This window comes from Desulfobaculum xiamenense, assembly GCF_011927665.1.
Lineage (GTDB): Bacteria > Desulfobacterota > Desulfovibrionia > Desulfovibrionales > Desulfovibrionaceae > Desulfobaculum > Desulfobaculum xiamenense.
The window spans coordinates 114,292-170,019 of sequence record NZ_JAATJA010000003.1 but is presented as its reverse complement, the minus strand read 5'-3'; the positions used below and the strand labels follow the sequence as shown (position 1 = coordinate 170,019).

Genomic DNA, 55,728 nt, shown 5'->3' with positions numbered 1-55,728 from the left:
CTTGCGGATGGCCCAGAACTGGTCCTTGGTGCCTCGGCGGTCGAGGTGCTCGGTGTAGATGAGGCCGAGGGTCGCCTTGAGCGCGGGGCCGAGCATGTCGGTCAGCGAATCCACGTCGTCGATGAGTTCGATGAGCTTGCGCTGGAACTCCGCGGGGATGTCCACGCGGCGCATGGCCAGCCACTGCATGGCTTCCTGCGCCTCGTCGAGAATGTTGTCCTGCGCCTTGGTGTAGTTGAGGAACAGAGTCTTATCGACGGGCATGAACAGCGAGCGCGGGAGATGGTTGCGAATCCTGCGCTTGATGAGGTCGGCCTGGTTTTCGATGTGGTCGATCTGCTGGGCGAGTTCGAGGAACTCGCGGCAGGCGCCACCGGCCACGTAGCACTCGAGGGAGTCTTTGATGATCTCCGTGCATTCGTGGATTTTCTCGTAGTGATCCACCAGCCCGTCCAGGGGGCTGCGGGAGGCGAGCAGTCCAAAGAGCGGCAAACGCATGAAGAATCCTCCTTCCTCGTTATGAGGTATGGTCGACGTCTATCAGTAAATCGACCACTTTAGAATCTGAAAAATGATGATGGACGTGAGCGCCGCGATGGGAACCGTCAGAAGCCAATAGATGACGATCTTGCCCAGCACGCCGAAGTCCACGGCCTTGTAGCCGCGAGCGAGGCCCACGCCCGTCACCGCGCCCACTGCGGCGTGGGTGGTGGAGACGGGAAGGCCGAGCTTGGACGCCACGAGCACGGTGGTGGCGGCCGAGAAATCCACGGCGAAGCCGCGGGTGTTGGTCAGGGTGGTGATCTTTTCGCCAACGGTGGACATGACCTTGTGGCCGAGAACGCAGATGCCGAGCGCAATGCCCGCTCCGCCCATGCCCAGCATCCAGATGGGCACTTCGGCCTGGGTGAGGAAGGCGTGCTGCTTGGCGAGGATGTAGATGGCCGCAATGGGACCGATGGCGTTGGCCACGTCGTTGGCACCCTGCGAGAGCGCCACGTAGCACGAGGTGAAAATCTGGAGCCTGCGGAAGATGGTTTCCACGCCTTCGACGCTGTCGTCGATCTCCGCGCCGAGGCGGCCCACCATGATCTTGCCGCCGATCCATGCACAGATGGCCAGAACGCCCACGATCAGAAGCGACTCGGTGCGGGTCAGGGCGAGCTGCGTGCCGACCGGCGTCTTGTACAGGAACGAGAAGCCCACGAGGACCATGGTCAGGCCCATCCAGCGCGGGCCCCATGCCTTGGCGTGGGCGATGAAGTTCGGCCGCAGGAAGATGTTGCGGCGTATCTGCGAGAAGATGAAGAAGGCGATGCCCGCCGCGAAGAAGGGCGAGATGAACCACGAGAGCACCACCCCGCCGAGCTTGAGCCAGTTGACCACCTGCGGGCCGCCGGCCACCAGTCCGAAGCCGAGGATGGCGCCCACGATGGAGTGGGTGGACGAGACGGGCAGGGCCGTGAGCGTGGCGATGAGCACCCACAGCGATGCGGCGATGAGCGCGGCGAACATGCCAAGCAGGATGAGCTTTGGGTCGCCGATGGCGGAGGCGTTGATGATGCCCTTGCTCACCGTGGCTGTGACGTGGGAGCCGAGGAACACGGCACCCACGAAGTTGAGCGCGCCCGCGATGAGCACTGCCTGACGTACCGTAATGGCCCGCGCGCCCACGGCCGAGGCCATGGAGTTGGCAACGTCGTTGGCACCGAGGTTGAAGGCCATCAAAAAACCTGCCCCGAGGGACAGGATGTAGAACAGATCGTAGATGTCCATCAGTGATTCCTTGCTGCGCAGGGTGACGGTTCCGTGAACCCGGAAACCGTTCGGGAACGGCGGCAGGGCGGATATGGCATGACAATGTTACGGCTGTGTGTCGAAGGCGTCATGCGGGTCACATAATCGAAAACTTCGGCTTTGAACAGAGTGCAATCGCATATGGGATCGATCTCACAAGCTTCCGGAATCCAATGGAAAACAAGGGGGTGCGCCGTGGGCTGGCGCGCAAGCCCCTGAAATGGCGGGCTGGTGGAATTTCGTTCGGCCGTCGGCACGTCGGGGCGATGATTTGCGTTCAGGCTATTCCTGCGTGGAAGAACTTGAGGTATCATCGGCTGTGTCTGCTTGTGGCCGTTGGACCGTCAAAGTCGAGCGAGGTGCGCATGCCGTTTCCGGTGCGTGGGTGGGCTGCTTTTCGCCGTGCGCGATACGTCGTCGTGCTGGCGTGCGCGGCGTGGCTCATGCTGGTCGTCCCGGCGCAGGCCGCCCAGTTGGTGGCGCGCGGGGACAAGAATTATCCGCCATACGAATTTTTGGAGAACGGGCGGCCCACTGGCTTCAATGTGGATATGCTGCGGGCCGTGGCCGAGGTGATGGGCCTCGACGTGCGCATTGACCTTGGCGAATGGAACGAGGTGCGCTCGCAACTGGAAGAGGGGCGCATCGATATCATCACCGGCATGTTCTCGTCCGAGGAGCGGGACAAGGTGGTGGACTTCTCGCTGCCGCACGTCATCGTGTCCAACTCGATTTTCGTTCGCCTCGGTTCGTCCATCCGGGGGCTGGACGATCTAGAGGGCAAGCAGGTGCTGGTCCAGCGCGGGGACATCATGCATGACTGGGCGCAAAAGAATCTTCCGCACAGCGTGCTCGTCCCGGTGCCGGAGCAGGCGGACGCGCTGTTCCTGCTTTCCGCCGGACGACACGATGCGGCGCTTATTGCCCGGTTGCAGGGGCAGTACGCCATCCACAGGCACAAGCTCGACAATCTCGTCCCTGTCGGGCCGCCGATTTTGCCCATGCGCTACTGTTTCGCCGTGCGCGAGGGGGACGAGGAACTGCGCGTTCAACTCAACGAGGGGCTGACGCTGCTCAAGCGCACCGGGCGCTACGAGGCCATTTACGACAAGTGGTTCGGCGTGCAGGAGCGGCAGGCCGCCTCGCGGCGCTGGGCGCGCTATGGGTTGTGGATACTGACGCCGCTGGCTGGGTTACTTGCCGTGATGGGAATATGGTCATGGTCGCTTCGGCGCGAGGTGGGCCGCAAGACCAGCGAACTGCGCGCCGAACTGGAACATCGCGAGCGCGTGCAGGCCGAACTGCGCAAGGCCCAGAGCTACGTGCGCAACATTATCGACTCCATGCCGTCGGTCATGGTGGCCGTGGACGGCGAGGGGCGGGTGACGCACATGAACGCGGCGGCGGCGCACGTGCTCGGGTGGCGTGACGGGGAACATGTGGGCCGCCCGGTGGGCGAGGCCCTGCCCGAGCTGCGGCGCATAGAGGCGGACATCGCCGCCGCCCTTCGCGAGCGGCGTTCCATCAAGCGCGAGCGCCAGCGCTCCATGCACGACGGGAACGCCCGCTACGAGGACGTGATGATCTACCCGCTGGTGGCCAACGGCATTGAGGGTGCGGTCATCCGCATAGACGATGTCACCCGTCGTGTGCGTATGGAAGAGATGATGATGCAGACCGAGAAGATGATGAGCGTGGGCGGGCTGGCCGCGGGCATGGCCCACGAGATCAACAATCCCCTTGGCGGCATCGTGCAGGGCGTGCAGAACATCCGCCGCAGGCTGCTCGATGACATGCCCGCCAACCGTCGCGCGGCGGAGGACTCCGGGTGCGATCTGTCCGCCATCGGCAGCTATGCGCAGGCGCGCAGTCTGCCGCGCATGCTTGATGGCGTGGAGGAGGCCGCGCGGCGCGCGGGCGGCATCGTGCGCAACATGCTGGACTTCAGCCGACGCAGCGAGTCCGTGCTGGCCGACGTGGACGTGACGGCCGTGCTCGAAAAGGCCGTGGAACTGGCGTCCAAAGACTACGATTTCAAGAAGAACTACGACTTCCGAAACATTCGCATCATGCGGGAGTATGCCGACGCCCTGCCGCTGGTGCCGTGTGTCGGGACGGAGCTTGAGCAGGTGTTCCTGAACATTCTCGGCAACGCTGCCCACGCCATGCGCGATGCGGCCGAATCCGGGAACGAGCCGGAGATCGTGCTGCGGGCGGCGCTTGAGGATGATTACGTGCGTGTCGAGATAGCCGATAATGGGCCGGGCATGGACGATGAGACGCGCCTACGCGTGTTCGAGCCGTTCTTTACGACCAAGGAGCCGGGAGTGGGGACGGGGCTTGGGCTTTCCGTGTCCTACTTCATCATCGTGGACAACCACGGGGGCACGCTGGCGGTGGAGTCGGAACCGGGACACGGATGCACCTTTACCATCCGTTTGCCGCTGGTGCGGCAGGGCGCGCGGCGAAGCGGCGTCAGTGGTCCGTGAGTTGGCGGGCCATGGCTTCGCCCTGGGCACCGCCGCCGGCCATGCGGGCCAGCTCGGAGAAGACATTGCCGTCGTCCAGACGGCGACAGGAGACGGTGGTTTCACCGTCCACGACGTGCTTGGAGACCTGGAAGTGGCGCGCCGCGCGCGCGGCGAGCTGCGGCCAGTGCGTGATGAGCACGATCTGGCGATTGTCGGCCAGCGCGGAGATGCGGTCGGCCACGGCGTTGAGCGTGAGGCCGCCGATGCCGGCGTCCACCTCGTCGAAGATGAGGGTGGGCATGGTCTCGCGGGTCATGAGCCCCACGAGGGCCAGAAGGAAGCGTGAGAGTTCGCCGCCCGAGGCGATGCGGTCCAGCGGCTGCGGGAGTTGTCCGGGGTTCGGAATCCACAACAGGCGCGCCCTGTCCTCGGCGATGCCGGGATGGATTTCCGAGGGGGTGAATTCGAAGGCGACGTCCACGGCCTCGTTGAAGCCGAGGCCGCGCAGGTCTGCGGCCAGCGCGGCGGCTAGCCGCTCGGCGGCGGCCCTGCGGGCGGCGTTGAGCAGCGTCACCGCCTCGCCGAGGCGTTCGGCGAGGGCCTTCCTGTTCTTGTCCAACTGGCGCAGGTCCAGCGCGCAGGAGTCGAGGAAGGAAATGTTGGCGTCGATCTCGGAACGGAAGTCGAGAATCTCGTCCAGGGAGCGGTTGAGCTTGCGCTTCAACTGGGCCAGCGCGAAGAGGCGGGATTCCAACGCTTCGATGTCGCCGTCCGGGGTGGCGTCGCGGTCCGCCCGGCGCAGGCGGGATTCCATGTCGCGCAGGCGCAGGCGCATTTCCTCGGCGGCGTCTGCGTCCTCGCGCCAGTCGGCGTCGAGCTCGCAGAGCGCGTCGAGTTGCCTCGCGAGATGCGCCACGCGTTCGAGCAGTCCCCCCTCCTCGCCGTAGAAGGACGAGATGGCGGATTCCAGCGCCTCGGCGGCCTGCGCCGATTCCTGAAAGGCGCGCTTGCGGTCGAGAAGTTCTTCCTCCTCGCCGCGCTGCGGGTCCACCTTTTCTATCTCGCGGAGCTGGAATTCGAGGAATTCGCGCTTGTCGGACAGTTCGCGCATGCGCGCGGCGAGGGCTTCACGCTTGCGCATGAGGGCACTCATCTCCGCGACCAGCCGGTCGCGCTCCTCGACGAGTTCCGGGCTGGGAAGGAAGCTGTCGAGCACCTTGCCTTGATAGGACGGCGACAGCAGGCGTTGCTGGCCGTGCTGGCTGGTGTGCAGCAACAGCTTGGGCTTGAGGGAGCGCACGGCCTCCTGCGAGCTGAGCCTGTCGTCTATGAACAGGCGGCTGCGGCCAGAGTCAGCGGACAGTTCGCGGCGAAGGATGGTTTCCTCGCCATCGACGTTGAACACGGCCTCGACAACGGCCTTGTCCCCGCCGGGGCGCACCATGTCGCGGCCGAGCTTGTCGCCGGTGAGGAAATTGAGCGCGCGCAGGATGAAGCTCTTGCCAGCGCCCGTTTCGCCGGTAAGCACGTTGAGACCCCGGGAGAATTCAAGCTCCAGGTCGTCGATGAGCGCGAGATGTTGTATGCGAAGATATTCAAGCATGGTGATACCCGGAGCGGACTCTAACCCGGGTGATGGGAATTTGCCAGCCCCTTTCCGCTGGGTGTCCAGCCATGCCGGAGCGCCCGATATGCATCGCATTTTCGGACGCTTGAACGTAAACGTGGCGAGGTGCTATCCTGTCGTCGCATCCATGCCGCGAGCGGTCCATGCCGATCATCCACAGACAGGGATTGTGTCCCGAAGGAGCCGAACATGGTCGAGGCTGACAAGCAGGGTCAGGGCAACGAGTGGTTCATTCCGGAAGAGAGCAGGGAATACCTCGGGCAGGTCTTCGGGGACCTTCGCGATCCCGTGGACATCGAGGTCTTCACGCGCGATGGCGACAACGCGCCCTACAACGAGGCGACGGTCAATTTCTGCCGTGATCTTGGACGGCTCTCGGAGAAGGTGCGGGTTTCCTTCCACGCGTGCGACAGCGAACGCGCGGGAGAACTGGACGTTGATCGCTCCCCGACGGTGGTCCTCAATCCCGGCCGGGTGCGCATCCGCTATCTGGGCGCTCCGCTTGGCGAGGAGGCGCGGACCTTCATTGAGACGATCACGCTGCTCTCCGCCGGGCAGAGCCGCCTGTCGGAGACGTCGCGCAAGCTTCTCGCCGAATTGGCCGGGGAGCGGCACGTGCGCGTGCTCGTCAGCCCCACCTGTCCCTACTGCCCCGGTCAGGTGCTCAACGCCTTTAGGGCGGCCATCGAGCGTCCGGACCTCGTCACCGCCGAATGCATCGAGACGGCGGAAAACATGGACCTCGCCGAAAAATACGAAGCCGCATCCCTGCCGCGCACGGTCATCAACGAGACCTTTTTCCAGAAGGGGCTGTATCCCGAGGAACGCTTCGTGGTGGAACTCGTTGCCCTTCGCAGCGCGGATGAACTGCTGCGCGAGGACACCCACGCCAACGCGCCGGAATCGGCCAGCGGCACGGACGAGAAGGTTGATGTGGTCATCGTCGGCGGCGGTCCGGCGGGCCTGACGGCGGCCATTTATCTGGAGCGCTCCGGCCTGAAGAGCGTGGTGCTGGAGAAGGGTGTGGTCGGCGGGCAGGTGGCCCTGACACCGGAAGTGGAGAACTATCCGGGATTCAAGCGTGTCGGCGGCATCCAGCTTATGGAACTCATCGCCGATCAGGCGCGTGGGTATGGGTTGGTCAAGGAGGGGGACCCCGTCGCCGAGATTAAGGTCGGCAAGGACATCGAAGTCTTCACCGAGCGGACGCATTATGTGGCGCGGGCAGTGATTTTGGCCACGGGCGCCACGTCGCGCCGCCTTGGTGTTCCCGGCGAGGACGAGCTGTTCGGGCGGGGCGTTTCCGTGTGCGCCAGTTGCGACGGTTGGGCCTACAAGGGCAAGGATGTGGTCATGGTCGGCGGCGGCAGCTCCGCGCTGACCGAGGCGCTGCATCTCCACAATATGGGCGTGCGCGTGACCCTCGTCCACCGTCGGGAGGATTTCCGGGCCGAGAAGCATCTTCAGAAGAGTGTGGAGCGCGAGGGCATCCCCGTGCTACTCAATACGGTTGTCGAGGAGTTCGTGGGCGACGACAAGGGGCTTTCCGCCGTGCGCCTGCGCAATGTCACCGATGGCACGCAGAGTGAGCTTGCCGTACATGGCGCATTCGTGGCCATCGGCTGGCGGCCCGAGACGGCCCTTGCCCAGCAGATCGGCGTCAAGACTGACCAGTGGGGCTACATCAATGTCGATCGGGGCATGCGCACCAACATCCCGCGCGTCTACGCCTGTGGCGACGTCATTGGCGGCGTGCAGCAGATCGTCACCGCCGTGGGCGAGGGGGCCACGGCGGCGCTGTCGGTCTTCGAGGACATTTCCAATCCCTACTGGAAACGCGACGAGGAGCCGTAGGGTGGGGGCACGTTTTTCCTTGCGTGGCGGGGATTCTGGTTGATGAACCAAACAATGTGGCTTGCCTTCCTGCATGAAATGGGGAGATACTGCTTGACTTGCAGGCTTAATGGTAATAGTTCCTATTTGTGCAAGGAGGCCCACAATGGCAAACGGACCCAAGCGGATGACACGACAGCGGATGATCATCCTTGAGGAGCTTCGCAAGGTGACGTCCCACCCCACGGCCGACGAGCTGTACGAGCTGGTCAGGGAGCGTCTGCCCCGCGTGAGTCTTGGTACCGTGTACCGCAACCTTGAGGTGCTCTCGGAAACGGGAGAGATCCTCAAGCTCGAATCGGCGGGAAGCCAAAAGCGCTTCGACGGCGATACGAGCGAACATTACCATGTGCGGTGCACGTGCTGTGGCCGGGTGGGCGATGTGGACGTCAGCGGCGATGTGGCCCTGCCGGATCTCGCGAATTTCCGCTGCGAGGGCTTCTCGCTGTCGCGGGCGTCCCTCGAATTCTACGGACTCTGCGATGACTGCCGCGCGGCGGCCGCACGCGGCGAGTGCCGCATGCCCGAGACCGCGACCGACGTCCGTCAGTAAGTGGCGCATCCCGCACGGCCAAGCCGCGCGGATGGTGAACCTGCAACCATATTCATACGGAGATTCACATGAAATCCATCAAGGGAACTCGTACCGAGAAGAACATCCTGACCGCATTCGTCGGTGAGTCTCAGGCCAGAAACAAGTACACCTACTGGGCCAGCGTGGCGAAGAAGGAAGGATACGTCCAGATTTCCGCCATCTTCGCGGAGACCGCCGATCAGGAGAAGGAACACGCCAAGCGCCTGTTCAAGCTGCTTGAGGGCGGCATGGTCGAGGTGGCCGGCTCCTTCCCGGCTGGTGTCATCGGTTCCACTCTCGACAACCTGAAGGCCGCGGCCGAGGGTGAGCAGGAAGAGCACGAGCACATGTACCCCTCCTTCGCGGTCATTGCCCGTGAGGAAGGCTTCGACGACATCGCGAAGATTTTCGAGTCCATCGCCGTTGCCGAGAAGTTCCACGAGGAGCGCTATCGCGCCATGGCCGCCAACATCGAGAACGGCACCGTTTTCAAGAAGGGCGGAACCACCGTGTGGCGTTGCCGCAACTGCGGCTACATCCACGAGGGCACCGAGGCCCCCGGCCTGTGTCCCGCATGCGCTCATCCGCAGGCCCATTTCGAGGTCTGTGAGCGCAACTGGTAGTCCCATCCGACATCGCATGAACGAAAGCGCCCCGAGCCTAGGCCCGGGGCGCTTTTTTGCTGTCTGGGTGATGGGACGCGGGGCGTCAGATGTCCGGCGCGGAACGCCTTGCCGGAGATTTCTCGATGAGGTCGCACAAGAGTAGCGCCGCCGTCATGTCCGAGGCGTTGTCCGGTGTCATGCCTGCAAGCATGTAGTCCTTGAGGGCGCGGCACGCATCCGCGAGCGCTTCCGAACGCGCTGCCTCGAAGTGGTAGGCGGCGTCGAGCATGGCTAGCGCCAGCGGCTGCCAGCCGTCGTCGTCGCGCATGTGGTAGCGCAGCACTTCGCGAATCTTGAGCACCGCGAAGACGAGTCCCTCCGGGTCGGAGTAGTTGCGGGCGAAGATCTGACCATCGTTGATGACCGGACGCTTCGGTGGAACCTCCGGCGCAGGCGCGAGGGTCTGCCTGTGCGCGCGATAGGCATCAAGGGATACGACATGCGGCATGTCGGTCCTCCGTCGTGTGATGGGTCCATGAGCACGGCCGCTGGAAAATGGGCGGCCCTTGCATACTTTTCGGCAGTTTTGCGTGGAACATTAGCCCGGATGGCGAGATGTCCGGAATTTGACGGGGAAGGGGACGGGCGACGTGTTTGGGGGCGCAAGATGGCGCTGCGTCACGCTTTGCAGGTGGTGGACCGCTTCTTGCTTGGTGATGGGAGCGCATCAGCGCAGCAACAACCGTCACGAGCGCCGGTCCCGGCGCGGGAGGCACGACATGAAACGCGAATTCGAAGCGCGGGAACCCCGCTCCTACGCCAGCCTCGGTGCGCGCATGCGCGAGGAACTGCGCCCCGGCCTCATCGGCGAGATCGGCGCGACGGGCATCTGCGACGCCATGATCGGCGAATACGGCGAACTGGCTTCGGCCGCAGGCAGCCTGCTGGACCTTCTGGGGCGCAAGGGCTTCGAGGCGAGCCTCTCCGACGACGAGCGCGAGGCCTTCAGCATGATCATGGCCCGCATCAGCATGTCCGGATATCGGGCGGGCCTCATCGTCGAGGAATCGTCCAACGCCGAGATGGAGTCGCATCTCGTGCAGTGCGAGCCGCAGAGTAGACACATGAATTAGCCGTCGCGGTTCGGCTGCGACGAAAAGGGCGCGCTACGTTCCCGGTGCCAAGGCATCGGGGACGCGGCGCGCCCTTTTTGTGTTGATGCGGAGGGTCAGCTTGCGGGCTGTTCCGCCTTCTCCATGATTTTGGCGAGGCGGAAGCGCTTGGTCTCGGCCTCCAGATGCTGGCCGAGGTGCTGGTGGCAGATGGCGGCGTAGTGCAGGGCCTGCGGGTTGTCGTCCATGGGGGCGAGCAGCCCGAGGGCCTTCTCGAAGTCGCCGCAGTTCATGAGGCTTACGGCGAGGGCCATGGACAGGCGCTCGTGGCCAGGGTTGGCCATGAGGCCCCGGGCCAGCACACGGATGGATTCCGGGTACTCGCGTCGTTTCTGATGGATCATGCCGAGGTCGAGGGATGCCGTGGCGTCCGGGTGGTAGCTCAGGGCGCGGCGGTAGAGGCGTTCGGCGATTTCCGGGGAATCGAGCACTGACAGGTTGGACGCGTAGTCGCCATGGTTGAAGGTCATGCCCAGCCGCGCGAGGAAGTCGGCGTGCATCGGGGCGAATTCCGGATCGTCCACCAGCTCGATGGAGTCCACGAATTCCGGCAGCCACGCGTAGTAGGTCTCGCGCAGGCGGGTGCCGAAGCGCTCCACGGTGTCGAGGTCCAGCGCGTCGTCTGTCTCGAAGTGCTTGATGTCCTCGATCTCGTCGGCCCAGATGGCGTCCGTGGCTCCGGTCCGGGCCTTGTAGCGCTCGTAGAGCGCCGTGCCGGGGAAGATGGACAGGATGAAGAAGTGGACGATGAGGGGGCGGATGTCGCGAATGAGGGCGAGGGTGTCATCGATGGTGGCGTCTGTTTCGCCGGGACAGCCGTAGATGAAATAGGCGCGGGCGAGGATGCCGTAGCTGGTGGTCAGCGCGAAGGCGCGGCGCACGTCTTCTGCGCGGATGTTCTTGTTCAGCGCGTCGCGGATGGTCTGCGAGCCGGATTCCACGCCGTAGCTGATCTGGATGCAGCCCGCCCTGCGCATGGCGGCGAGAACCTCGGCGTCCACGCGGTCCACGCGGGAAATGGCCGCCCACTCGATGCGAAGCCCGCGGCGCATGATCTCCGCGCACACGGCCAGCACGCGCGTGCGGTCGAAGGTGAAGGTGTCGTCCGAGACGTAGAGGAAATCCACGCCGCGCTCGTGCAGCATTTCCAGCTCGTCCACGAAGTGCTCGGGCGAGCGGAAGCGGACCTTCGGTCCCCACATGGAGGGAGAGCCGCAGAAGGTGCAGTGGCCCGGGCACCCGCGCGTGAGCGAGACGTGCTGATAGGTGAAATGCTTCGCGGGAATGGGCAGGGTATTGAGGTCGCGGATGCGTTCGCGTTCGGAGGTGCGCGTGGGGGTGCCGTCAACTCCGCGTAGGGCGAGGCCAGCTATGGCTGCGAAGTCGCGGCGGCCGCTTTCGACGGTTTGTGCAAGTTCGAGCATGGTGTACTCGCCCTCGCCCACGATGCAGCAGTCCACCTGCGCGTAGGTGGAGAGCAGAAACTCCCAAAGAGTCGTTGCGCCGACGCCCCCGAAAACATTTACAACTTGGGGGTTCACCTGACGGGCGATTTCGGCTATCTCAAGCCCGCCGAAGCGGTTCGCCTGCATGATGGAGAGGCCGACGATGTCCGGTGCGATGGCCGCGAGTTCGGCGCGGATGGATTCCGGGTCGTCCTTGCGATCGGACCAGTTGCGCAGTTCGACGTCGAAGCCGTTTTCCTTGAGCAGTGCGGCTATCCAATACAGACCTATGGGGACGCAGACCACATCCTCGGTGTGCGTGCGGTCTTCGAGCCAGTAGGGGTAGACGAGAAGAATCTTCGGTTTTTCGGACATTTGCTTGTGGCGCAGTCGTTGCGGTGTGACAGGTTGTGGGAATTTTCCCGTTGGGGTCTGTGTAGCCGATGCCGCAGCGGACGGCCAGGGAAAACCGTTTTCGGGCTGTGGTTGGGGCCGCCCATGGTCGTGAAAAAACGAACGATGGGTTTGACGAAATGCCCTAACTTTCATTATATGCTGACCAAGTTTCGGTCGGTGCGGAGCGTCGTAAGGGCGTGACCGCTCGTTCGTGCAGGTTGAGAACGGATTTCAACTGTTTACAAAAACTGTCGGATATTACACTTCTACGCAAGTTATTCGGCAGCGATCACATGCATTTAGCACACCAATAGAGACACAACGAAATGAAGCTTGCCGAATTGCTTGTGGCCCGGCGTGACGACGTCCTGGACAGATGGTTCGATCTGATCGTGAAGACCTATCCGGGGCTGAGTTCGATTTTTCTCAAAAAAAAGCACAAATGGGGCAACCCTGTCGGCGTGAACATCCATGCCGCCATCGAGGGTATCTACGACGAGCTGCTCAAGGCTGAGGCCGACGAGCGTCTTGCCCCCTACATCGACACTGTCGTGCGCATCCGCGCGGTACAGGATTACACGCCGTCCGAAGCGACGGCGATTTTGATGCTTCTCAAGCATGTCGTGCGCGAGCTGGTGCGAAATGAGGTGCGCGAGTCCGGCGAGGGCTATTCCCCCGAGCTGGTGCAGGACCTGTGGGACTTCGAGTCCAAGGTCGATACCGTGGTGCTCATCGCGTTCGACATCTACACGAAATGCCGTGAAAAACTCTTCGAGCTTCGCCTTGCGGACTCGAAGCAGCGTTTTTCTGGGCTCTTGAGGAGAGCCGGTCTGGTTTGCGACTTCTCGGAGTGGGCTGACAAAAAGCAGGACGATGCTCCGGAGTCCGGTGACGGGTAACTGGCACTGCAACTTTAATCGAGGTAGGGGCTTATGAACGCTTTGTATTCACTGTTCTTAGTCTTCGCGCTCATCCTGATCGCTCTGCTGGGTGCGGGGGCTATGGGAATGCATACCCTTTTCGGGGTTATCATTCCGTATTTGGCGATTGCGCTGTTCTTCGCAGGCATCGTCACCAAGGTTATCGGATGGGCGAAATCGCCCGTCCCGTTCCGTATCCCGACGACGGGCGGGCAGCAGCTCTCCCACGGCTGGATCAAGCACGATAAGTACGACAACCCCACCACCGGTTGGCAGGTCTTCGTGCGTATGGTGCTGGAAGTGCTTTTCTTCCGCTCCCTGTTCCGCAACCTCGCCGTGCAGCGCTTCGGCAGCACCGAGGACGGCGTGGACATGAAGGTCCGCTATGCCTCGGCCAAGTGGCTGTGGCTCTTTGCGCTGATCTTCCACTATTCGTTCCTCATCGTCTTCGTGCGCCACTTCCGCCTGTTCACCAATCCGGTCCCGGCCTTCCTGACCGGTATCGAATGGGCAGACGGCTTCCTTCAGCTCGGCGCGCCGACCCTCTACATCACCGACGCCACGCTGGTGCTCGGCGTGACGCTGCTGCTGTTCCGCCGCGTGCTGCTGCCGCAGGTGCGCTACATCTCCCAGGTGGCGGACTTCTTCCCGCTGTTCCTCATTCTGAGCGTCGCCTGCTCTGGCATCCTGCTTCGCTTCTTCGCCAAGACGGACGTCATGAGCATCAAGGAGATCACCATGGGGCTGTTCTCCTTCAATCCCCCGGCGGCTATGCCTGAGGTCGGCGTCGTGTTCTATGTCCATCTCTTCCTGGTGTGCGTGCTGCTCGCGTACTTCCCGATGAGCAAGCTCATGCACATGGGCGGCGTGTTCCTGAGCCCCACCAGGAACCTTGCCAACAACAACAGGGCAAAGCGCCACATCAATCCCTGGAACGATCCGACCGTGAAGGCCCACAGCTACACGGACTACGAGAACGAGTTCCGCGAGAAGATGATCGAGGCGGGCCTGCCCGTGGAAAAGACCCTCGAACAGGCTGAAACCGAGGCCCAGTAGCCCAAGGAGACAACGATGGCTTGGAATGTGAAACCAGAAGAACTTTTGCAGTACGACTACAAAGTTCCTTCAAAGAATTGGATGGATGTTCCGCCCGAGTTCCATCCGGGCAACTGGTGCTACCCCGGCAAGCCGGAGATCGTGAACTACCTGAACGACGCCACCCACGGTAAGTTCCCCCATGCCCACCAGTGGGTTCCCACTGACGAGGACTGGAAGCTGCCCGAGAACTGGCGCGAGATCGTCAAGAAGGCCTTCAGCGAGCGGCTCGACAAGTACCGCTCCTTCAAGGTGTTCATGGACATCTGTGTGCGCTGCGGTGCCTGCGCCGACAAGTGCCACTTCTACATCGGCGGCGGCGACCCCAAGAACATGCCCGTCCTGCGCGCCGAACTGCTGCGTTCCATCTACCGCGGCGAGTTCACCCTGGCCGGAAAGCTGCTCGGCAAGCTGGCCGGTGCCCGCAAGCTGGAAGAGGACGTCATCAAGGAGTGGTTCCTCTACTTCTACCAGTGCACCGAGTGTCGCCGGTGTTCGCTGTTCTGCCCCTACGGCATCGACACCGCCGAAATCACCATGATGGCGCGTGAGATCCTCCACGAGCTGGGCCTGAACATCAACTGGATCCTCGAACCGGCTGCGAATTCCAACCGCACCGGCAACCACATGGGCATCCAGCCTCATGCCTACTACGACATGATGCAGTTCATGGTGGACGACATCGAGGATATCACCGGCGTCAAGGTCAACTGCCCCGTGAACGAGAAGGGCCACGAGGTTCTCTTCATCACGCCGTCCGGCGACATCTTCGCCGACCCGGGCACCTACACCTACATGGGCTATCTCATGCTCTTCCATGAGATCGGGCTGGACTACACCTGGTCGACCTACGCCTCCGAAGGCGGCAACTTCGGCCTGTTCACCTCCGACTCCATGATGAAGAAGCTCAACGCCAAGATGTATGCCGAAGCCAAGCGCCTCGGCGTCAAGTACATCATCGGCGGCGAGTGCGGCCACATGTGGCGCGTCATCAACCAGTACATGGACACGATGAACGGTCCCTCTCCCCTCGAGACCCCGGTCAGCCCCATCACTGGTACCCGCTTCGAGAACGCTGCTTCCACCGGCATGATCCATATCACCGAGTTCACCGCCGACCTCATGAAGCACAACAAGCTGAAGCTCGACCCCAGTCGCAACGACCATCTGCGGGTCACCTTCCATGACTCCTGCAACCCCGCGCGCGCCATGGGCCTGCTCGACGAACCGCGCTACGTCATCAAGAACGTGTGCAACAACTTCTTCGAGATGCCCGAGGACACCATCCGTGAGAAGACCTTCTGCTGCGCTGGCGGCTCCGGTCTGAACACGGACGAGTTCATGGAGATGCGCATGCGTGGCGGCCTGCCTCGCGGCAACGCCCTGCGCTACGTGCAGGAGAAGCACGACGTGAACATGCTCGCCACCATCTGCGCCATCGACCGTGCGACCCTGCCGCCTCTGGCGAACTACTGGGCGCCCGGCGTGGACGTCACCGGCGTGCACGAACTCGTGGCCAACGCCCTTGTCATGGATGGCGAGAAGAAGCGCGAGACCAACCTGCGCGGCGAAGACCTGCCCAACGTGGAGTAATGGAGGGTACCTAAATGTATGACGGCGGAAAAATCATAGCCGGAATCATCGTATTTCTCGGCTTGATGACGTTCCCGTTCTGGTACAACGTTGGCCAGGCGGCGTATAAGACTCCCGAGTTGCAGAAGCCTGCCAACGCGAAGCAGTGCATCGAGACTGCGGAGTGGATGAAGGCGGAGCATATGCAGCTGCTCAACGAGTGGCGTGACGAAGTCGTGCGCAACGGCAATCGTCTCTACACCAGCAAGCAGAGCGGCGAACACTTCGAGATGAGCCTGCAGAAGACCTGCATGAGCTGCCACACCTCCAAGAAGGAGTTCTGTGACAAGTGCCATGACGCTGCGGCCGTTGCTCCCTACTGCTGGGACTGCCATATCGCTCCCAAGGAGGGTATGTAGGATGAACAACACCAGACGCAACTTCCTGAAGGTCGCGGGCATTACGGCCCTCGGCGTTGCTGCCGGCGCGGGTACCGCTGCCGCCAGCTATCTGCCGCACTACGACCACATGACTCCGAAGCCGGAGCGCCTGCACGCCAAGCGTTGGGGCATGGTTATCGATACTCGCAAGTTCCACTCCGCCGAGGACTACAAGCCTCTCATCGAGGCCTGTCACATCGAGCACAACGTGCCCGAGTTCTCCGGACCCAAGGAAATCAAGTGGCTGTGGGTAGACAGCTACCACCACGCCTTCCCCATGGCTCATAACGAGTTCATGTCGGAAGAGGTGGAGCACAAGCCCTTCCCGCTTCTGTGCAACCACTGCGAAGAGCCGCCCTGCGTGCGCGTGTGCCCCACTCAGGCCACCTTCAAGCGCGAAGACGGCATCGTCATCATGGACATGCACCGCTGCATCGGCTGCCGCTTCTGCATGGCCGGCTGCCCCTACGGTTCGCGCAGCTTCAACTTCCAGGACCCCCGCAAGGGCCTGAAGCAGGAGAATCCCAAGTACCCCACCCGCACCAAGGGTGTGGTCGAGAAGTGCAACTTCTGCGCCGAGCGCCTCGCCGAGGGCAAAATGCCCGCATGCGTCGAGGCCTCCGAGGGCAAGGTACTCTTCGGCGACCTGGGAGATCCCAATTCCGAGGTCAGGCGAGCCCTGGCGGAGAATTTCACCATCCGCCGCAAACCGGACCTGGGCACGAACCCCAGCGTCTTCTACATCATCTAAGGTGGTGAGCCATGCTGGAAAAAGCGCTTACTGGAGATAAGAGATACTGGAGCTGGATAGGCTTCCTGCTGGTGCTCATCGGCATCGGCTTCGGCGCCTATGTCGTGCAGTACCAGGAAGGCCTCGTCGTCACGGGCATGAGCCGCGACGTGTCTTGGGCCTTCTACATCGCGCAGCTGACCTATCTGGTCGGCGTGGCGGCCTCCGGCGTCATGCTCGTGCTGCCCTACTACCTGCACGACTACAAGAAGTTCGGAAACCTCGTCGTGTTCGGCGAGTTCATGGCCATCGGCGCCATCATCATGTGCCTGCTGTTCGTCATCGTCGACCTTGGCCAGCCGCAGCGCCTGTTCAACTTGCTCATTCATCCCACGCCGAACTCGATCCTGTTCTGGGATGCCATGGTCCTCAACGGATACATGCTCCTGAACATCATCGTGGGCTGGGCCTCCCTTGAGGCGCAGAAGAAGGGCGTGCCGTACGCCAAGTGGGTCCGCGTTCTGGCCATCGTTTCCGTGCCGTTCGCGTTCTCCATCCACACCGTTACGGCCTTCCTGTACGCGGGCATCCCCGGCCGCCATTTCTGGCTGACCGCCATCATGGCCGCCCGCTTCCTGGCCTCCGCGTTCTGCGCTGGTCCCGCCATCATGCTGCTTCTGCTCATGATCGTGGAGAAGGTTGCCAACTTCAAGCTCGGCAAGGAAGCCGTGGCCACTCTGGCGAAGATCATCACCTACGCCATGTGCGGCAACGTGTTCTTCTTCATGCTTGAGCTGTTCACCGCCTTCTACTCCAACATTCCGGGACACAAGGCGTCCATCGTCTACCTGTTCTCGGGCCTCGAAGGCCATGCCGAGATGGTTCCGTTCTTCTGGACCGCCTCCGTGCTGGCCATTCTGTCCCTGTGCCTGCTCATTCCGTCTCGCACCCGCAATTCCAAGCCCGTGCTCATCTTCTCGCTGATCATCCTCGTGATCGCGACCTGGATCGACAAGGGCCTTGGCCTTGTGGTTGCCGGTTTCATCCCGAACATGTTCGAGGGTGTTACCCCCTACACGCCCACTGGTCTGGAACTGACCATCTCCATGGGCATCTACGCCATCGGCGCGCTGATCGTGACCGTCCTCTGGAAGATCGCCGTCAGCGTCAAGAAGGCTGCCGCCTAGTCGGCCTGTCCCCTGCCTGATGAGGCCCGTCCCGAAAGGGGCGGGCCTTTTTTTGTCCGCCGGGGAACGTGCGCGGTGGAAAACCTCGGCACCTGCATGGATTTTCGCCCGGTTGCGCTTGATGCGCGCACGGATGTATCATGGCCAAACCCCTGACTTCATGCGGAGGTGCCATGACGCGGGAACCCGTGAACGACGCGGCGGTGATGGGCGCGGCGCAGCACACGGCTGGCGGTGCGGCTGCGATGTTTCGTCGCGTGCTGTTCGTCGATGACGCCACGCTCGCGCAGGCGCTTGTCCTGCTTGATGTGCTGCGCGGGCATCATGACGCATCAAGCGCGGAGACGCTTGCCGTGTGTGCTGGAGAGGAGGCGCTGGATGTGTTCCACTCCATTACGCTGCCCGGACTTCGCGTGGTGGACGCTAGCGTCGTCACGCTTCCCAGTGGCGGGCAGCCAGCCGCCGCGACCATCGTCCCCGCCGTGTTGCTTTGGCTGTTTGGCACATTTCCGGACATCGACGAACTGGCGTATCTTTCCTGCGACGTCCTGCCGTGCCCCTGTGCGTTGGAACGCTTGAGGGCGGAGCAGGGCGGGGCGGTGTGCCTGTCCCGGGCGTTTGCCCCTGACGGCGGCAAGGACTTCGATCCGGGCCTCGTGGTCGTGCGTCGTGGGCGGGACGGTTTCCGCTTTCTGGCGTCATGGCTCGCATCTGGTGCGGACTCAGCCACGGGTGGTCACCTCGGGCCGCCCTCGGCGTGCGCCCGGATGTGCGACGCGCCGGTCCTTGCGCCGTGGACGTTTTCGCAAACCTTCGACGGGACGCTCGACGACCCCGCAACCCTTCGTGTGGGCAGCACCCCCGTCGCCCTCGTGCGGATGTGGGCGGCCGCGCTCATGGCACCGGATATCCTCGTGCCGTGCCTCGATTCGCGCTACGCCATTCCCTTCGATGCGCTGGTGCGCCTCCATGCGCCGTACGCCCGACTGCTCGGCGAAGCCCTTGAGCGGTTGCGGCTGCGCAAGCCCAACCATGACCTCCGCCTGCCCACGGGGGCGTCTTCGCTTGGGCCCACGCACGCCATGCTGAGCATTGACCGCCCCGATATGTTGGATATGCCGGATATGCCGCTTCCGGCACTTCCGCATCTGCCGCTTCGCCTTGGCGGGGGCTGCGTGCTTCATGTTCCGCCTGCGCTGGCCCTTGACGATGCGCGCCATGCCGCCGCCCTTGCCGGTCCGGGGCTGTGGGACATTCGGGACATCGAGGCGGCCCCGGCGGACGGACTGGCCGTTGCCGAGGCGCAGGCCGCATGTGCGTCTTCAGCGTCACTGGATGACGCGAGTATTGATCGCCTCGCCGCACTGTTCCCGCGTCACGGTGGGCTTCTGCTCCGCCGTGCGCAGCGTGCTCGTGGGCGTGGCGACGCTGCGGAGGCGGAACGCCTGCTGCGCGGTGCGCTGGAGGCCGACCGTCATCTGCGCACCGCCTCGCTTGAGCTGGCCGACATGATGATGGAACGCGAGGCGTGGGGCGGGGCCGTGGACGTCCTCTCCCGTCGGCTGGACATGTACCCGCGTGACGCAGAGGTTCTGGCGCGGCTCGTCAAGGCGCAGGGCGCACGGGCCGATGCGCTCATTGCCGAGTGTGTCGAAATTCCATGCGGATACATTTCTCGCCCGTACGAGGTCACCTCCATCGTTTCGGCCTATTGCTCCGAGGCCTTCATGCGCGAATGCCTCGACGATCTGGAAGGGCTGAGTGTGGCCGATCGGCTGGAGATCGTGGTGGTGGATGCGGCCTCGCCCGAGGACGAAGGAGCCATCGTGCGGGAATACGGTGGGCGCTTCGGCAACATTCGTCTTTTTCGCGCACCGCGCCGCATCAGCGTCTATGAGGCGTGGAATGTGGCGGTGCGCATCGCCTCGGGGACCTCTCTCACCCCCTTCAGCACCAACGACAGGCTTCGATCCACGGCGTACGAGATACTGCTCGGCGTCTTCGCGCAGCATCCCTCCACCGCCCTTGCCTTCGGGAACACGAAGCTCACCAGCCAACCGCATGGCACGTTCGACGAGTATGTCCCGAGTGCGGAAAGCGGCGGCTACTGGGAATGGCCGGACTATTCCTTCGCCTACAACCTTGAGCAGCCGACCGTGGGGCCGCATCCACTGTGGCGAAGGAGCCTGCACGACGAGTTGGGACTCTTCGACGAGCGCTACCAGCGCGTGGCGGATCAGGATTTCTTCCTGCGCGTTGGGCGCTCGCGCGAGGTGCGCAACGTGCGCGAGTTCACCGGTCTTGCGTGGCTCGACAGCGGTGCGGTCTCGCGAAACGCCGAGAGCGTGCGCGAATTCGCCACGATCCAACGCCGGTTCAAGGCATCGCTCTACGCCGACATCATCGCGGGCTATGTGATGGAGAATTTCGTCACCATGGCCGAGGTCATGTTGCTCGACGGCCGGGCCGCAGACGTCGAACGTCTGTGTGCGGCCTGCGAGACCCGCTTGCCGGGGCATGGCGTCCTGCGGCGATTGGTCGCGGTCGCCCGGCGGCTGGCGGAGGGCTGAGCATGCCTGCGGTCAGCGTGTGTATCCCCGTTCACGGGCAGTGGGCGCTCACGCGGGCCTGCCTCGAAGCCCTGCGCTCCTCGGTCCCCGGTCGCGCCCTTGAGGTGGTGGTGGCGGACAATGCCTCCACCGACGAGACGCCCGTCGAACTTCCGGCCCTCGGGCGGGCGCTGTTCGGCGATGACTTCATCCACCTTCGCAGCGAGGACAATCCCGGCTTCGCCATCTCCTGCAACCGGGCCGCCGCCCATGCGCGCAGTCCGATGCTGTTCTTTTTGAACAACGATACCGTGCCCGAGTCCGACTGGCTGGCCCCACTGCTCGAAGCCTTCTCACTCGATGCCCGGCTCGCCGCCGTCGCGCCGCTGCTGGTCTATCCCAATTCCGGCCGTGTCCAGCACTGCGGCATCGCCTTTGATCCGTTCCTGCGCCCCTGTCATCTCTACGAATACTTTCCAGCCACTCATCCCGTGCTGTGCACTGCGCGCCGGGTGCAGGCGCTTTCCGCCGCTGCGCTCATGATGCCGACCGAGTTCTTTCGTGACCTCGGCGGTTTTCACGAGGGCTACGTCAATGGTTACGAGGACATGGACCTTTGCCTCTCCATGCGGCGGCGCGGGATGCGTCTCGCCTGTGTTCCCGAAAGCCGCATCGGTCACTACACGAGCCGGACTCCCGGCCGTTTCGACCGCGAAACCGCCAACGCCGCGCTTTTCCGTCAACGCTGCGCCGCGCTGGTGCGTTCCGATTTGCATCGCCACTTTGAGCGCGACGGCTTCGCCCTGCGTTTCACCGCTTGGGGCGCCGCCCATGCCGCGCTTTCCGAATCCGCTCGGCACGCTCTCGACGCCGTGGCACCGGCCACGCTTCCCGAACTTGAACAGGCCCTCGACGCGGCCCCTCTGTGGGAACGAGGCTATGAGCTGTTCGCCGAGGCGGCGCGCCGCGAAGGTGAGCCTGAGCGCCTTGTGGACATCCTGTTTCTGCGGGCCTTTCTTCTGCCTTCCATTCCTGCCTTGGAGGCGCTTGCCGATGTTGCCGCCGCATCCGGCGACGCTGTGGCCGAACGCTCGGCCCGCGAGAGCGTCGCGAGCGCCCTCCGCATTCTCGCCAATCCCGCTGCACTGCGAAAGCGCATGCAGGCCGTCTGCGATGCCGCCGACCGCGTGCGTGACGCCGGACTCGCCGCGGCCTGCCGCCAGTGGCTTGCCGTATCGTTCCTAGCTGAATGCAAGCCGTAGGCTCCGCCGGCCAAGGGGCCGCTGGCCCCCTGGACCCCCGATATGCGATGGATGTGTGTGCCCATGGCGGGGCGTGCGGCTTTGCGCGACGAAGCCCTAGTGAGGATTGCCAAGGAGGTCAGCCCCTTGACCGGAGTCCTGGGCTGGCCCCGGCCGTCAGAGGCGAACTTTCGCGTAGCGGGTTGTCGCTGTGGCAGGGCGTATCGATCATTGCCACATGCAAGCCGTAGGCTCCGCCGGCCAAGGGGCCGCTGGCCCCCTGGACCCCCGATATGCGATGGGCGTGGGTGCCCATGGCGGGGCGTGCGGCTTTGCGCGACGAAGCCCTAATGAGGATTGTCAAGGGGGTCAGCCCCTTGACCGGGGTCCGGGGCTGGCCCCGGCCGCCGGAGGCGAACTTTCGCGTAGCGGGGTGGGGAGCCATAGGCCCAAGGCACGGCGCGGCACTTTCCCTCTTCCGAAAGGGGGCGCAAACGGGTATCGTGCTGGGCAACCGCAACCGGCAATTCAGGAGATACTCATGAAGGAAGCGATATTCCGTGGCATTCTGATCGGTGGGGCGCTTGGCGTCATCGCCACGTTCGTGCTGCACATGGATCCGCCACGGGCGTTTTTCCTCGGCGCTGGCGGCGGCCTGCTGGCCGGGCTGACCCGTTATCTCGTCACGCGCAAGAGGAACCGGTAGTCCATGGAAGACCGCAGCGACGCCGACGCCGTACGTCGGACATTCCTTCTGCTGCTCGCCATCGGCCTCGTCACGTTGGTCTGCGTGAGCTTGTTCTCGGGGTTCATGCCGCCGTATCGAAGGCTGTTCATGCGCGTGTCGCTCGACAATGCGCTGCATTTTTTGGCATTCGCCATGCTGGCCACGGTGACGCCGCCAGCATTTCGCACACGCGCCGTGGCGGTGGGAGCGCTTTTCGCACTGTTGCTGATGGGATTTTCCCTCGAATTCTGGCAAACCTTCATTCCCAATCGGCGTTGCTCGTTAGCGGATGCGTCGGCCAACATGCTTGGGCTGACGCTTGGCGGATTGCTGGGGTTCGTGCTGCGGTTGCGCCTGCTTGAACCGCTCATGAACGACGCGCACCGCGCGTGATGCGCTCCGCGTGCTGAAGAAAAGCGAAAGCCCCCGCCTTGGCGGGGGCTTTTTTGTCGTGGGAGTGCGTGCGGTCAGCGGGCGAGCCACGTGTCGTTGACGACGTTGGCCGGACGTCCCGCCAGATAGGCGCGGACGTTTGCACCGGCCTGACGCATGAGATTCTGCCGGGCGGTCAGGGAGGCCCATGCGATGTGCGGAGTGAGGATGCACCCCGGCGCGGAAAGCAGAGGATTGTCCGAGGAGATGGGTTCGGCCGACACGACGTCGAGGGCCGCGCCGCGCAGTTTCCCCGCCGCAAGGGCCGCCGCGAGGGCGTGCTCGTCCACGAGTCGTCCGCGGGCGGTGTTGATGAATAGCGCCTCGGGCTTCATGCGCGAGAGCAGGTCCGCATTGACGAAGCGTTCGTTGTCTGCGGTCAGCGGGCAGTGCAGGCTGATCACGTCGGCCTGTTCGAAGACTTCCTCGATTGATGCGTAGCTGAAGGGCGCGTAGTCGGGCACCGGCTTGGGCGTGCGGGTGCAGGCCAGCACCTTCATCCCGAAGGCGTGGGCGAGCTCGCTCACCCGGCTGCCGATGGCTCCGAAGCCGATGATGCCCATCGTCTGCCCGGTCAGTTCGATCTGCGGGGTGTTCCAGAAGCACCAGTCCTCGCTGGCGGCCCACAGCCCGGCCTTGACGCTTGCGTCGTGGTCGCGGATGTGGTGATCGAGTTCGAGAATCATGGCGAAGACGTATTGCGCCACGGCGTTGGTGGCGTATCCGGGCACGTTGCAGACGGGGATGCCTCGGCGTCCGGCCGCTTCGAGATCGACCACGTCGAACCCGGTGGCCAGCACGCCGATGTAGCGCAGATTGGGCAGTTGGGAGAGCGTTTCGGCCGTCAGCGGCGTTTTGTTGACGAGCACGATTTCGGCGTCCTGCGCACGGGGGACGATGTCCTCGGTTGCCGTGCGGGGGTATACGGTCACGTCGCCGAGTTCCTCAAGCGGCACCCACGGGTTGTCGCCGGGATTGAGTGTATGGCCATCGAGCACGACAATCTTCATTGATTCATCCTTTCCTGAATGGATTCCCTCACGCCCCACCTGGGGCAGCCATGGCGACCTCGCGCAGGCCGCCAAGACGTTCCTGAACCGAATGATACTCCTCGGCCAGCCGCCGGAGTTCGGCATCGCTGCCCGAGACCTCCGCGATGACATCCCGCGCGATTTCCCGCAAGTGTTCGACAATGGGATTGGAAAGCGTCCGCCGCACATCCGGGCGCGCGGCGACACACGCGGCCATGGCCTGCGCGTTGGCCGTCCGGAAGTCGCATTGCAGGCGCATGTCCTCCTGCATGGCGCAGGCATCCACGATGCGGCGGATGACCGGCGGTACGGCGTCGTAGGCCTTGCGATTGATGATGAGGACCATGCGCCCGGCCCTGTTCTGCCAGCCCGGGGAACAGTATGCGCTTGCATGGCGGTCCATGCCGAGAAGGCATTCGTGGTGCGGCCCGTGCCACCATGCGCCGTCGATGCGCCCGGCCGCGAGTTCCGCAGCGATGTCCGGGCCTGAAATTTGTGGATGTTCGGTGACCGTGGCTCCGGCCCGTGCGAGAACGCTCCCGGCAAGGCCCCATGCTGGCAGGCACAGGCCTCGCAGCTCGTCCGGGGTTTCCGGGACGCGGCGCATCCAGCCGAAGCCGCTGCCGCCGGTGTCGCCCATGGGCATGGCGTAGACGCCGAGATCGAGACACGCCTTGCGAAGGGCCTGTGCGCCGCCGCCCTTGTATAGCCACACGTTGGTGCCTGCCGCGTCGAGCCCGAAGGGAATGCCGGTGAACCAGTGCAGGGCGGGGTGTCTGTCCGCCCAGTAGGACGTGAAGACGTGCGCGCATTCGACTTCGCCCGAGGCGACCCTGTCCAGAACGGACAGGGGAGGCATGCTCGGGGAGGCGACGTTGACATCGACGGCGAGGCGGCTTTCGGTGAGCAGTGAAACCTGCCGCGCGAAACGGAACGCCCCGGCCTTGAACAGTTCCATGTCGCTGGTCCAGGCCAGCGCCATGCGCCAGCGCGTACGGCCAGCGGTGGCGGCCAGTGCAGGGGCCGCGAGGCCGAGCCCGGCGGTGGCGCAGAGGGTGGCGAGAAAACGTCGTCTGTTCATGTTCTCCGATGGGGTCGAGGTCATGGACGGTCTGCGGGAGCTTCGGTTTCACATGCTACCAGAACTCGGACCGCAAGGCGAGAAATGCATGCAATCGACCAATGATGTTGAGAATTTTCGAAACATCTGGTACGAGGTCACGACACCCAGTCACATCCCTATCCGGAGAACGCATGAATCGCCGCATGGCACATGCTCTGGCGCTGACGCTTGCGGTTGTAGTGCTGCAGGCCCTTTGCGCGTGGAGTGCGGAACCCATCCGCATCGGCATGTCCGCCGCGTTCACCGGTTCGGCCCGCGCTCTCGGCATTGAGACTTATCGCGGCGCTGCCGCCTATCTGGACAGGGTCAATGAGCTGGGTGGCGTCCACGGTAGGCGCATCGAATTGTGCGCCATGGACGACGGCTACGCCCCTGTGCCCGCTATCACCAATACGGTGGAACTGGTGGAGAACCAACGCGTCTTCGCCCTGTTCGGCTACGTGGGCACGCCGACGGTCACGCGCATGTTGCCGCTGCTGCGGCGCTATCAGGATCGCGGCCTGCTGCTCCTGTTCCCCGTGACGGGCACTATGTCTATTCGCACCAGACCCTACGAATCCAGCGTCTTCAACCTGCGAACCTCCTACTTCGGCGAACTCGACGCGCTGATCGACAGCCTCGTGAACTCCGGACGCAGGCGCATTGCTGTCTTCTATCAGGCGGACGCCTTCGGCAGAAACGGCTGGGACGGCGCGCGTCGCGCCTTGTTCCGCCACGGCCTTTCTCTCGCCGGGGAGGCGAGCTACCGCAGGGGTGAGCCGTTTGAGGCCTCCATGATCGAGCAGGCGCACATCATCATGCGCAGCAATCCGGACGCCATCGTCGCCGTCGGAACTTCCGGGCCATGCGCGGGGTTCATTCGCGATGCCCGCCTTTCCGGATTCATCGGTCCCATTGGCTGCGTCTCGTTCGCCAACAGCGAACGTCTTGAGGAACTGCTGACCGAGGCCAGCCGCGCCCACGGCCGCGACATGTCGCGCGGGGTGGTCATCTCGCAGGTCGTGCCGAGTTACGAGGACACCAGCCTGCCTGCCGTACGAGAGTATCGCGAGCTCATGGAGTCCGGCGCACCGCTGCCGCCCGGCGTCTTGGCCAAGGACAACTATGTTCCGCCGCTGTACAGCTTCGCCAGCTTCGAAGCCTACCTGAGCGCGCGTCTGCTGGTGGAGGGACTGCTGCGCTCGGGCGCGAATCCTTCGCGTGCGGCGCTCGCTCATGCGTTTGAATCCATGCATGCCATCGACCTCGGCATAGGCGTGCCGCTGTCCTTCGCGCGTACCAAGCATCAGGCCCTGTCCTCGGTGACGCTTACCGCCATCCGTGACCGCAGATTCGTTCCCGTCGATACCATTGAGGGGTGGCAGCCATGAGGCGCGTTCGCCTGTTCTCCAAGGCGCTCATTTTCATGCTCGTCGCGTTTGGCGTGCTGGCGGCCGTGTCCGGCGGATATTCCGCGTGGCAGCTCAGCACCCTCATGACGGCGGAGCACGAGGACAAGGCGCTGGCCATTGCCGAATCCATCGCCGGGGCCAATGTGGAGTTGATTCTCGACGGCGACGCCACCGCCATTCAGGCCGCCATCGACACCTGCATGGAGATCAAGGGCATTTCCTATGTCCTCGTGGCCAATGCTCGGGGAGAAGTGCTGGCCCACACCTTCGCGCCCGCCATTCCGCCCGCCATCCGCCATGCGGTGCGGGAAGGTCAAGGCCTGCGCCAGCCCGTGGTGCAGACGCTCAACACCGGGCCGGGTGGGTCCTTCCTGCACGTCACTTATCCCGTGTTGGCGGGCGAGGCGGGCAACGTGCACATCGGCATGAACCGCAGTGGCGTTCTCGGGCTCATCCGCGATTCCGTTATCAACCACCAGATTTTGACCCTCGGGTTCTTCTTCATCTGCGCAGTGGCCGCATGGCTGTTCATGGGCACGATCTCGCGTCCGCTCATCCAGCTTATGGAGTACGCCCGCCGCGTCGCCGCGCACGACTTTACGGCCACCATCGACATCCGCTTCGATGACGAGGTTGGCGATGTCGCCCATGCCGTGCGATCCACCGCCGAGGAACTGGCGAGCCTCATCACGCGGCTCGAACGCTCCGTCGCCGAGGCCACCGAAGAGCTCTCCACCACGCTGTCCACTGTGTCGGCCATCGTCAACAGCATGGCCGACGGTCTCATGGTCACCAACGAAAGCGGACGACTCCTGCGTTTCAATCCCGCACTGCTCGACATCTTTGCCCTCGATGCTGCAGATGCGGTGGGGCGGAGTATCGACGATCTTCTCGGTACGTCCCTCGCCGATGTGCTGCACATGGCCGGGCTGGATGCCGCCGAGCCCGACGCACAGCCCATCGAGCATCGTACGGTGGAACTTCCCGCCTCGGTGGGCGATCTCGAATTTCCCGTGGAAATCTCCATCGCCTCCGTTCAGCGCGGGGATGAACGGAACTACGTCATCATCGTGCGCGACATCACGGAACGTAAATTTGTGGAAGAGCAACTGCGTGAGGCGCGCGACAGGCTGGAGGACCGCGTCCGCGACCGCACGGCGCGCCTTGAGCGCGTTAACCGGCAGCTCGTTGGCGAAATCGCGGAGCGCAAGGAGGCCGAACGCGCCCTTGTGGCAGCCGAGGCCAACTATCGCCTCATCTTCGAGAACGCCGTCGAGGGCATATTCCGCATTACGCCGGACGGAACCTGCACTGAGGCCAACCCCGCCCTCGCGAGGATATTCGGCTACGATTCGCCGGATGAACTGCTGGCCGCATGCGACCAGCTTGTGGGTAATTCCCGCCTCGATGTCGAAAGCGCGCAGGAATTTCTCGTCACGCTGCGGGCTAATGGCGAGGTGCGCAATCACCACTCGCGCGCCATGCGTCGCGACGGGCGCGTCATCTGGGTCTCGCTCAATGCCCGCGCCATTCGCGACGAGCATGGCAACGCCGTGCATTTCGAAGGGTCCGTGGAGGATATCACCGAACGTCGCGAATCCGAGGCCGCGCTCAAGCACCGTGCATTCCACGATCCGCTCACCGCGCTTCCGAATCGCAGCCTGTTCCTCAACCATCTCGAAATGGCCATGAAGCGCACGCGGCGGTCTCCGGGCTATCTCTTCTCCGTCTTGTACATGGACCTCGACCGCTTCAAGATCATCAACGACAGTCTTGGTCACAACGTGGGCGACCTGCTGTTGTGTCACGTCTCGCAGACGCTGACCCGCTGCGTGCGCGACGTGGATACCGTTTCGCGTTTCGGTGGCGACGAATTCGCGGTGCTTATTGAGGACATTATCGACCCCCGCGAATGCATCAAGATCGCCAAGCGCATTCTCGACGAGATTCGCAGGCCGGTCATCCTCGGCGGATGCGAAGTGCTCACCGCCGCAAGCATCGGCATCGTCCTGCTTACCGAGGACTACGACAGCGCGGAAGATATCCTGCGCGACGCGGATACCGCCATGTACCGCGCTAAGGAACTCGGAAAGGGGCACTTCAAGGTCTTCAACCAGAAGATGCATGATCAGGCACTCCGGCAGATGCAGATGGAAAACGATCTGCGGCAGGCCGTCGAGCATGACGGTTTTGAAATCCACTATCAGCCCATCGTCGCTATGGACACGGGGACCGTGCGGGCGCTGGAGGCGCGCATACGTTGGCGGCACACCGAACTGGGGCTGCTTTCCCCCCGGGATTTCCTCTCACTTGCCGAGGACACCGGACTCATCCTGCCCATGGGCGAGTGGATGATGCGCCATGTTTGCGAGCAGATTCATGACTGGCACGAACGGTGTGGACTCGACATGCCGGTCGGCATCATCCTTTCGGCGCGGCAGTTCATGCAGCCCACGCTCCCCGCGGATATCCGGGACGTGCTCCACGCCACGGGCGTCCCGCCACGTCTCGTCATTCTCGAAATTCCCGAGAGTGTGCTCATGCACAACCTCGCAACGTCAACGGCCCTGCTCGGCAAGTTGCGCGAGCTTGGCGTAGGTATCGCGCTTATCGACTACGGTTCCGGCATGTCGTCACTCTCGCACCTGCTTCAGTTCCGGCTCGATGCCATCCGCATTCACAGCGGTCTCGTCGCACGCATCGATCAGGACGCCGAGGTCTGCGCCCTTGTGCGGTCCATAGTGGACCTCACCCGCAACATTGGCGTGTGCGGCGTCGCGTCGGGAGTGCTGCGGCGTACGCAGGCCGAAATTCTTCATCAGTTCCAATGCCCCTACGTGCAGGGGCACCTCTTCGGCAAACCCATGCCAGCCGATCGCATCCCATCCTTCCTCCACCCGGATTCCGCCGAAGTTCGCTCCGCGTCGTCCTGATGCCAAGCCGCTGCGCGGGCATGGCCTCCGGCGGCCGGGGCTTTGCCCCGGACCCCAGTCAAGGAAATGATTTCCTTGACAATCCTCACTAGGGCTTCGTTGCGCAAAGCCGTGCGGTGCGCCAAGGGCACCCACGGTTATCACAAATCGGGGTTCCTAGGGGCCAGCGGCCCCTAGGCCGGCGGAGCCTACGTCTCGCATGGAGAAACGAACGATACGGTCGGGCCACAGCGCCAGCGGAGCCTACGGCTCGCATGGGGCAGTGAACGATACGGTCGGGCCTTGGGATTAGCGGATGTTCTTGGAGCGCTTGTCGTTGTAGAGGCGCTGGTCTGCGAGGCGCAGGAGGGAGGCGTGGTCTGTGACGCCTGATTCGTGGGCTTCGGCGACGCCGAAGCTGAAGCGTACGGCGGTTTCTATGCCGGGGACGGGCGTATCGGCGAGTTGCGCGGCGGCGCGGGTCATGAAGCGGTGGGTCTGCGTGGCGGTGGTTTCCGGGAGGATGATGACGAATTCGTCGCCTGCGTAGCGTGCGCAGGTGTCGGTGGTGCGGACCATGGCGGCGATCTGTTTGGCGAAGAAGGCGAGGAGCCTGTCGCCTGCATCGTGCCCGAGGGTGTCGTTGACGGTTTTGAAGTCGTCGAGGTCGATGAAGACGATGGACAGGGGCGAGTCGTAGCGCTTGGCGCGGGCGTATTCGGTGCGCAGGCGCTGGTCCATGGCGCGGCGGTTGAGGAGCGAGGTGAGCGGGTCGCAGGTGGCGAGCATGCGCAGGCGCTCGTGTGCGGTGACGTTGGACAGGCACAGCGAAACCTTGACCGCGAGCTGGGCGAGCAGGTCGGTGTTCATGTCCGGGGCGAAGCGGGTTGGGGATGTGTCGGCCTGATTGAGGCTGCCAATGAGCGCGCCGTCGAGCGTGATGGGGGCGACGGCGATGGAGCGCACGTCGGCGGGGCGCGGCTCGGGGTAGAGGGCGGTGAACGGGGCGAGGCCCTGATTGCGCAGGACGGGTGTCATGCGTCCGCGAGTGATGTCGAGGAAGGTGTCGCGGTCGATGGTGTTGAGCTGTCCGTCGAGGTCCTCGGCATTGGCCAGCGTGCGCACGAGGGCGGCGGCGTCACTGTCTGCGATGAGGGATATCCAGGCGTAGGGGACGTTGCAGCGGTTGCGCATGAGATTGAGCAGCCGCACGAAGAGGCTCGTGAAGTCGAGGACGGTGAGGATCTCCGTTTCGATTTCGAAGAATTTCCTCTGTATATCCTGATTTCTGCGGATAAGCTCGTAGATGTCGTTGTCTGTCATGGCCGTTTGCGTGCGAAGGTGGATCTTCGGGTGCCGGACCATACTGCAAGGTCTGAAAAAGGAAAAGCGGCGCGAAACACGTTTCGCGCCGCTTTTTGTGCATGAGTGGACAGCGGGTCTAGTCTGCGGCCTGCAAGTCGCGTTTGCGGATCTCGGCGCGCTTGATCTTGCCGGAGATGGTCTTCGGCAGTTCATCGACGAATTCGATGATGCGCGGGTACTTGTAGGGCGCGGTGACCTTCTTGACGTGGTTCTGGAGCTCCTTGGCCAGTTCGGGCGTGCCTTCGACGTCGTGCGAGAGGACGATGGTGGCCTTGACGGCCTGTCCGCGCACGGGGTCCGGAACGCCGGTCACTGCGGCCTCGACCACGGCGGGATGCGAGATGAGGGCGCTTTCGACCTCGAAGGGTCCGATGCGGTAGCCGGAGCTCTTGATGAGGTCGTCCACGCGGCCGAGGAACCAGAAGTAGCCGTCCTCGTCCATCCACGCCTTGTCGCCGGTGTGGTAGAAGCCGTTGCACTTGGCCGCGGCGGTCTTTTCCGGTTCGTCGACGTATTCGTTGAACAGGCCGATGACGGGGGCGTCATCGCGCAGGCGTACGCAGATTTCGCCTTCCTCGCCGGTGGAGCAGGGATTGCCGTCGTGATCGAGGAGCACGATGTCCCAGCCGGGCACGGGCTTGCCGATGGAACCGGGTTTCGGCTCCATGAACGAGAACGTGGCAATCTGGAGCGTGGTTTCGGTCTGGCCGTAGCCCTCGCGGATGGAGAGACCGGTGGCCTTCTTCCAGTCGTCGAAGACGCTGGTGTTGAGCAGCTCGCCTGCGGTGGTGCAGTAGCGAAGCTTTGATAGATCGTACTTCGAGAGGTCCTGCCGGATGAGGAAGCGGTAGACCGTGGGCGGCGCGCAGAAGGTGGTCACGCCCTCGTGGGCCATGACGGACAGGAGCGCCGCGGGGTCGAATTTGCCACGGAAGTCGTAGACGAAGACGGTGGCACCGGCCATCCACTGACCGTACATCTTGCCCCATACGGCCTTGCCCCAGCCGGTGTCGGCCACTGTGAGGTGGACGTCGCCGGGTTCGAGGTTGTGCCAGTAGGTGCCGGTGATGTAGTGGCCGATGGCGTAAGTGTGACGATGCTCGACCATCTTCGGGTTCCCGGTGGTTCCGGAGGAGAAGAAGATGAGCAACGGATCGTTGCCGCCCGCGTAGTCGGCCGGGCGGGGGAAGCTGTCTGCGGCGGTGGCGCAGATGTGGTCGAAGTGCTGCCAGCCGGGGAGCATCTGGCCCGGTCCGCACTGGATGAGCAGATCGAAGTCCGAGCACTGCTCGCGGGCCTCGTGGACGGTGTGCGCCACGGAGTCTTCGCAGATGCAACCGCGAACGTGCCCTGCCTGCACGCGGTAGGCGATGTCCTTCACCGTGAGCAGGTGGGGCGAGGGGATGGCCACCGCGCCGAGACGATGCAGGGCCATCATGGTGACCCAGAACTCGATGCGGCGGAAGAGAATGAGCATGATCCTGTCGCCTTTGCGGACGCCGCGTTCGGCGAGCGCGTTGGCGAGGCGGGCGGACGAGCGGGCCAGCCAGTCGAAGTCGTACTCGCGGCGGACGCCGTCGGGACCGACGTGGATGATGGCCTTGCGCCGGGGATCGTCCTTGGCGATGGTGTCGAGGACGTCGTAGGCGAAGTTGAAGTGCTCGGGAACTTCCAGACGGAAGCTCTTTAGAAACTCGTCGTAGGATCGTGCGGTCAGCTTTGTCATGGTGCCTGAAACCTCAATATTGGTGGCTATGGGAAACGGAATCCATTCGTGACGTCGGGTGTGGGGGGCGTTTCGCCGTGCGCGGCGAAACGCCTAGATAATGACGTCGAGGAATTCCGCTTCGTTGCCGTCGAGGCCTCGGAGCGAGTGGGGAGTCTGGGAGCCGAAGTAGAGGCTGTCGCCGGGTTCGAGAACCACGGTGTTGCCGTCGAGGTTGATCTCCAGACGTCCGGAGAGCATGTAGATGAATTCCTGTCCGGGATGGGTGGCGAAATGCGTTTCGCCCGCTTCCTTGGCGGGAACGCGGACCCGGAAGGGTTCCATCTTGCGGCCGGTGAAGCGGTAGGCGAGGCTCTTGTAGTCGTAGTCCTTGCGGCGTTCCACCGCGAGGCCTTCGCCCGCCTTGACCAGAGAGTAGGAGGTCAGGTGCGCGTCTCCGCCGGAGAGCAGCACCGTGAGGTCCACGCCACAGGCCTGCGCGACGTTGAAGAGAAAGCTCACCGGGATTTCGATGGTGCCGGATTCGTATCCGGCCACGGTGGCTTCGTCCACGCCGACCTTGGCTGCGAGATCCGCGACGCTCATGTCGAGCGCATCGCGCAGACCCCGCAGGCGTGGCGCGATTTCCTTGTACGCCTTTTCCATTTTCTGCATCGGGTCGTTCTCCTTGCTGACCTGCCGGGACGGACACTCCGCCCTAGCGCCCGCGCAGGGGCGGGACTTCATCGTGGCTGCGCGGCTCCCCCCACGGTCGCCGCGCATTCGCGCCGTTAGGCGTCGGGCCACATCTCGGCGGCGATCTCCCGAAGCTTGTACTTCTGGATCTTACCGCTCGCCGTCATGGGATACTTGTCGAGGAAGACGATATAGCGCGGAACCTTGTGCCACGCGATCTTGCCGCGGCAGAAGTCCTGCACGTCCTCGGGCTGCATGGTCACGTCGTCCTGAAGCAGGATGAACGCGGCGACTTCCTCGCCGTACTTCCTGCTCGGTACGCCGGCGACCTGCACGTCCCGCACGCCGTCCATGGTGTAGAGGAATTCCTCGATCTCGCGGGGATAGATGTTTTCTCCGCCACGGATGATCATGTCCTTCAGGCGGCCGGTGATGGAGACGTAGCCTTCGTCGTCCATCACGCCGAGGTCGCCAGAGTGCAGCCAGCCGTCAATGTCGATGGCGCGGGCGGTGGCCTCGGGCATCTCGTGGTAGCCCTTCATGACCAGATAGCCACGGCAGCATACCTCGCCCTGCACGCCATGCGGGCATTCCTCGCCGGTCTCGGGGTCCACGATGCGGACCTCCACGCCGGGCATGGCCTTGCCCACGGTTTCGGTGCGGCGGCGGATGTCGTCGTGCATGCGGGTCTGGGTCATGACGGGGCTAGCCTCGGTGAGGCCGTAGCAGATGGTGATGTCCTTCATGAACATCTTCTCCATCACTTGCTTCATGACGTGCACCGGGCACGGGGAACCGGCCATGATGCCGGTGCGCAGGCTGGAGAAGTCGAACCTCGGGAAGAGGTCGTGCTGGAGCACGGCGATGAACATGGTGGGCACGCCGTAGAGCGCAGTGCAGCGCTCCTGCTCCACGCTTCTCATGACCATGACCGGGTCGAACTTTTCGAGGATGACCAGCGTGGTGCCGTGGGTGACGGCGGCCAGCACGCCGAGCACGCAGCCGAAGCAGTGGAACAGCGGTACGGGCAGGCACAGCCTGTCGTTCTCGGTGAAGCCCTGATTCTCGCCGATCCAGAAGCCGTTGTTGCCGATGCTCTTGTGCGTGAGCATGACGCCCTTGGGGAAGCCGGTGGTTCCCGAGGTGTACTGCATGTTCACGACGTCGTCGGGTTCGAGGCTGGCCTGCCGGGCCGCGTATTCCTCGTCGGAAACGGTGGCGGCGAGGCCGAGGATCTCGGGCACGGAGTACATGCCACGGTGCTTCTGCGGGCCGAGATAGGCCACGCGCTTGAGCGCCGGGAAGCGTTCGGACTTGAGATGTCCGCGCTCCTGCTCGCGCAGCTCGGGCACCAGATCGTGCATGGTGAGCACGTAGTCGGTGTCGTAGAAGCCGTCCATGACGAAGATGGTCTCCGCGCCGGACTGCTTGAGCAGGTACTCCAGCTCGCTGACCTTGTAGCTGGTGTTCACGGTGAGCAGGATGGCGCCGATCTTGGCCGTGGCGAATTGCAACGTCACCCAGTAGGGGACGTTGGTCGCCCACACGGCGACCTTTTCGCCGCGCTTGATGCCAAGGGCCATGAGACCCCGCGCCAGCCTGTCCACGAGTTCGCCGAACTCCCGCCATGTGAGGCGGAAGTCGCGGTCCACATAAATGAGCGCTTCCCTATCGGGATATTTCGAAACCGTCTCGTCCAGAATCTGGCCGAGGGTTATGTGGCGAACGAAGTCCTGATCCACGGGTCCTCCTTCATGGTTAGGCTGGGACGTACACAACGGCATAGATTTCCGCCTCGGACGCGCCATGCGCGCCGACGAAGTGCGGAACCACGGAGTTGTAGTACATGCTGTCGCCGGGGCCGAGCACGTGTGTTTCGTTGCCGTACACGAGCTGTACCTCGCCGGAGACGACCACGATGAACTCCTCACCTTCATGGGAGGAGAGCTTGGGTTCGTCGGCGGAAGGCTCCAGCCTGATGAAGAAGGGCTCCATGGAGCGGTCGGCTTTGCCGCGTCCGAGATGATAGTAGACCATGTCGGGCGAGTTCTTGCCGCTGGCGTGGGCAACGGTTTCTTCCTTGCGGTCGGCTAGGCGCACGATGAGGGGGTCGGTGGTCAATTCGTCGTCCATGAAAGTCCCAAGTCTGGTTCCGAGGGCGCGGGCGAGCTTTACCATCATGCCGAGGGCGGGTTTCACGCTTCCGCTCTCGACGGCGTCAACGAAGGAGGCGTCGAGCTTGGCGCGCTGCGCCAGTTCGTCGATGCTCCAGCCCTTGCGTTCCCTAAAATTCTTGATGCGCGTGCCGATCTTTCCGTTGTCCATGAATCCTCTCCTATGCGCTTTGAGATCTGGTGTCGGTTTACTAAGCGCCTGAAACGGTCTTACCCCTAAGCGTTTCAGGCCGCCAGTCCCGCCGTGGCGGAAACCGGGCGCAAACCCCCAGGACCGAAAACTTTACGGAAAGATATTTGCGCTGGCAACAGATTAGTTCCGCGTGCTGGCGGGAAAGGAAAGGCACTGACTCGTGGCCGTTAGCGGACGACGAGGGTGCGGACGATGTCGAGTGCCACACGCGTGCCGCCGGTGTCCTTTCTGGAGACGCGGCAGGTTCCCGTGTAGTCGCCCGGCTTCCATGGAGCGGCCTTGCGGCGCTTGCCGACATAGAGGAAATACTGGGCCTTGGAGTGGTCGATGGCTCTGGTACCACGCGCCAGCAGTTTTCCGTCGGGACCGGTCAGGCGCACCTCCACCATGTCGCCGTCCAGCAGGCCGAACATGTCGCACCAGAAGACGATGGCCGGGGCCGAAGGCGGCAGGGTTTCGGCGCGGTGGCCGCCATCGCGGACCGTGCCCGCCGTGGGGACGGAGGCGGTGAAGGCCGCACCGAGAAGGCCGGTCGGGATGTAGCGCAGATGGTCGAGGGCCTGCTGGCTCCAGAGCGGATTGCGGGTGGCGTCGCATTGTGTGTGGTGGGTGTGCCCGGTGAAGGGGTCCACGATGTCCCCGTGGTGGCGCACGGCAATCTCGACGTGCGGGAATTCGGTGAGGCCCGACATGCCGACGAGGCCGAGCACTTCCCCCGTGCGGACCGTCTGTCCCGGCTGCACGCGCACGGAGTCGCGCCGCAGGTGGCTGTATTGCGTCTCCCAGCCGTCGCCGTGGTCGATGACCACGGAATTCCCGGCGTAGCGGCCCTTGAGGGCTTCGATGCCGATGTCGCGGAAGTTGACGTCGGCCATGCCGTCGCGCACGGCACGCACCGTGCCGGGCGCGCTGGCGTAGACCTCCACCCCGCGCTGCATGTCAGCGAGATTGGGCAGGCGGAAGTCCGTGCCGGACGAGCCGTCGTAGGACAGCCTGCCGCAGGCGTAGTCGCGGTAGTCCGGACTCGGGTCCTGATCCACGTAGTTCTGGATGACGCAGCCTGTTCGCGCGCAGTCCACTGGTGGGATTTCGAGCGTGAATCCGTATGCTGCGGCATGCGGACACGCGCTGTATCCCATGAGGACCAGAAAGCCGCTTACGGCAGTGCGGACAAGGGATGCGCCAATGGTTTTCGGCATTCGTCCATCATAGCGCATCGGCGGCGATGATGGAACGATGCTGGTGCGAAAAGTGGTGTGTGGCGGGGATTATCGCGTGATGACGGTGGGATGGAGCAAGAGGAGGGGGCGTGCACGCCCCCTCCCTGAAGATGCGAGAACAGACTATTGCTGGAGGTATATCTGCGCGCTTTGCCCCTTGGGCAGCACGAGGGCCTGCTGGTCCTGCATGTGTTCGGCTCTGTATTTCCCGACGGGGAGGGCCGAGAAGACGCACGTGTTCACCGTGCGGGCATAGGGAACGTAGTCCGCGACTGCGGTCTTGACCGCCGTGGCCACGATCTGCACCACGAGGCCGAGCGGTGAGCCACCACTGTTGCCGCCGGAAAGGTCCACGACGATGGTGCCCGAATAGTCCCAGATGGTGCGGTTGGTCTTCGTAGACTTGATTTCCGCCGTGAACGCCACGGTGAGGTTGGACCCAAGCACGAAATAGGCGGTGTCCCATTGGGTGATGGTGGTATAGAGCACCGCGTCCGCGCCGAAATACTCGCGGAATTTCTCAAGCGGCAGGCCGTAGAGCATTTCCGTGTCGTATACGCCTTCCATCTTGAGGATTTCGTTGGTCACTGGCACGGGGTATGTGTAGTAGCCGAGCAGTGACAGCGGTTCCTGAATGGTTGTGGAGTAGTAGTCCTTGGCGTCGGCGGCCGTGGACTGGTTCATCGGGGGCAGCACGAGGATGGACAGCGGCTCCTCCTCGTACATGAGCGGGAAACGCTCCTGCTTGGTGACGAACTGGGGCCCGGTGGCGCAGCCCTGAAGCACGAGCGTTGCGAGGACGACGAGTGCCAGTGTGTGTTTGCGGATGAGCATCGTTGCGCCTCGCGAGTTAGTTGACGTGTGACGGTGTGTCGGGCGTGGAGGCCGTTTCGGCCTTCGACGGGGGCGTCTGGGTCGGGGCCGTGGCGGCCACGTCGCCGGAGCCTTTGCCGCTATCCGCTTCGTTCTTCGTGTCGTCCCGCTGTTTGGCGGCGTTGATGAGCCGGTCCATGAAGACTGTGGACTCGGGATAGAGTGCCTTTTCCTGCTCGAAGAGCTTCACCGCGCCCTGTGCATCGCCCTGCCTGAACAGGCAGAATCCGTATTCGGCATAGACTCCGGGGGGGACGGGCAGGGCCATTTCCCCTGATTTTTCGATGATGCGTTGGAGTTCGCCCAGATGCGCCTGCGTGCTCTGGTCGCAGGGTTCCTTAGCGCAGCAGTAAGACGTTTCGGAATACTGGCCCCAGTAGTACATGGGTTTGACCGTTTTTTGACATCCGACAAGTGCACCCGCCAGTAGAATGAGGGGGAGGATGCGCATTATCACGGCAGTATGATTTCCTTGGTCATCTGGTTGCCAAGCAGGAGTGTGCGGTCGAGGACGAGTGAGCCGTCGCGTTCGACACGCACCCGGTGCTTGCCGGGGAGCACTTCGTAGAGCACGGGGCCTCTCTTGTGGCGTCGACCCTGATCGTCGGTGTAGAATGAGCCCTCAAGGGCGAAGGGGACGCCATCGTCAACGGTGGCGACGCAGTTCTTCGTGGTTCCGGAGAACTGGATGTAGGCGGTCTTGTCCTTCATGGTGACGCCTTCTCGGTATCCGCAGCCCGCCAGCAGCATGGTCGCACAAATGGCGGCCATTGTGATAATGAGGAGTATTCTGTTCATGGGAGCTCCCTAGATGTGTTCCTGAATGTAGCAGTTGGCGAAGTCGGACTTGCCCGGGAGCGCACCTTCGATAGCTTCGCAGAATGAAACCTCGTTGGTCGGGGAATCACCGGTGCTGGCCGTTACGCGCAGGCTGGCGACCTTTTTGCCCGGAAGCGTGATGACCATGTTCGTCTGGGGATTATTGATTTTTTTCCCTTCGCGCATCACGTCGAAGACGTCTCCGGCTTTGATGCCCTGCGATGCGCCGCCGCTGATGATGTACTGTCCGTCCTCATGGCCGAGGATGTAGCCCCGCCACGGCTTGTCGAGCAGGTTTTCGATGATGTTGGACGACAGGTTGGTGATCGCGGCCTCGATGGCCTTGTCGTTGAGCGTGGCGTCGTATCCCGCGCGAGCGCCGATGCCGAGCACGCTGCCAGCTTCGGACGACGCTTCGCCTTCGCCTTCCTCGGAATAGATGATTTCGCCGGTGTGCACGTCGATGAGGCGGATGTGCACCTTGGCGAAGGCGACTTGTTCTTTGGTGCGGCTGAAGATGCCGACCTTTCCGCCGTCGCGGCGGCCGAAGCCCGTGATGGAGCCGACGATAAGGTAGTCAGCCATGTTGTGCAGGGCGGAGGCCTGACCAAGGGCGAGCTCCGCGTTGATCTTGTCCAGGTCGGCGCGCTCCAGCATGATGAATTTTTCGGTTTCCATGAGCTTGGAACTCAGGATGTCGAGCGCCTGTTTGCCTATGCGGTCGTTGTTCTTGTCGACGAAGAAGCTCTGCCCGAAGCGGGTTTCATTGGAAAAACGCGCGAGGGCGACCTTGCGCTTGAGGCCTGTGTGCTGCTTCGTTTTGGCTGCTTCGATTGCGGGGCTGGCGACAGGGGCAGAGCCTTCCGTCTTATGGACCTCGGGTTTGGATACAGTGGCGCAGGCCGCAAGCGAGAAGCAAGCGAGCGCTACCAGGAACGCGCGTAGGATAGTGAGCATTGACCCTCCAATAATTTGTATTAGTACGTTGGTTATTTATGCCTTGGACAAGCGTCAATCTTTTTTTGCGGTGCGCAAGCGTGAAGCGTCTGTCCGGCTCATGTGGGGCGGAAACGATCTGGGGAGTGGCGGGAATGCGTGCGTATGACGAATACGGGGCCATTGCCCGCTGGTATGATCCGTTCACCGCTGGGCTACTTCGCGGTGTGCGGCGGGGCATTGTGCGGCATCTGCGTGGGGTTGGAGCGCGGCGGGTGCTCGACGTGTGTTGCGGAACAGGCTGGCAGTTGCGAATGCTTCACGAGGCGGGATTCGTGGGCGCAGGGGTGGATCTTTCCTCGGCCATGCTAGGGGTGGCGCGACGGGCCTGCCCGCCACAGGTCGCGCTGGTTCGGGGCGACGCGGCGCTCTTGCCCTTCGAGGATGCGGCCTTCGACGCGGTGGTGGTCTGCTTTGCGCTGCACGAGAAAGAGCAGGCCGTCCGGCTGGCCATGCTCGGCGAATGCGTGCGGGTGCTGGCGCGGGGCGGATGCTTTCTCGTGGCGGACCATCTTGCCGAGGTTGCCGGACCTGTCGCCCATGCCGCGCGACATGCGGCCGCCCTTGTGGAGCGGGCGGCCGGGGCAAGGCATTTCGCCCTCTACGGGGACTTCGTGCGTCGCGACGGGGTGCCCGGTCTGGCGCGGGAGTCCGGCCTCGTCTGCCTGCCGGTGGAGACATTGGCCTTTGGCGCGGCCGGGTTGTTCCGCATCGTTCCCGCGCCGTGATTACTCGTGGTGGTTGAGGATGCGGAAGCCTTCCTTGCGGCACAGGTCGTCGCGCCTAGCGTCGGCGAGATCCGCCGCGATCATTTCCTGCACCATGTCCTCCAGCGTGATTCGCGGCTCCCAGCCGAGTTTTTCGCGCGCCTTGGTGGGGTCGCCAAGGAGCGTCTCCACTTCGGTTGGGCGGAAGTAGCGCGGGTCCACGGCCACGAGTGTCTCTCCTGTGTTCGTGTCTATGCCCTTCTCCTGCGCGCCGGATCCTTCCCAGCGAAGGTGTATGCCCGTGGCCTCGGCGGCAAGTTCCACCACGTGGCGCACGGTGTACTGACGGCCCGTGGCCACGACGTAGTCGTCCGGCTCGTCCTGCTGGAGCATGAGCCACATCATCCGCACGTAGTCCCGCGCATGGCCCCAGTCCCGCTTGGCCGAGAGGTTGCCGAGGTACAGGCAGTCCTGAAGCCCGAGGCTGATGCGGGCCATGGCGCGCGTGATCTTGCGGGTGACGAAGGTCTCGCCACGGATGGGGGACTCATGGTTGAAGAGGATGCCGTTGCAGGCATGGATGCCGTAGGCCTCGCGGTAGTTCACCGTGATCCAGTAGGCGTAGAGCTTGGCCGCCCCGTAGGGGGAGCGCGGGTAGAAGGGCGTGGTTTCGCGCTGCGGGGTCTCGGCCACCTTGCCGAACATCTCCGACGTGGAGGCCTGATAGAAGCGTGTTTTGCGCTCCAGACCGAGGATGCGGATGGCCTCAAGCAGGCGCAGCGGGCCGAGGGCCACAGAATCCGCCGTGTACTCGGGCGTCTCGAAGGACACCGCCACGTGGCTCTGGGCCGCGAGGTTGTAGATTTCGTCCGGCTGGACGGCCTGCACGATGCGGATGAGGTTGGTGGAATCCGTCATGTCGCCGTAGTGGAGGATGAAGCGGCGGCCGGTGACGTGCGGGTCCTGATAGAGATGGTCCACGCGGTCGGTGTTGAAGAGCGAGGCCCTGCGCTTGATGCCGTGGACTTCGTATCCCTTTTCCAGCAGGTATTCGGCGAGGTATGCGCCGTCCTGCCCCGTGATGCCAGTGATGAGGGCGATTTTCGTCATGACAGTTTCCTGGTTTCTTGGACGTGGTGAAGTGTTGCGTGCCGCGTGGGGTCAGTCCAATCCTTTCGCGTAGCCGAGGCGGATGAGGCGCGAGCGCCATTCGCGTTCGTCATTGAGCGAGAACGAGGTGCGCGGGCAGGAGTCGGCTTCGGGGATGTAGGAGTTGCGCTCCAGCCACCCGAGTACCGAGCACAGGCAGTCGTTGATGCCCGTGTTTGCCGTGTCCGCGACGATCTCCGGGGCGAGGGGTGCCTCGTAGGGATCGGATATGCCGGTGAAGTTGGGGATTTCGCCTTTGCGGGCGCGGGCGTAGAGCCCCTTGACGTCGCGGCCCTCGGCCACCTCCAGCGGGCAGCGGCAGAAGACCTCGACGTAGCGCCCCAGCAGTTCGCGGTTCTGGGCGCGGGCCTCGGCGTAGGGAGAAATGGCCGCCACCACGCAGATGATGCCGTTGCGGTTCAGCAGATGGCAGATGAAGCCGATGCGGCGGATGTTGATATCGCGGTCGCGCCGGGTGAAGCCTAATTCCGAACTGAAGTTGGTACGGATGAGGTCGCCATCGAGCAGTTCGGCCGCGAGTCCCCGGCTCTTCAACTCGAAATAGCTGTTGCGGGCCAGCGTGGATTTGCCCGCTCCGGAAAGGCCGGTGAACCACAGGGTGAAACTCATGAGCACATCTCCGATCCGTGATGTCGTTTGTCCAGTAGAATCCGCGTCATCCGCAGTGGCGCAGTGTGCCGGGATGCGTCGCCAGTCGGCCGTCCCGGGCGAGGGTTTCGATGAGCGCCGCCGCGTCGTTGGCGATCAGGTCTGCTCCGCAGGCGAGGAACTGCTCGCGGCTGGCGTTGCCGGTGAGCACGCCTGCGGTTGCCGTGCCCGCGCGCTGGCCCGTTTCGATGTCGAGGGGATGATCTCCCACCACGATGGTGTGGGCCGGAAGCGCGCCCAGTGCTGCCATGGCCGCGAGGGCGTGCTCGGGATGCGGCTTCACGTTGCGCACGTCGTCGCGCGAGAGGAGCACGTCTGCGAGGCTTCGGGCATCGGGCAGGACCGTTTCCACCGCCTCGGTACAGTTGCGGGTAATGATGGCCACGCCCACGCCACGCCCGCGCAGTTGTGAGAGCATGGGGCGGGTGAAGGCGAAGGGTTCTCCGCGTGATGCCGCGTCCATTTCGATGTGCCGGATGGCGGCGGCGACGCAGGTGCGTAGCAGCTCGCCAAGTGGGGAGTCCCCGGCGTCGAGGCGCATGGCCGCGTCATGTGCCCATTCCAGCGCCGGAGTCGTGCCGGGGGCGGGGTGATCGGGCAGAAAGCCGCGCACGATGCGCGTGATGTCGTCCTTCATTTTCCCGAAGTCGATGGACGTGCGCGCGAGGGTTCCGTCGAAGTCGAAGATGACGCAGCGGATGGGGGGCTGTGGGCCTTGCGCCCCATGTGGCGCGTCTGTCGCGAATGTTTCCATTGTCGGGATGGTATATGCTTGCGGGTGATTGCGCAATGCGTCGGATGTGTTCCGGCGTTCGTCGTCCATTTCAGTAGGTGGGGAGGAAGTCGCCGTTCCAGTATTGCGTCTGCGGGTGGAAGGCCTTCCACGCGAACCACATGCAGTCCGTGCCGAGCACGGGAATAAGCCGCGTTCCGCGCAGCCGGCCCTCGATGGCCTCGCCGCTTACGGTCCAGCGCGAATGCGTTTGTTCGTCCATGATGTCGCCGTTGCGATCGACCATGTTCAGCACGGTGTCGTTCACCGTGGCGAGGTAGGCGCGCGGGATGTTGAGGTCCGGATCATGGAACACGACCACCGGATTCATGCCGTATTCGATGGTGCCAACCCCGAGCCGCTTCACCGCCTCGCGGGAAACGGCCAGCGCCGCGCCGCCGTCGAGGATGCCGATGACGCGTTCCTTGGGGTGCACGCGCGTGTCGGTATGCATGAGCGGGAAGTACGAGCCGCCTGTGTCGTAGTAGGTGCCGCTACGCTGGTAGGAGCCGTAGGGATCGCGCGAGTAGTTGACGGCGGCCGTGCGCGAGCGTGGCCGGGCGAGGACCACGGCGTTCGGGAAGGCGCGGCGCGCGCGTTCCCATGTTGTCCACAGCAGCGGAAAGCGTTCGAGCTCCTGCCCCTTGGCCGGGCCGGAGATGGCCTGACCGAGCAGTTGCGGCCAGCGGCTGCCCGTTGCGCGGTCGTAGAGCAGGCGATTGGAGTTGAGGAACTGCTGGGTGGTGCCGAGGGTGGTGGGCTGTCCGTTGACGCGTGTGGCGTAGCCCACCACGCTTCCCGTGAAGGGGCAGTAGGTCACGCTGCGCAGGTCTTCGCCGTCGGCTACGTTGATGACTTCGTGATGGACGAGGATGCGGCGGGGATAGATGCGTGCCGGGGCGTCGCCGCGGCCTTCCTCGACAAGGACGATTTCCTCGCGTTCCAGCACGAGGGATGCATCTTCCGGCGAGATGAAGGCGGGGGCGTCCACGGGGCGTACCACGTCGTAGCCGCGTTCGTCGCCCGTGGTGTATTTCGCGAAGGCTTCGAGGAGCGTGTCCGGCAGTGCCGCAGCGAGGGCTGTCCGGGTGGGGAGTGTTGCGAGGAGCGCAAGGATGGCCGCAAGGGTGCGGATGATGAGTCGTCGTGTCATGTCGGTCCTGCCGATTGGCGTTGGGATGGTTCGGGGACCGAGTCTACAGGCCGCCCGGGCCGCAAGGCAAGGGCGGAACGCGCGGCGGTCCGGGCGTGGCCACGGACCGCCACCGCGCTACATCCAGAACGTGTTCATGCTGGAGCCGGAGATCAACATCTGGAAGGACGCGCCGAACATGCCGTCGTCGGCCATGCTCATGTAGGCGGCAAGGCCTGTGCGGGCACGCATCACGCTGGGGTTGTACTGCACCTTGCGCGTCAGTTCGGACATTTCGGCGATCTGATCGTAGGCCTTGGCGAGCTTGGGGTCGTCCTTGAGCATCTGCTCCACCACATCGGCGTGGGCGTAGTCGCCGCTCACCACGAAATTGCCGTCCTTGTCCTTCGACAGGGAAAATTTTCCGTCGTCGTCGTCGATGCCCTTGGCTCGCAGGCCTTTGCGCACGGTTTCGAGGAAGCGGTCCTTCAGTTCGTTCATCTGCGTGTCCATACCGTCCAGCACGTTGCTCATGGGAGCCTTGCGGACCATGGTCGAGAGGCGGTCGCCCATGCTGGAGAAGGTGACGTCGTCGAGGTCCTTCGGCTCGTCGCCCTTGCGTTGGCGGGCACGCGCCTCCTCGTTCTCGTCCTGCTTCAGCTTGATGTTCATCTGATCCGTAAGGCTGTTGTAGACGCCTGAAATGGCCATGGTCGACTCTCCTTGTCGTATGCCGAAATACGGGTGCGAAAATATGTGTGCGGAAAAAAATTCCGGATACTGTCGTTCCCGTGCATGACAGCAAGGTCCGGGCCAGAATCTGCGTGGCGAAGCGTTTTGCGCAACGAAAAGGGCCGCTCCGTTTCCGGAGCGGCCCTTGCGGTCGTTGGCTGGCGCGGCGGACTAGGCGTCCACGGGCTTGCCGAAGATGCGTACGGTGAGCGCGATGGCCGCGATGCCCATGGGCAGCACCAGCAGGACGGGCATGCCGAGACCTGCCGGGATGTAGCCGAAGAGCACGGTCACGCAGGCCACGGTCAGCGCGTAGACCAGCTGGGTGCGCACATGGTCGATGTGGTCGCAGGCCGAACCCATGGAGGACAGGATGGTCGTGTCCGAGATGGGGGAGCAGTGGTCACCGAAGATGGCGCCGGTGAGCACCGCGCCCACGTTCATGATCACGTAGCCGTGGTCGGGGTTGATGGCGTAGGCCAGCGGAATGGCCAGCGGCATCAGGATGCCCATGGTGCCGTAGGACGTGCCCGTGGCGAAGGAAATGAGCGAGCCGAGCACGAAGATGATCGACGAGAGCAGGAAGGCCGGGATGGCGTCGGAGAGCACCTGCACCAGATAGGTGGCCGTGCCCAGCTCCTTGATGATGGCCGACAGCGACCAGGCAAGAAGCAGGATGACGGCGGTGATGTTGAGCGACTTCACGCCCTGCACCCAGATGGACAGCGCCTGCTCCAGCTTGAAGATGCCCTTGGCGATGCCCATGACGATGGCCACCATGCCCGCGATGAGCGCGGCCTGGAACAGAACCACCGAGGCGTCGGACGCGCCGAAGCATTCGCGGATGGAGGTGAAGCACAGGGGCGATTCCTTGATCAGGGCGATGAGCGTGGCGTCGTCGCCGCCGAGGATGCCGGTGCGGCCGTTGAAATAGAAGCCGAGGAACGCCGCCGCGATGAGCGTACCGATGGGGATGATGGCGTACCAGATGCTGGGGACGACGCTGGGGTCGGGCTCCAGACCGGTGGCCTCGTCGGCGACCATGGGCTTGGCGTTGTCGTCGATGACCTTGCCCGTGGTGCGGGCGCGGCGCTCGGCGGTGGCCATCGGGCCGAACTCGCGCAGGAACCAGATGGTCGCCACGATGAAGAACAGTACGAAGATGTTGTAGAAGCGGTAGGGAATGGTCTCCACGAACGCGCCATAGGCGTTGGTGGTGATGCCCACGGAGGCGAAGCCGTCACGAATGAGGCCGATCTCGTAGGCCACCCACGTGGAGATGAGCGCGATGCCCGCGATGGGGGCGGCGGTGGCGTCGATGATGAAGGCCAGCTTCTCGCGCGACACCTTCATCTTGTCGGTGACCGGGCGCATGATGGGGCCGACGGTCAGCGAGTTGGCGTAGTCGTCGAAGAAGATGAGGATGCCGAGCACCCACGTCACGAACTGCGAGCTGCGGGGGCTGTTGGCCTTTTTGGCCAGTGCCTCGGCGATGGCCTTGGCGCCGCCCATCTTGGAGATGAGCGCGATCATGCCGCCGATGGTCAGACACTGGAGCACGATGCCCGCGTTCCACGGATCGGCCAGAGAGGTCAGCACCTCGTGGGACAGGCGCAGGAAGCCGTGCACGAACCCGTTGTAGATGTTGAAGCCTTTGGCCTCAAGCATGAAGCAGCCGGAAAACACTCCCAGAAACAGGGAAAAGATGACGTTCTTGGTCACGAAGGCCAGAACGATGGCCACCACCGGCGGAATGAGGGTCCAGAAGCCGTAGTGCTTGGCGTTGGCGGGGCCGAGGCTGGAATCGGCGGCAAGCGCGGTGCCGCAGAGGAGAAGGAGCAGCGGTGCTGCGAGTACAACAACGGAAAGCAGTCGATGCGAGAAACGTTGTCGCATGGGAAAATGACCTCTCTTTGATCGGGAGTGTTTTTTTCGCGCGTTTTTGCGCGGCAAATTGCGTAGTCCAAAACTGGGGGTGAGGCAAGAGCATGCGTCGCGCGCCGGACATTCGCCACGGCCGTGACTGCATGCGAAAGGACCGCGGAGGCACAGGGTGTGCCGTCCGCGGTCCGTAATGAGCGATTAGCGTTTTCGCGCTGCGGGGAAGCCGAGCAGGATGCTCAGCGTGGCCACCGCGGCGAGCAGGTAGCAGTAGTACATGCTGCCCACGATGTTGATGGGCGAGATGGCGGCGATGGAGCCTGCCAGGAGGACCTGCGCGCCGTAGGGGATGATGCCCTGGATGACGCAGGAGAAGATGTCGAGCAGACTGGCGCTGCGGCGCATGTCCACGTTGTTCTTCTCGGCGATTTCCTTGGCCACGCCGCCGGTGACGATGATGGCCACGGTGTTGTTGGCCGTGCACACGTCCACGAGGCTCACCAGAGCGGCGATGGACAGCTCTCCGGCCTTGGTGCTGCGGCTGCCGCGCGTCACGCGCTCGATGAACGCAAGGATGCAGTCGATGCCGCCGCCGCGCTTGATGAGCGCGCCGAGGCCGCCGATCATGAGCGACAGCACGAGGATTTCCTGCATTCCCGTGAAGCCGCCGTAGATGTCGGCGGAAAGATTGAGCAGGGTGTAGCCGTCCGTGTAGGCGAGGCCCACCGCGCCAGCGAACACGATGCCCGCGGCCAGCACGATGAACACGTTCACGCCCGCCAGCGCCAGACCCAGAACGCCCACGTAGGGCAGCACCTTCACGATCTGGTAGTCGCCGGTCTGCTGCACGTGGCCGCTCGCGCCGAGTACGGCGAAGATGATCACGCTGAGGATGGCGGCGGGCAGGGCGATCTTGAAGTTCAGTTTGAACTTGTCCTGCATGTCGCAGCCCTGCGTGCGCGTGGCGGCGATTGTGGTGTCGGAGATCATGGACAGGTTGTCGCCGAACATGGCGCCGCCGACCACCGCGCCCATGAGTAGGGCGAGGGAGATGTCGGTCTTGGCGGCCACGCCCACGGCGATGGGGGCCACGGCTGCGATGGTGCCCATGGAGGTGCCCATGGCGGTGGAGATGAACGCGCCGATGACGAACAGGCCCGGCAGGACCATGCTCGCCGGAATGACGGACAGGCCGAGGTTGACGGTGGATTCCACGCCGCCCACGGCACCGGCGACCTTGGCGAACGCTCCGGCCAGCAGGTAGATCATGCACATGGTCACGATGCTGCCGTCGCCTGCGCCCTCGATGAACGCCCCGATGCTCTCGGTGGCCTTTTCCCTGGCCAGCAGCACCGCCAGCACGATGGCCGGAAGGATGGCCACGGTGGCGGAGACCTGGTAGAAGGCCATCTTGGTTCCGGCCAGCGTCAGCCAGACGCCAGCGCCGATGAAGATGACCAGAAACACGGCAAGCGGCAGGAGCGCGAGCGCGTTTCCCTTCCCTGAATTCATTGCTATGTACCCCTTGTGCAATGCTCCCTGCGGAGCGGTTAGCGTGGCGCGCCCCAAAGGACGCAACGGCCAAAAACCAAATTCCCTACGCGGTGAAGTGCGAAAATGCAAGGCGAGCGGGTGTGTCTTTCCCTATTCCATGCGTGATGCATGAGTCGTGCAAGCCGCATTGGCGTGCAATCAGGTTCCGAAACAGGAGATTTTCCATGCAGTGGCTTTCCCGTCGTTTTCCTTTGGTGCTCGGTCTCGTCTTCGTCGTCTTCTGGGCGTACTGGGCCGTGGAGCCGTTTTCGCGCCGCGTGTGGTGGGCGGAGAATCTTCCCGTCATCGGCGTGTTTCTCATCCTTGCCTGCACCTACACACGTTTCCGGTTCTCGAACCTCGCCTATGCGCTCATGGCCGTGTGGCTCTTTTGGCATACGGTGGGCGGCCATTACATGTTCGCCCACGTTCCCTTCGGCTTCGTCACCGATCTCTTCGGGTTCGAGCGAAACCATTTCGACCGCATCGGGCACTTCTCCGTGGGCTTCTATGCTTTTGCCGCCGCCGAACTGCTCCTGCGCAGGCGTTGGACCGGGCCTGTCGTGGCCGGGCTGTTCGGGCTGTTCCTCATCATGAGCGTGGCGGCGGGGTACGAGATTCTGGAATGGTGGTTCGCGGTGCTGGAGGGCGGTGACGTGGGGCACGAGTTCCTTGGTTCGCAGGGTGACGTGTGGGACGCCCAGAAGGACATGCTGCTCGACACCTGCGGCGCGCTCGCCTCGCTTGCGCTGTTCTACGGGTTGGGACGGCATAGGGTCGCCTAGGGGTGCCTAGGGCGTGCCGTATCGTTCTTTGCGGCATGCGGGACGGACCGGGGCCAGCCCCGGACCCCGCTCAAGGGCCGTGGGCCCTTGAGAATCCCAAATAGGGGGTCGTCGTGCAAAGCCGCACGGTGCGCCAAGGGCAGACGGCCTATCGCATATCGGGGTTCCAAGGGGCCAGTGGCCCCTTGGCTGGCGGAGCCTACGTCTTGCATGGGGCAGGGAACGATACGCTCCCTACCACGGCACCGCGCCGACCCACCCGGCGCGGATAGCACCCCATAGGCCGATGAGGATGGCCTCGGCGGCGTCGTGGCGTACGGAGGTGGGGCGTTTGGCTCCTGATGCGTCGATGACGCGACGGGCGAGGTCGTCCGCCGCGAGTTTGGCGAGGGGGCCATTGTTGCGGATGCTGGGCTTGAGGAAATCCGCGCGCCACGTTTCGGCGCTGATGATTTCGACGGGCAGGCCGAAGCGCAGGGCTTCCTTTTCCCAGATGTTGGCGATGGAGCCGCCGCCTTCGAGGATGACGCTGGTGAGCGTGTCGCAGGAGCGCAGCACGCCGGGTGCGCCGCGCCGGAGCCGGGCGTGGGAGCCGAAGTTCTGGGAGCGGTACCAGACGAGGCGGCCATCCTCGGCGAAGAGGGCAAGCCCGGTGCGGATGCCGAGGTCCACGGCCAGAAGCGACATGGCGGACCTAGGCGTGCAGCCAGCAGCGGACCCTGCGCCCCGCGCCGAGGTCCGTAAGCGGGGGAAGCTCCTCGCGGCAGCGGTCGAAGGCGTGGGGACAGCGCGGGTTGAAGTGGCAGCCCTGCGGCAGGTCGACGAGGTTCGGCACCATGCCGCTGACCGGGACGAGGCGCTCGGTGCGGTCGATGCGCGGCACGGAGCGCATGAGTCCCTTGGTGTAGGGGTGCAGCGGTTCGCGGAAGAGGTCGCGCACCGGAGATTCCTCGACGATGCGCCCGGCGTACATGACGGCCACGCGGGTGCAGGTCTGCGCCACCACGCCGAGATCGTGGGTGATGAAGACGATGGCGGCGTTGCGGCGTTCGCGCAGTTCCATCATAAGGTCGAGAATCTGGGCCTGAATGGTCACGTCGAGGGCGGTGGTCGGTTCGTCGGCCAGCACGAGGCGCGGGTCGCAGGCAAGGGCCATGGCGATGACCACGCGCTGGCGCATGCCGCCGCTCATCTCGTGCGGATAGCTGCGGGCGCGGCTGGCCGGTTCGGGGATGCCCACCATGTGCAGCAGGTCCACGGCGGCGGCCAGCGCCTCGCGCCGCCCCATGCGCTGGTGCAGACGCAGGGCTTCGGCGATCTGCTCGCCCACGCGGAACACGGGGTTCAGGCTGCTCATCGGCTCCTGAAAGATCATGGAGATGCTGTTGCCGCGGATGGAGCGCATTTCCTCCTCGTCGAGGGCGAGGATGTCGCGGCCGTCGAAGCGGATGTCGCCGCCGACGATGCGTCCGGGAGGCGAGGGGACGAGGCGCAGCACGGACAGGGCGAGCATGGTCTTGCCGCATCCGGATTCGCCGACGATGGCCATGGTTTCGCCGGGGGCGACGGAGAGTGTCACGCCGTCCACCGCCTTGGCCACGCCGTGGGCGGTGAAGAAGTGGGTTCTGAGGTCGCGTACGTCGAGAAGCTGCATGAAGGTGTTTGCCTCGCGGGGGGAATTGTGGAAGATAACGCGTGCCGCCACGCATTGTGAGGTGCGCGTGGGCGCATTGTCAATGCGTCGTGGTGGCGGGGCCGATGACGACGGCGCGTGGCCGTTGCGGGCATGATGGATGAAACGTCGGGGCGGGGCCGTGGATGCCGCGCCCGGAGCAAAACGATATGGGTGTGGATATGAACGATGTGAATCAGGCGAAGGTGGCCATCGTCGGCGGCGGACTGGCCGGGTGCGAGTGCGCGTGGCGTCTGGCCGAGGCTGGCGTGTCCTGCGTGGTGTTCGAGATGAAGCCGGAGCGCTATTCCCCGGCGCATGTGGAGCCGGGTCTTGCGGAACTCGTGTGCTCCAACTCCCTGCGTAGCGACGAAAACACCACCGCCGTGGGCCAGCTCAAGCGCGAGATGCGCGACGCGGGCAGCCTCGTCCTCGAAGCCGCCGACGCGACGTGCGTCCCGGCGGGCAAGGCGCTGGCCGTGGATCGCGAGCGCTTTTCGCAGTACATCACCGAACGCATCGAGGGCCACGCGCTCATCGAGGTGCGCCGGGCCGAGGTGAAGGACGTGGACGCCCCGGAACTGGCCGGGTACGACGCCGTGGTCATCGCCGCAGGTCCGCTGGCCAGCGACGAACTGGCCGTGAGCCTCGCCCGCGCCGTAGGCGACGAGCGCCTGTATTTTTACGATGCCATCGCGCCCATCATCGCCGCGGATTCCGTGGATCTGAACAAGGCCTTCTGGGGATCGCGCTGGCGTCCCGAGGACGACGACTACCTGAACTGCCCCATGACCGAGGAGGAATACCTCGCGTTCTACAACGAGCTTCTGGCGGCAGACAAGGTGAAGCCCCACGACTTCGAGAAGGAAATTCATTTCGAAGGCTGCCTGCCCGTGGAGGCCATGGCCGAGCGCGGTCCGCAGACCCTGACCTTCGGCCCCCTCAAGCCTGTGGGGCTGACCGATCCGCGCACCGGCGGGCGGCCCTTCGCCGTGGTCCAGCTGCGGGCCGAGAATAAGGAGCGCACGCGCTTCAACATGGTGGGCTTCCAGACCAAGCTGACCTACCCCGAGCAGAAGCGCGTGTTCCGCATGATTCCGGGACTGGAGAACGCCGAGTTCGAGCGCATGGGCAGCATTCACCGCAACACCTACGTCAACGCCCCGCATGCGCTGAGTGAGGACCTGCGGCTCAAGTCGCGCGAGAACGTGTACCTCGCCGGACAGATCACCGGCGTTGAGGGCTACGTGGAGTCCGCCGCGTGTGGACTGTGGCTCGGCATGCATCTGGCTGCGAAGTTTACCGGCGCGCATGTGGACCTTCCCCCGCGCGAGACGGCCATGGGCGCGCTGCTCGGCCATCTGTTCGAGGAGACGGACAACTTCCAGCCCTCCAACGTGCAGTTCGGGCTGATGCCGCCGCTCAATGCCCGCGCGGGCAAGAACAAGCGCAAGGAAATGTACGCTAGCCGCGCCGAGAAGGCCTGGGCCGAATGGCGCGAGCGTACCGCCCAAGGCGGGGACGCGGAGTAGCCGGGCCATGGCGCGGCGCTACTGGCTCCTAAAGAGCGAACCCGGTGCCTACTCCATCGACGACCTCGCGGCGGAGCCGGGGGGCGTCGGCGCGTGGGACGGGGTGCGCAATTATCAGGCCCGGAACATCCTGCGCGACAAGATGCGCGTGGGCGACCTCGCGCTGTTCTACCACAGCGTCACGGCCCCCGGAGTGGTCGGCGTGGCTGAGGTGGTGCGCGAGGGCTATCCGGACCACACCGCGCAGGACCCGACCGCCGCGCATTATGACCCGCGCAGCACGCCGGAGAATCCCGTGTGGTACATGGTGGACGTGCGGCTGGTGTGCAGATTTTCGCGTTCGCTGTCCCTGAAGTTCTTGCGCACCGTGGCGGGACTTGAGAACATGGAACTGTTGAGGAAGGGATCGCGGCTGTCGGTGCAGCCCGTGAGCCCCGAGGAATTTTCGATCATACTGGACTTGTCCGGCGAAAACGTCCCGCTCTGACGGCGATGGCCACAGGGACGGGCGGCCCCGGTCACGGGGCGACATCCGGGAGGTTGTCATGGAAAGAACGTACGAGGATCGGATTATCAAGCTCGAAAGCGATGTGGCGCTCAACCTCAAGGTCATCGACGACCTCAACGACGTCATTGCCGCGCAGCAGAAGCAGATCGACATGCTTGAGCGCCGGCTCGACCTCGTGGTGAGCAAGCTCGCGTCCATCGACATGGAGTCCGGAGGCGGGCCCGCAGACGAGGTCCCGCCCCACTACTAGCCGTCAGGCCCTGACATCCGGCGCGAAGCCGAGGAACTGCGAGAGTTCCCACTGGCCTTCGTGCCGGATGTCGAGGCACCATACCCTGTTCTGAACCCGCCACATGTCGAGGCCCGGACACACGTCCGCGGCCCGGCGCAGTATGTCCAGCACCTTCGGGCAGTTCGGCGTGTCGCCGAGCAGTCGTAGCGCCTCGCCCACGATGCGGCGCTCGAAGGCCCGGCGGTCGCTTTCGCCCGGCGCGTGAGCGAGCAGAAACTCCCGCACGTTGCGCGGGCTGCGATCTCCGGCCATCACGTGCGCCCACGCCAACGGTGCCCACAGTCTTCCCCATGCCCATGCCATGTTCTGCGTGGCCTGCGACTCCGTCCATGGCTGCATGAAGTGCAGCCCCGCCCCGGCGGCAATCTCCTGCCGCTGCCACTGTGTGTCTTCCGTGGCCTTCACCCATTCGAGGGACAGCGCCTGCCGCTTGTTCCATGGCAGCATGGCGGGGGTGAAGCCGCGTCCGGGCTGGCCGTCCGGGCCGAGGAGCATGATCGTGCACTCCAGCGGATTTTCGGTGCTCGACCGTTCCCATAGCCAGCGGTGTTCGTCTGTCCTGTCACCGGGGCGCGTGATGATGGCCCGGCCTGCGGCCTGCTTCGCGCCGGGCGCTTCGTCGAAGACGATTTCGACGCGCACTCCGGGCCAGTGAACGACGCTGTCCGTGGACAGGCCGGATTGCCCGCGGACCCATAGGGTGATGAGCGCCTGCGCCACGAGGCTCTCTGCGCTTTCCATGCGCGGCAGGACGCGCTTGGCGTAGAGTTCCGCACCGGAAAGCGGCGGCGGACCGTTGGCGATGGCCTGTCCCAACTCGTTCAGGTACGCCGGTTCGGGATCGTCGGCGAGGCCTGTGGCGCGGGCAAGCTCCAGCGCGCGCAGTGCGTAGGTCATGGCGTTGAGCGGCTCGATGCGGTCGAGGTCGTCGAAGAACCATGCGCAACTCGCCAGCGAGGCCAGCGACCATTGCTCCATTTCGAGGAGGTCCCACGCACGGCGCTGTCCGGTGGCGTCGAGGCCGGGGCGGAAGTGCTCGGCGGCGAAGTCCTGCGGTACCGTCTTGCCGTAGCGAACGCTGCCGTAGGCGGACAGGGTGGAGAAGGCGTCCGTGAAGACGTCTGGCCCCGCGTGCATGAAGTGGGCGTGGATGTGCGAGCGCAGGCCGTCCTGCGCCCGGCGCAGGGGGGCGCGCCATTTCTGGTTCCAGCGCGGATGACCGCCGGTGTGGCATCCGCAGTCCGCCCGCCAGCGCTCCACGCCGTGCACGCAGCTCCACGAGGACGGCTCGCGCAGGCGCACGCGTTCGATGGGCGGGTGCGCGGCGAGGTGTGCGGAGTAGTTGGTGAGGGTGATTTCTGGGTCGGCCTCGGCCTTCATGAGCATGAAGGCGAGGGCCATTTCGCCGAAGGTGAAGTGGTGGCCGTAGGTTTCGCCGTCGGTGGCGAGGGAGAGCAGACCGGGCATGGACGCGCCACGGATGCGGGTCCAGAAGGCGTCTCCGTCGCGCAGGAGTTGTTCGAAGGCCACGGCCTGCGAGAGTCCGCCGTGGTAGAAGAAGACGCTGATGCTGCGGCCCGAGGGTAACTCCACGCGGTAGGGGCGACTGATGTCGAGGCTACCCTCGTCCACGTCGCGCCACTGGTCCGCGCCGAGGGGGGCCACCGCTGCGGCCTGTCGTGGCGCGAGGACCGTGAAGGCGATGCCCGCCTGCGCGAGGACTTCGAGGGTCGGCGTGTCCACGGCGGTTTCGGAAAGCCACAAGCCGTCGGGGTGGCGTCCGAAGCGGGCCTCGAAATCCTGCACGGCCCATGCGGTTTCAATCTTCTTGTCGTCGTTGCTAGCCAGAGGCATGATGACGTGGTGGCATATCTGGGCCAGCGCTCCGCCGAAGCCGATGCGTCGGCGGGCCTGCGCGTCCGCTTCGATGATGCGGGCGTAGGTGTCGGGATCGTTGCGCTCCATCCATGTGAACAGGGTGGGGCCGAAGTTGAAGCTCAAGTATTCGTAGACGTTGACGATGTCGCGGATGCGTCCCGCCTCGCCGAGTACGCGCGCCCACGCTAGCGGGGCGTAGCTCTCGCGGCCGATGCGCTCGTTCCAGTTTAGGCCGGGCGCGGCGCTGCCCTCGGGCAGTGTGGTGCGAAGCCACGGGTCCTCTCGCGGCGGCTGGTAGAAGTGGCCGTGAATGCACAGGTGTCTGTCCATGCGTCCTCCCCCTGCGTGTTGACGAATGCGGGTACGGCCCGCGCTGGTATGCATGGTAGCAGATTGCTCGCGAAAGGTCATTGCATCGCTGTGGACAGAAGGGCGGGCTGCGGGTAAACGTGCTGGCGTACCGTTGGATACGACTCACAAGGAGAATGGATATGGCAGAAGAACTGAACGAACGCGCCGAACTTGAGGCGCTGTCCAAGGAAGAGATCCTCGACTGCTTCGAGGGCGCGCTCTTCGAGCACGTCACCGAAGGCGAGGAGATGCCGGAGCTGGCCGAACTGACCATCGCACTCGGCCTCAAGGGCTTCGTCAACGCCAAGCTGGCCCACCGCGAGAAGGATGAGCTCATCGACCTCTTCCTCGGCGGCGACAAGGCCATCGTGGAACTCATCGACCACGCGGCCGAGCAGGGCCTGCTGGAAGAGTAGGCCACACCGAATCTTTCTGTCCGTGTGCGGCGCGAAGCGTCGGCGACGCGGGCGCAGGCATGAAGAAAGGCCCGCATCCATATGGATGCGGGCCTTTCGCTGTGTCGTTTCCGGAGGAACTAGTCCTTCTTCACGCAGGCCTGCGGCCAGATTTCGTCGATGAGGTCCACGGGCGTGACCGTGATGTTGCGCAGGAGGTCCGCCGGGACGTCCACCAGATCGCGCTCGTTCTGGCGGGGGATGAAGACCTGCTTCATGCCGTTGGCCACGGCGGCGAGGATCTTTTCCTTGATGCCGCCCACGGGGAGCACGCGGCCGCGCAGGGTGATCTCGCCGGTCATGCAGATG

General features: G+C 64.0%; 51 protein-coding genes (2 of these 51 cut by a window edge). 23 read left to right on the top strand and 28 right to left on the bottom strand.

The window, feature by feature from the left end; translation table 11 throughout:
- Window positions 1-498, bottom strand: partial view of a DUF47 domain-containing protein gene (locus tag GGQ74_RS13610; RefSeq protein WP_167942142.1) — the 5' portion only. Its footprint begins 171 nt before the window's first position; the window shows 498 of its 669 coding nt (coding positions 1-498); it begins with the start codon at window positions 496-498; its stop codon lies beyond the left edge, outside the window.
- A 42-nt stretch (window positions 499-540) separates the two neighbouring features.
- Window positions 541-1,776 carry an inorganic phosphate transporter gene (locus tag GGQ74_RS13605; RefSeq protein WP_167942141.1) on the bottom strand — a complete coding sequence of 412 codons (1,236 nt, stop codon included), beginning with the start codon at window positions 1,774-1,776 and terminating at the stop codon, window positions 541-543.
- 386 nt (window positions 1,777-2,162) lie between these two features.
- Between GGQ74_RS13605 and GGQ74_RS13600 the strand changes: the two genes are divergently transcribed.
- On the top strand, window positions 2,163-4,286 hold the full coding sequence (locus GGQ74_RS13600) for a transporter substrate-binding domain-containing protein (RefSeq protein ID WP_167942140.1): 2,124 nt from the start codon (window positions 2,163-2,165) through the stop codon (window positions 4,284-4,286).
- Here the strand turns inward: GGQ74_RS13600 and GGQ74_RS13595 are convergent.
- Window positions 4,273-5,871: a DNA repair protein RecN gene (locus GGQ74_RS13595; protein ID WP_167942139.1), complete on the bottom strand. Its 1,599-nt coding sequence runs from the start codon at window positions 5,869-5,871 to the stop codon at window positions 4,273-4,275. The two genes, GGQ74_RS13600 and GGQ74_RS13595, sit on opposite strands and share 14 nt — an antisense overlap.
- 213 nt (window positions 5,872-6,084) lie before the next feature.
- Here GGQ74_RS13595 and GGQ74_RS13590 point away from each other — a divergent pair, with 213 nt between their 5' ends.
- From GGQ74_RS13590 to rbr, 3 genes are all read left to right on the top strand, one after another.
- Window positions 6,085-7,749, top strand: coding sequence for an FAD-dependent oxidoreductase (locus GGQ74_RS13590; protein ID WP_167942138.1), 1,665 nt, complete (start codon window positions 6,085-6,087; stop codon window positions 7,747-7,749).
- A gap of 145 nt (window positions 7,750-7,894) precedes the next feature.
- On the top strand, window positions 7,895-8,341 hold the full coding sequence (locus GGQ74_RS13585) for a Fur family transcriptional regulator (protein ID WP_167942137.1): 447 nt from the start codon (window positions 7,895-7,897) through the stop codon (window positions 8,339-8,341).
- Window positions 8,342-8,409: 68 nt separating this feature from the next.
- Window positions 8,410-8,985 carry a rubrerythrin gene (rbr, locus tag GGQ74_RS13580; RefSeq protein ID WP_167942136.1) on the top strand — a complete coding sequence of 192 codons (576 nt, stop codon included), beginning with the start codon at window positions 8,410-8,412 and terminating at the stop codon, window positions 8,983-8,985.
- An 85-nt stretch (window positions 8,986-9,070) separates the two neighbouring features.
- Here rbr and GGQ74_RS13575 read toward each other — a convergent pair whose 3' ends face one another.
- On the bottom strand, window positions 9,071-9,475 hold the full coding sequence (locus tag GGQ74_RS13575) for a hypothetical protein (RefSeq protein ID WP_167942135.1): 405 nt from the start codon (window positions 9,473-9,475) through the stop codon (window positions 9,071-9,073).
- A 271-nt stretch (window positions 9,476-9,746) separates the two neighbouring features.
- On the opposite strand from GGQ74_RS13575, the gene GGQ74_RS13570 reads away from it, so the two are divergent.
- The gene (locus GGQ74_RS13570) at window positions 9,747-10,100 is read left to right on the top strand and encodes a hypothetical protein (RefSeq protein WP_167942134.1); all 354 of its coding nucleotides are present in this window, start codon (window positions 9,747-9,749) and stop codon (window positions 10,098-10,100) included.
- A gap of 95 nt (window positions 10,101-10,195) precedes the next feature.
- On the opposite strand, the gene GGQ74_RS13565 is transcribed toward GGQ74_RS13570, so the two are convergent.
- A complete protein-coding gene (locus tag GGQ74_RS13565) occupies window positions 10,196-11,959 on the bottom strand; it encodes a B12-binding domain-containing radical SAM protein (protein ID WP_167942133.1) in 1,764 nt (587 codons plus the stop codon).
- 347 nt (window positions 11,960-12,306) lie between these two features.
- Here GGQ74_RS13565 and GGQ74_RS13560 point away from each other — a divergent pair, with 347 nt between their 5' ends.
- The 10 genes from GGQ74_RS13560 to GGQ74_RS13515 all read left to right on the top strand — a co-directional run bounded on the left by GGQ74_RS13560 (window position 12,307) and on the right by GGQ74_RS13515 (window position 22,834).
- Window positions 12,307-12,879 (top strand): RsbRD N-terminal domain-containing protein, encoded by a 573-nt coding sequence (locus GGQ74_RS13560; protein WP_167942132.1) that lies wholly within the window; start codon window positions 12,307-12,309, stop codon window positions 12,877-12,879.
- A 33-nt stretch (window positions 12,880-12,912) separates the two neighbouring features.
- Window positions 12,913-13,956 (top strand): sulfate reduction electron transfer complex DsrMKJOP subunit DsrM, encoded by a 1,044-nt coding sequence (gene dsrM / locus GGQ74_RS13555; protein WP_167942131.1) that lies wholly within the window; start codon window positions 12,913-12,915, stop codon window positions 13,954-13,956.
- Between the two features lie 15 nt (window positions 13,957-13,971).
- Window positions 13,972-15,588, top strand: a complete 1,617-nt coding sequence (gene dsrK / locus GGQ74_RS13550; protein WP_167942130.1) for a sulfate reduction electron transfer complex DsrMKJOP subunit DsrK — start codon at window positions 13,972-13,974, stop codon at window positions 15,586-15,588.
- Window positions 15,589-15,602: 14 nt separating this feature from the next.
- On the top strand, window positions 15,603-15,986 hold the full coding sequence (gene dsrJ, locus GGQ74_RS13545) for a sulfate reduction electron transfer complex DsrMKJOP subunit DsrJ (RefSeq protein ID WP_167942129.1): 384 nt from the start codon (window positions 15,603-15,605) through the stop codon (window positions 15,984-15,986).
- Between the two features lies 1 nt (window position 15,987).
- Complete coding sequence (gene dsrO, locus GGQ74_RS13540) at window positions 15,988-16,758, top strand: sulfate reduction electron transfer complex DsrMKJOP subunit DsrO (protein ID WP_167942128.1); 771 nt, start codon at window positions 15,988-15,990, stop codon at window positions 16,756-16,758.
- 11 nt (window positions 16,759-16,769) lie between these two features.
- On the top strand, window positions 16,770-17,924 hold the full coding sequence (dsrP, locus tag GGQ74_RS13535; protein ID WP_167942127.1) for a sulfate reduction electron transfer complex DsrMKJOP subunit DsrP: 1,155 nt from the start codon (window positions 16,770-16,772) through the stop codon (window positions 17,922-17,924).
- 173 nt (window positions 17,925-18,097) lie between these two features.
- Entirely contained in the window at window positions 18,098-20,494 is a 2,397-nt protein-coding gene (locus GGQ74_RS13530; protein ID WP_167942126.1) for a glycosyltransferase, read from the top strand.
- 2 nt (window positions 20,495-20,496) lie between these two features.
- Window positions 20,497-21,735 (top strand): glycosyltransferase family 2 protein, encoded by a 1,239-nt coding sequence (locus tag GGQ74_RS13525; protein ID WP_167942125.1) that lies wholly within the window; start codon window positions 20,497-20,499, stop codon window positions 21,733-21,735.
- Between the two features lie 520 nt (window positions 21,736-22,255).
- Window positions 22,256-22,420, top strand: coding sequence for a hypothetical protein (locus GGQ74_RS13520; RefSeq protein ID WP_167942124.1), 165 nt, complete (start codon window positions 22,256-22,258; stop codon window positions 22,418-22,420).
- 3 nt (window positions 22,421-22,423) lie between these two features.
- Window positions 22,424-22,834 (top strand): VanZ family protein, encoded by a 411-nt coding sequence (locus GGQ74_RS13515; RefSeq protein ID WP_167942123.1) that lies wholly within the window; start codon window positions 22,424-22,426, stop codon window positions 22,832-22,834.
- Between the two features lie 74 nt (window positions 22,835-22,908).
- Here GGQ74_RS13515 and GGQ74_RS13510 read toward each other — a convergent pair whose 3' ends face one another.
- Window positions 22,909-23,883, bottom strand: coding sequence for a D-2-hydroxyacid dehydrogenase (locus GGQ74_RS13510; RefSeq protein WP_167942122.1), 975 nt, complete (start codon window positions 23,881-23,883; stop codon window positions 22,909-22,911).
- A gap of 28 nt (window positions 23,884-23,911) precedes the next feature.
- Window positions 23,912-24,985 (bottom strand): type 2 periplasmic-binding domain-containing protein, encoded by a 1,074-nt coding sequence (locus tag GGQ74_RS13505; RefSeq protein WP_167942121.1) that lies wholly within the window; start codon window positions 24,983-24,985, stop codon window positions 23,912-23,914.
- A gap of 173 nt (window positions 24,986-25,158) precedes the next feature.
- Between GGQ74_RS13505 and GGQ74_RS13500 the strand changes: the two genes are divergently transcribed.
- Window positions 25,159-26,397, top strand: coding sequence for an ABC transporter substrate-binding protein (locus tag GGQ74_RS13500; RefSeq protein ID WP_167942120.1), 1,239 nt, complete (start codon window positions 25,159-25,161; stop codon window positions 26,395-26,397).
- Window positions 26,394-29,351 (top strand): EAL domain-containing protein, encoded by a 2,958-nt coding sequence (locus GGQ74_RS13495; RefSeq protein ID WP_167942119.1) that lies wholly within the window; start codon window positions 26,394-26,396, stop codon window positions 29,349-29,351. Before GGQ74_RS13500 ends, GGQ74_RS13495 begins: the two co-directional genes overlap by 4 nt.
- Window positions 29,352-29,639: 288 nt before the next feature.
- On the opposite strand, the gene GGQ74_RS13490 is transcribed toward GGQ74_RS13495, so the two are convergent.
- The 10 genes from GGQ74_RS13490 to GGQ74_RS13445 all read right to left on the bottom strand — a co-directional run bounded on the left by GGQ74_RS13490 (window position 29,640) and on the right by GGQ74_RS13445 (window position 39,332).
- A complete protein-coding gene (locus GGQ74_RS13490; protein WP_167942118.1) occupies window positions 29,640-30,653 on the bottom strand; it encodes a GGDEF domain-containing protein in 1,014 nt (337 codons plus the stop codon).
- A 118-nt stretch (window positions 30,654-30,771) separates the two neighbouring features.
- On the bottom strand, window positions 30,772-32,421 hold the full coding sequence (locus GGQ74_RS13485; protein WP_167942117.1) for an AMP-binding protein: 1,650 nt from the start codon (window positions 32,419-32,421) through the stop codon (window positions 30,772-30,774).
- A 93-nt stretch (window positions 32,422-32,514) separates the two neighbouring features.
- Window positions 32,515-33,075: a helix-turn-helix domain-containing protein gene (locus tag GGQ74_RS13480; protein ID WP_167942116.1), complete on the bottom strand. Its 561-nt coding sequence runs from the start codon at window positions 33,073-33,075 to the stop codon at window positions 32,515-32,517.
- 116 nt (window positions 33,076-33,191) lie between these two features.
- Window positions 33,192-34,880, bottom strand: coding sequence for an AMP-binding protein (locus tag GGQ74_RS13475; protein WP_209280205.1), 1,689 nt, complete (start codon window positions 34,878-34,880; stop codon window positions 33,192-33,194).
- Window positions 34,855-35,421, bottom strand: coding sequence for an XRE family transcriptional regulator (locus tag GGQ74_RS13470; protein WP_167942114.1), 567 nt, complete (start codon window positions 35,419-35,421; stop codon window positions 34,855-34,857). Before GGQ74_RS13470 ends, GGQ74_RS13475 begins: the two co-directional genes overlap by 26 nt.
- Window positions 35,422-35,630: 209 nt before the next feature.
- Window positions 35,631-36,662 (bottom strand): M23 family metallopeptidase, encoded by a 1,032-nt coding sequence (locus GGQ74_RS13465; protein ID WP_167942113.1) that lies wholly within the window; start codon window positions 36,660-36,662, stop codon window positions 35,631-35,633.
- Window positions 36,663-36,806: 144 nt separating this feature from the next.
- Window positions 36,807-37,517 (bottom strand): GNA1162 family protein, encoded by a 711-nt coding sequence (locus GGQ74_RS13460; protein ID WP_167942112.1) that lies wholly within the window; start codon window positions 37,515-37,517, stop codon window positions 36,807-36,809.
- A 16-nt stretch (window positions 37,518-37,533) separates the two neighbouring features.
- Window positions 37,534-37,941: a DUF4810 domain-containing protein gene (locus GGQ74_RS13455; protein WP_167942111.1), complete on the bottom strand. Its 408-nt coding sequence runs from the start codon at window positions 37,939-37,941 to the stop codon at window positions 37,534-37,536.
- A gap of 68 nt (window positions 37,942-38,009) precedes the next feature.
- On the bottom strand, window positions 38,010-38,354 hold the full coding sequence (locus tag GGQ74_RS13450) for a hypothetical protein (protein WP_167942110.1): 345 nt from the start codon (window positions 38,352-38,354) through the stop codon (window positions 38,010-38,012).
- Window positions 38,355-38,363: 9 nt separating this feature from the next.
- Entirely contained in the window at window positions 38,364-39,332 is a 969-nt protein-coding gene (locus tag GGQ74_RS13445) for a CsgG/HfaB family protein (protein ID WP_167942109.1), read from the bottom strand.
- A gap of 134 nt (window positions 39,333-39,466) precedes the next feature.
- Between GGQ74_RS13445 and GGQ74_RS13440 the strand changes: the two genes are divergently transcribed.
- Entirely contained in the window at window positions 39,467-40,099 is a 633-nt protein-coding gene (locus tag GGQ74_RS13440; RefSeq protein ID WP_167942108.1) for a class I SAM-dependent methyltransferase, read from the top strand.
- Here the strand turns inward: GGQ74_RS13440 and gmd are convergent, their stop codons facing one another.
- The 7 genes from gmd to GGQ74_RS13405 all read right to left on the bottom strand — a co-directional run bounded on the left by gmd (window position 40,100) and on the right by GGQ74_RS13405 (window position 47,925).
- A complete protein-coding gene (gmd, locus tag GGQ74_RS13435) occupies window positions 40,100-41,188 on the bottom strand; it encodes a GDP-mannose 4,6-dehydratase (RefSeq protein ID WP_167942107.1) in 1,089 nt (362 codons plus the stop codon). It abuts the gene before it with no gap.
- A gap of 51 nt (window positions 41,189-41,239) precedes the next feature.
- Window positions 41,240-41,857, bottom strand: coding sequence for an adenylyl-sulfate kinase (gene cysC / locus GGQ74_RS13430; RefSeq protein ID WP_167942106.1), 618 nt, complete (start codon window positions 41,855-41,857; stop codon window positions 41,240-41,242).
- 46 nt (window positions 41,858-41,903) lie between these two features.
- Window positions 41,904-42,650, bottom strand: coding sequence for an HAD family hydrolase (locus GGQ74_RS13425; RefSeq protein WP_167942105.1), 747 nt, complete (start codon window positions 42,648-42,650; stop codon window positions 41,904-41,906).
- Between the two features lie 70 nt (window positions 42,651-42,720).
- Window positions 42,721-43,821: a DUF3179 domain-containing protein gene (locus GGQ74_RS13420; protein ID WP_167942104.1), complete on the bottom strand. Its 1,101-nt coding sequence runs from the start codon at window positions 43,819-43,821 to the stop codon at window positions 42,721-42,723.
- 117 nt (window positions 43,822-43,938) lie between these two features.
- Window positions 43,939-44,511, bottom strand: coding sequence for a hypothetical protein (locus tag GGQ74_RS13415; protein WP_167942103.1), 573 nt, complete (start codon window positions 44,509-44,511; stop codon window positions 43,939-43,941).
- Between the two features lie 192 nt (window positions 44,512-44,703).
- Window positions 44,704-46,428 carry a Na+/H+ antiporter NhaC family protein gene (locus tag GGQ74_RS13410; RefSeq protein WP_167942102.1) on the bottom strand — a complete coding sequence of 575 codons (1,725 nt, stop codon included), beginning with the start codon at window positions 46,426-46,428 and terminating at the stop codon, window positions 44,704-44,706.
- Window positions 46,429-46,614: 186 nt separating this feature from the next.
- Window positions 46,615-47,925: a Na+/H+ antiporter NhaC family protein gene (locus GGQ74_RS13405; RefSeq protein WP_167942101.1), complete on the bottom strand. Its 1,311-nt coding sequence runs from the start codon at window positions 47,923-47,925 to the stop codon at window positions 46,615-46,617.
- 206 nt (window positions 47,926-48,131) lie between these two features.
- On the opposite strand from GGQ74_RS13405, the gene GGQ74_RS13400 reads away from it, so the two are divergent.
- Entirely contained in the window at window positions 48,132-48,731 is a 600-nt protein-coding gene (locus GGQ74_RS13400; RefSeq protein ID WP_167942100.1) for a DUF2238 domain-containing protein, read from the top strand.
- A gap of 234 nt (window positions 48,732-48,965) precedes the next feature.
- Here the strand turns inward: GGQ74_RS13400 and GGQ74_RS13395 are convergent, their stop codons facing one another.
- On the bottom strand, window positions 48,966-49,418 hold the full coding sequence (locus GGQ74_RS13395; protein WP_167942099.1) for a hypothetical protein: 453 nt from the start codon (window positions 49,416-49,418) through the stop codon (window positions 48,966-48,968).
- A 7-nt stretch (window positions 49,419-49,425) separates the two neighbouring features.
- Window positions 49,426-50,385 carry an ABC transporter ATP-binding protein gene (locus GGQ74_RS13390; RefSeq protein WP_167942098.1) on the bottom strand — a complete coding sequence of 320 codons (960 nt, stop codon included), beginning with the start codon at window positions 50,383-50,385 and terminating at the stop codon, window positions 49,426-49,428.
- Between the two features lie 188 nt (window positions 50,386-50,573).
- On the opposite strand from GGQ74_RS13390, the gene trmFO reads away from it, so the two are divergent.
- The 3 genes from trmFO to GGQ74_RS13375 are packed head-to-tail and all read left to right on the top strand — an operon-like array spanning window position 50,574 to window position 52,693.
- Window positions 50,574-51,935, top strand: a complete 1,362-nt coding sequence (gene trmFO / locus GGQ74_RS13385; protein WP_245168304.1) for a methylenetetrahydrofolate--tRNA-(uracil(54)-C(5))-methyltransferase (FADH(2)-oxidizing) TrmFO — start codon at window positions 50,574-50,576, stop codon at window positions 51,933-51,935.
- 7 nt (window positions 51,936-51,942) lie between these two features.
- Window positions 51,943-52,422: an EVE domain-containing protein gene (locus GGQ74_RS13380; RefSeq protein ID WP_167942097.1), complete on the top strand. Its 480-nt coding sequence runs from the start codon at window positions 51,943-51,945 to the stop codon at window positions 52,420-52,422.
- 58 nt (window positions 52,423-52,480) lie between these two features.
- Window positions 52,481-52,693 carry a SlyX family protein gene (locus GGQ74_RS13375; RefSeq protein ID WP_167942096.1) on the top strand — a complete coding sequence of 71 codons (213 nt, stop codon included), beginning with the start codon at window positions 52,481-52,483 and terminating at the stop codon, window positions 52,691-52,693.
- Window positions 52,694-52,696: 3 nt separating this feature from the next.
- Here the strand turns inward: GGQ74_RS13375 and GGQ74_RS13370 are convergent, their stop codons facing one another.
- Window positions 52,697-54,943: a DUF3536 domain-containing protein gene (locus GGQ74_RS13370; protein ID WP_167942095.1), complete on the bottom strand. Its 2,247-nt coding sequence runs from the start codon at window positions 54,941-54,943 to the stop codon at window positions 52,697-52,699.
- A gap of 161 nt (window positions 54,944-55,104) precedes the next feature.
- On the opposite strand from GGQ74_RS13370, the gene GGQ74_RS13365 reads away from it, so the two are divergent.
- Complete coding sequence (locus GGQ74_RS13365) at window positions 55,105-55,380, top strand: hypothetical protein (protein WP_167942094.1); 276 nt, start codon at window positions 55,105-55,107, stop codon at window positions 55,378-55,380.
- Window positions 55,381-55,499: 119 nt separating this feature from the next.
- Here the strand turns inward: GGQ74_RS13365 and lon are convergent, their stop codons facing one another.
- Window positions 55,500-55,728: the 3' portion of an endopeptidase La gene (gene lon / locus GGQ74_RS13360; RefSeq protein WP_167942093.1), read on the bottom strand. Its footprint extends 2,195 nt past the window's final position; the window shows 229 of its 2,424 coding nt (coding positions 2,196-2,424); its start codon lies beyond the right edge, outside the window; the stop codon is at window positions 55,500-55,502.

What these genes read in the sequence shown, in the direction of transcription:
- GGQ74_RS13565 (WP_167942133.1), bottom strand. Translation starts at nt 11,959, where the DNA reads ATGTCCGAAAAACCGAAGATTCTTCTCGTCTACCCCTACTGGCTCGAA.
- dsrK (WP_167942130.1), top strand. Translation starts at nt 13,972, where the DNA reads ATGGCTTGGAATGTGAAACCAGAAGAACTTTTGCAGTACGACTACAAA.
- cysC (WP_167942106.1), bottom strand. Translation starts at nt 41,857, where the DNA reads ATGAGTTTCACCCTGTGGTTCACCGGCCTTTCCGGAGCGGGCAAATCC.
- GGQ74_RS13450 (WP_167942110.1), bottom strand. Translation starts at nt 38,354, where the DNA reads ATGAACAGAATACTCCTCATTATCACAATGGCCGCCATTTGTGCGACC.
- dsrJ (WP_167942129.1), top strand. Translation starts at nt 15,603, where the DNA reads ATGTATGACGGCGGAAAAATCATAGCCGGAATCATCGTATTTCTCGGC.
- rbr (WP_167942136.1), top strand. Translation starts at nt 8,410, where the DNA reads ATGAAATCCATCAAGGGAACTCGTACCGAGAAGAACATCCTGACCGCA.
- GGQ74_RS13470 (WP_167942114.1), bottom strand. Translation starts at nt 35,421, where the DNA reads ATGGACAACGGAAAGATCGGCACGCGCATCAAGAATTTTAGGGAACGC.
- GGQ74_RS13400 (WP_167942100.1), top strand. Translation starts at nt 48,132, where the DNA reads ATGCAGTGGCTTTCCCGTCGTTTTCCTTTGGTGCTCGGTCTCGTCTTC.
- GGQ74_RS13560 (WP_167942132.1), top strand. Translation starts at nt 12,307, where the DNA reads ATGAAGCTTGCCGAATTGCTTGTGGCCCGGCGTGACGACGTCCTGGAC.
- GGQ74_RS13585 (WP_167942137.1), top strand. Translation starts at nt 7,895, where the DNA reads ATGGCAAACGGACCCAAGCGGATGACACGACAGCGGATGATCATCCTT.
- GGQ74_RS13515 (WP_167942123.1), top strand. Translation starts at nt 22,424, where the DNA reads ATGGAAGACCGCAGCGACGCCGACGCCGTACGTCGGACATTCCTTCTG.
- GGQ74_RS13390 (WP_167942098.1), bottom strand. Translation starts at nt 50,385, where the DNA reads ATGCAGCTTCTCGACGTACGCGACCTCAGAACCCACTTCTTCACCGCC.
- GGQ74_RS13395 (WP_167942099.1), bottom strand. Translation starts at nt 49,418, where the DNA reads ATGTCGCTTCTGGCCGTGGACCTCGGCATCCGCACCGGGCTTGCCCTC.
- GGQ74_RS13410 (WP_167942102.1), bottom strand. Translation starts at nt 46,428, where the DNA reads ATGCGACAACGTTTCTCGCATCGACTGCTTTCCGTTGTTGTACTCGCA.
- dsrO (WP_167942128.1), top strand. Translation starts at nt 15,988, where the DNA reads ATGAACAACACCAGACGCAACTTCCTGAAGGTCGCGGGCATTACGGCC.
- dsrP (WP_167942127.1), top strand. Translation starts at nt 16,770, where the DNA reads ATGCTGGAAAAAGCGCTTACTGGAGATAAGAGATACTGGAGCTGGATA.
- GGQ74_RS13425 (WP_167942105.1), bottom strand. Translation starts at nt 42,650, where the DNA reads ATGGAAACATTCGCGACAGACGCGCCACATGGGGCGCAAGGCCCACAG.
- GGQ74_RS13500 (WP_167942120.1), top strand. Translation starts at nt 25,159, where the DNA reads ATGAATCGCCGCATGGCACATGCTCTGGCGCTGACGCTTGCGGTTGTA.
- GGQ74_RS13495 (WP_167942119.1), top strand. Translation starts at nt 26,394, where the DNA reads ATGAGGCGCGTTCGCCTGTTCTCCAAGGCGCTCATTTTCATGCTCGTC.
- GGQ74_RS13460 (WP_167942112.1), bottom strand. Translation starts at nt 37,517, where the DNA reads ATGCTCATCCGCAAACACACACTGGCACTCGTCGTCCTCGCAACGCTC.
- GGQ74_RS13600 (WP_167942140.1), top strand. Translation starts at nt 2,163, where the DNA reads ATGCCGTTTCCGGTGCGTGGGTGGGCTGCTTTTCGCCGTGCGCGATAC.
- GGQ74_RS13375 (WP_167942096.1), top strand. Translation starts at nt 52,481, where the DNA reads ATGGAAAGAACGTACGAGGATCGGATTATCAAGCTCGAAAGCGATGTG.
- GGQ74_RS13485 (WP_167942117.1), bottom strand. Translation starts at nt 32,421, where the DNA reads ATGACAAAGCTGACCGCACGATCCTACGACGAGTTTCTAAAGAGCTTC.
- GGQ74_RS13505 (WP_167942121.1), bottom strand. Translation starts at nt 24,985, where the DNA reads ATGAACAGACGACGTTTTCTCGCCACCCTCTGCGCCACCGCCGGGCTC.
- GGQ74_RS13520 (WP_167942124.1), top strand. Translation starts at nt 22,256, where the DNA reads ATGAAGGAAGCGATATTCCGTGGCATTCTGATCGGTGGGGCGCTTGGC.
- GGQ74_RS13480 (WP_167942116.1), bottom strand. Translation starts at nt 33,075, where the DNA reads ATGCAGAAAATGGAAAAGGCGTACAAGGAAATCGCGCCACGCCTGCGG.
- gmd (WP_167942107.1), bottom strand. Translation starts at nt 41,188, where the DNA reads ATGACGAAAATCGCCCTCATCACTGGCATCACGGGGCAGGACGGCGCA.
- trmFO (WP_245168304.1), top strand. Translation starts at nt 50,574, where the DNA reads ATGGGTGTGGATATGAACGATGTGAATCAGGCGAAGGTGGCCATCGTC.
- GGQ74_RS13590 (WP_167942138.1), top strand. Translation starts at nt 6,085, where the DNA reads ATGGTCGAGGCTGACAAGCAGGGTCAGGGCAACGAGTGGTTCATTCCG.
- GGQ74_RS13475 (WP_209280205.1), bottom strand. Translation starts at nt 34,880, where the DNA reads ATGCCGTTGTGTACGTCCCAGCCTAACCATGAAGGAGGACCCGTGGAT.
- GGQ74_RS13575 (WP_167942135.1), bottom strand. Translation starts at nt 9,475, where the DNA reads ATGCCGCATGTCGTATCCCTTGATGCCTATCGCGCGCACAGGCAGACC.
- GGQ74_RS13510 (WP_167942122.1), bottom strand. Translation starts at nt 23,883, where the DNA reads ATGAAGATTGTCGTGCTCGATGGCCATACACTCAATCCCGGCGACAAC.
- GGQ74_RS13465 (WP_167942113.1), bottom strand. Translation starts at nt 36,662, where the DNA reads ATGCCGAAAACCATTGGCGCATCCCTTGTCCGCACTGCCGTAAGCGGC.
- GGQ74_RS13440 (WP_167942108.1), top strand. Translation starts at nt 39,467, where the DNA reads ATGCGTGCGTATGACGAATACGGGGCCATTGCCCGCTGGTATGATCCG.
- dsrM (WP_167942131.1), top strand. Translation starts at nt 12,913, where the DNA reads ATGAACGCTTTGTATTCACTGTTCTTAGTCTTCGCGCTCATCCTGATC.
- GGQ74_RS13370 (WP_167942095.1), bottom strand. Translation starts at nt 54,943, where the DNA reads ATGGACAGACACCTGTGCATTCACGGCCACTTCTACCAGCCGCCGCGA.
- GGQ74_RS13525 (WP_167942125.1), top strand. Translation starts at nt 20,497, where the DNA reads ATGCCTGCGGTCAGCGTGTGTATCCCCGTTCACGGGCAGTGGGCGCTC.
- GGQ74_RS13605 (WP_167942141.1), bottom strand. Translation starts at nt 1,776, where the DNA reads ATGGACATCTACGATCTGTTCTACATCCTGTCCCTCGGGGCAGGTTTT.
- GGQ74_RS13365 (WP_167942094.1), top strand. Translation starts at nt 55,105, where the DNA reads ATGGCAGAAGAACTGAACGAACGCGCCGAACTTGAGGCGCTGTCCAAG.
- GGQ74_RS13490 (WP_167942118.1), bottom strand. Translation starts at nt 30,653, where the DNA reads ATGACAGACAACGACATCTACGAGCTTATCCGCAGAAATCAGGATATA.
- GGQ74_RS13570 (WP_167942134.1), top strand. Translation starts at nt 9,747, where the DNA reads ATGAAACGCGAATTCGAAGCGCGGGAACCCCGCTCCTACGCCAGCCTC.
- GGQ74_RS13415 (WP_167942103.1), bottom strand. Translation starts at nt 44,511, where the DNA reads ATGGCCATTTCAGGCGTCTACAACAGCCTTACGGATCAGATGAACATC.
- GGQ74_RS13420 (WP_167942104.1), bottom strand. Translation starts at nt 43,821, where the DNA reads ATGACACGACGACTCATCATCCGCACCCTTGCGGCCATCCTTGCGCTC.
- GGQ74_RS13405 (WP_167942101.1), bottom strand. Translation starts at nt 47,925, where the DNA reads ATGAATTCAGGGAAGGGAAACGCGCTCGCGCTCCTGCCGCTTGCCGTG.
- GGQ74_RS13445 (WP_167942109.1), bottom strand. Translation starts at nt 39,332, where the DNA reads ATGCTCACTATCCTACGCGCGTTCCTGGTAGCGCTCGCTTGCTTCTCG.
- GGQ74_RS13380 (WP_167942097.1), top strand. Translation starts at nt 51,943, where the DNA reads ATGGCGCGGCGCTACTGGCTCCTAAAGAGCGAACCCGGTGCCTACTCC.
- GGQ74_RS13595 (WP_167942139.1), bottom strand. Translation starts at nt 5,871, where the DNA reads ATGCTTGAATATCTTCGCATACAACATCTCGCGCTCATCGACGACCTG.
- GGQ74_RS13455 (WP_167942111.1), bottom strand. Translation starts at nt 37,941, where the DNA reads ATGTACTACTGGGGCCAGTATTCCGAAACGTCTTACTGCTGCGCTAAG.
- GGQ74_RS13530 (WP_167942126.1), top strand. Translation starts at nt 18,098, where the DNA reads ATGACGCGGGAACCCGTGAACGACGCGGCGGTGATGGGCGCGGCGCAG.